60 protein-coding genes (2 of these 60 running past the window's edge) are annotated in these 54,657 nt (G+C 67.7%); 21 read left to right on the plus strand and 39 right to left on the minus strand.

Features of this window, described 5'->3' with window-relative positions:
* From dxs to AC5RUF_RS00510, 4 genes are all read left to right on the plus strand, one after another.
* Positions 1-1,463 carry the 3' portion of a 1-deoxy-D-xylulose-5-phosphate synthase gene (gene dxs, locus AC5RUF_RS00495; RefSeq protein WP_493997255.1) on the plus strand. 511 nt of this gene lie to the left of the window's left edge, so the window shows 1,463 of its 1,974 coding nt (coding positions 512-1,974); the start codon falls outside the window, past its left edge; the stop codon is at positions 1,461-1,463.
* Positions 1,464-1,512: 49 nt separating this feature from the next.
* On the plus strand, positions 1,513-2,367 hold the full coding sequence (locus AC5RUF_RS00500; protein WP_494129350.1) for an SDR family oxidoreductase: 855 nt from the start codon (positions 1,513-1,515) through the stop codon (positions 2,365-2,367).
* 50 nt (positions 2,368-2,417) lie between these two features.
* Positions 2,418-2,735, plus strand: coding sequence for a hypothetical protein (locus tag AC5RUF_RS00505; RefSeq protein WP_493997439.1), 318 nt, complete (start codon positions 2,418-2,420; stop codon positions 2,733-2,735).
* A 154-nt stretch (positions 2,736-2,889) separates the two neighbouring features.
* Positions 2,890-3,867: an aldo/keto reductase gene (locus AC5RUF_RS00510; RefSeq protein ID WP_494129351.1), complete on the plus strand. Its 978-nt coding sequence runs from the start codon at positions 2,890-2,892 to the stop codon at positions 3,865-3,867.
* Positions 3,868-4,107: 240 nt separating this feature from the next.
* Here AC5RUF_RS00510 and AC5RUF_RS00515 read toward each other — a convergent pair whose 3' ends face one another.
* Together AC5RUF_RS00515 and AC5RUF_RS00520 are read right to left on the minus strand one after the other, a co-directional pair.
* Entirely contained in the window at positions 4,108-4,395 is a 288-nt protein-coding gene (locus tag AC5RUF_RS00515; RefSeq protein ID WP_494129352.1) for a DUF4287 domain-containing protein, read from the minus strand.
* Positions 4,396-4,700: 305 nt separating this feature from the next.
* Positions 4,701-5,366, minus strand: coding sequence for a TetR/AcrR family transcriptional regulator (locus AC5RUF_RS00520; protein ID WP_494129353.1), 666 nt, complete (start codon positions 5,364-5,366; stop codon positions 4,701-4,703).
* A 99-nt stretch (positions 5,367-5,465) separates the two neighbouring features.
* Here AC5RUF_RS00520 and AC5RUF_RS00525 point away from each other — a divergent pair, with 99 nt between their 5' ends.
* Positions 5,466-6,395 (plus strand): SDR family NAD(P)-dependent oxidoreductase, encoded by a 930-nt coding sequence (locus AC5RUF_RS00525; RefSeq protein ID WP_494129354.1) that lies wholly within the window; start codon positions 5,466-5,468, stop codon positions 6,393-6,395.
* A 164-nt stretch (positions 6,396-6,559) separates the two neighbouring features.
* Here the strand turns inward: AC5RUF_RS00525 and AC5RUF_RS00530 are convergent, their stop codons facing one another.
* On the minus strand, positions 6,560-8,689 hold the full coding sequence (locus AC5RUF_RS00530; protein ID WP_494129355.1) for a 3-hydroxyacyl-CoA dehydrogenase NAD-binding domain-containing protein: 2,130 nt from the start codon (positions 8,687-8,689) through the stop codon (positions 6,560-6,562).
* A complete protein-coding gene (locus AC5RUF_RS00535) occupies positions 8,689-9,903 on the minus strand; it encodes a thiolase family protein (protein WP_494129438.1) in 1,215 nt (404 codons plus the stop codon). Before AC5RUF_RS00535 ends, AC5RUF_RS00530 begins: the two co-directional genes overlap by 1 nt.
* Before the next feature lie 223 nt (positions 9,904-10,126).
* Here AC5RUF_RS00535 and AC5RUF_RS00540 point away from each other — a divergent pair, with 223 nt between their 5' ends.
* Positions 10,127-11,056, plus strand: a complete 930-nt coding sequence (locus AC5RUF_RS00540) for an alpha/beta hydrolase (protein WP_494129356.1) — start codon at positions 10,127-10,129, stop codon at positions 11,054-11,056.
* On the opposite strand, the gene AC5RUF_RS00545 is transcribed toward AC5RUF_RS00540, so the two are convergent.
* Positions 11,038-11,580, minus strand: coding sequence for a hypothetical protein (locus AC5RUF_RS00545; protein WP_494129357.1), 543 nt, complete (start codon positions 11,578-11,580; stop codon positions 11,038-11,040). The two genes, AC5RUF_RS00540 and AC5RUF_RS00545, sit on opposite strands and share 19 nt — an antisense overlap.
* A gap of 269 nt (positions 11,581-11,849) precedes the next feature.
* Between AC5RUF_RS00545 and uvrA the strand changes: the two genes are divergently transcribed.
* A complete protein-coding gene (gene uvrA / locus AC5RUF_RS00550; RefSeq protein ID WP_494129439.1) occupies positions 11,850-14,321 on the plus strand; it encodes an excinuclease ABC subunit UvrA in 2,472 nt (823 codons plus the stop codon).
* A 38-nt stretch (positions 14,322-14,359) separates the two neighbouring features.
* Here uvrA and AC5RUF_RS00555 read toward each other — a convergent pair whose 3' ends face one another.
* On the minus strand, positions 14,360-14,761 hold the full coding sequence (locus AC5RUF_RS00555) for a ClpX C4-type zinc finger protein (protein WP_494129358.1): 402 nt from the start codon (positions 14,759-14,761) through the stop codon (positions 14,360-14,362).
* Positions 14,762-14,869: 108 nt separating this feature from the next.
* Between AC5RUF_RS00555 and AC5RUF_RS00560 the strand changes: the two genes are divergently transcribed.
* Entirely contained in the window at positions 14,870-16,216 is a 1,347-nt protein-coding gene (locus AC5RUF_RS00560) for an MFS transporter (RefSeq protein ID WP_494129359.1), read from the plus strand.
* A gap of 40 nt (positions 16,217-16,256) precedes the next feature.
* Here AC5RUF_RS00560 and AC5RUF_RS00565 read toward each other — a convergent pair whose 3' ends face one another.
* Positions 16,257-16,742 (minus strand): PGPGW domain-containing protein, encoded by a 486-nt coding sequence (locus tag AC5RUF_RS00565; RefSeq protein ID WP_493997096.1) that lies wholly within the window; start codon positions 16,740-16,742, stop codon positions 16,257-16,259.
* Between the two features lie 124 nt (positions 16,743-16,866).
* Here AC5RUF_RS00565 and AC5RUF_RS00570 point away from each other — a divergent pair, with 124 nt between their 5' ends.
* The 3 genes from AC5RUF_RS00570 (at position 16,867) to AC5RUF_RS00580 (ending at position 18,465) form a co-directional block, all read left to right on the plus strand.
* Positions 16,867-17,328, plus strand: coding sequence for an SAM-dependent methyltransferase (locus AC5RUF_RS00570; protein WP_493997097.1), 462 nt, complete (start codon positions 16,867-16,869; stop codon positions 17,326-17,328).
* Positions 17,329-17,428: 100 nt separating this feature from the next.
* A complete protein-coding gene (locus AC5RUF_RS00575; protein WP_494129440.1) occupies positions 17,429-17,941 on the plus strand; it encodes a GNAT family N-acetyltransferase in 513 nt (170 codons plus the stop codon).
* Positions 17,938-18,465, plus strand: coding sequence for a GNAT family N-acetyltransferase (locus AC5RUF_RS00580; RefSeq protein WP_493997098.1), 528 nt, complete (start codon positions 17,938-17,940; stop codon positions 18,463-18,465). The genes AC5RUF_RS00575 and AC5RUF_RS00580 overlap by 4 nt, the downstream gene beginning before the upstream one ends.
* A gap of 67 nt (positions 18,466-18,532) precedes the next feature.
* On the opposite strand, the gene AC5RUF_RS00585 is transcribed toward AC5RUF_RS00580, so the two are convergent.
* Positions 18,533-20,353 carry an immune inhibitor A domain-containing protein gene (locus AC5RUF_RS00585; protein ID WP_493997099.1) on the minus strand — a complete coding sequence of 607 codons (1,821 nt, stop codon included), beginning with the start codon at positions 20,351-20,353 and terminating at the stop codon, positions 18,533-18,535.
* Positions 20,354-20,556: 203 nt separating this feature from the next.
* On the opposite strand from AC5RUF_RS00585, the gene AC5RUF_RS00590 reads away from it, so the two are divergent.
* The 3 genes from AC5RUF_RS00590 to AC5RUF_RS00600 all read left to right on the plus strand — a co-directional run bounded on the left by AC5RUF_RS00590 (position 20,557) and on the right by AC5RUF_RS00600 (position 23,358).
* Positions 20,557-22,353: a bifunctional metallophosphatase/5'-nucleotidase gene (locus AC5RUF_RS00590; RefSeq protein WP_494129360.1), complete on the plus strand. Its 1,797-nt coding sequence runs from the start codon at positions 20,557-20,559 to the stop codon at positions 22,351-22,353.
* Positions 22,346-22,951 carry a hypothetical protein gene (locus tag AC5RUF_RS00595; protein ID WP_494129361.1) on the plus strand — a complete coding sequence of 202 codons (606 nt, stop codon included), beginning with the start codon at positions 22,346-22,348 and terminating at the stop codon, positions 22,949-22,951. Before AC5RUF_RS00590 ends, AC5RUF_RS00595 begins: the two co-directional genes overlap by 8 nt.
* A gap of 110 nt (positions 22,952-23,061) precedes the next feature.
* Positions 23,062-23,358: a GlsB/YeaQ/YmgE family stress response membrane protein gene (locus AC5RUF_RS00600; protein WP_494129362.1), complete on the plus strand. Its 297-nt coding sequence runs from the start codon at positions 23,062-23,064 to the stop codon at positions 23,356-23,358.
* A 94-nt stretch (positions 23,359-23,452) separates the two neighbouring features.
* Here AC5RUF_RS00600 and AC5RUF_RS00605 read toward each other — a convergent pair whose 3' ends face one another.
* Positions 23,453-23,713, minus strand: a complete 261-nt coding sequence (locus AC5RUF_RS00605; protein WP_493998357.1) for a hypothetical protein — start codon at positions 23,711-23,713, stop codon at positions 23,453-23,455.
* 109 nt (positions 23,714-23,822) lie between these two features.
* Positions 23,823-24,251, minus strand: coding sequence for a GNAT family N-acetyltransferase (locus AC5RUF_RS00610; protein WP_493998358.1), 429 nt, complete (start codon positions 24,249-24,251; stop codon positions 23,823-23,825).
* Positions 24,252-24,323: 72 nt separating this feature from the next.
* Here AC5RUF_RS00610 and AC5RUF_RS00615 point away from each other — a divergent pair, with 72 nt between their 5' ends.
* Entirely contained in the window at positions 24,324-24,824 is a 501-nt protein-coding gene (locus AC5RUF_RS00615) for a DinB family protein (protein ID WP_493998359.1), read from the plus strand.
* A gap of 73 nt (positions 24,825-24,897) precedes the next feature.
* Here AC5RUF_RS00615 and AC5RUF_RS00620 read toward each other — a convergent pair whose 3' ends face one another.
* From AC5RUF_RS00620 to AC5RUF_RS00655, 8 genes are all read right to left on the minus strand, one after another.
* Positions 24,898-25,416 (minus strand): GNAT family N-acetyltransferase, encoded by a 519-nt coding sequence (locus AC5RUF_RS00620; protein ID WP_494129363.1) that lies wholly within the window; start codon positions 25,414-25,416, stop codon positions 24,898-24,900.
* A 56-nt stretch (positions 25,417-25,472) separates the two neighbouring features.
* Complete coding sequence (locus tag AC5RUF_RS00625; protein ID WP_494129364.1) at positions 25,473-25,895, minus strand: SRPBCC domain-containing protein; 423 nt, start codon at positions 25,893-25,895, stop codon at positions 25,473-25,475.
* A gap of 127 nt (positions 25,896-26,022) precedes the next feature.
* Complete coding sequence (locus AC5RUF_RS00630; protein WP_493997965.1) at positions 26,023-26,577, minus strand: hypothetical protein; 555 nt, start codon at positions 26,575-26,577, stop codon at positions 26,023-26,025.
* Between the two features lie 51 nt (positions 26,578-26,628).
* Positions 26,629-27,960: an HRDC domain-containing protein gene (locus AC5RUF_RS00635; protein ID WP_494129365.1), complete on the minus strand. Its 1,332-nt coding sequence runs from the start codon at positions 27,958-27,960 to the stop codon at positions 26,629-26,631.
* 75 nt (positions 27,961-28,035) lie between these two features.
* Positions 28,036-28,659: a DUF3000 domain-containing protein gene (locus tag AC5RUF_RS00640; RefSeq protein ID WP_493997968.1), complete on the minus strand. Its 624-nt coding sequence runs from the start codon at positions 28,657-28,659 to the stop codon at positions 28,036-28,038.
* A gap of 122 nt (positions 28,660-28,781) precedes the next feature.
* Positions 28,782-29,864: a threonine aldolase family protein gene (locus AC5RUF_RS00645; protein ID WP_494129366.1), complete on the minus strand. Its 1,083-nt coding sequence runs from the start codon at positions 29,862-29,864 to the stop codon at positions 28,782-28,784.
* Between the two features lie 35 nt (positions 29,865-29,899).
* A complete protein-coding gene (locus tag AC5RUF_RS00650; protein WP_494129367.1) occupies positions 29,900-30,682 on the minus strand; it encodes an SDR family NAD(P)-dependent oxidoreductase in 783 nt (260 codons plus the stop codon).
* Positions 30,679-32,088, minus strand: coding sequence for a DUF6421 family protein (locus AC5RUF_RS00655; protein WP_494129368.1), 1,410 nt, complete (start codon positions 32,086-32,088; stop codon positions 30,679-30,681). The genes AC5RUF_RS00650 and AC5RUF_RS00655 overlap by 4 nt, the downstream gene beginning before the upstream one ends.
* Before the next feature lie 401 nt (positions 32,089-32,489).
* On the opposite strand from AC5RUF_RS00655, the gene AC5RUF_RS00660 reads away from it, so the two are divergent.
* Positions 32,490-32,789, plus strand: a complete 300-nt coding sequence (locus AC5RUF_RS00660; protein WP_494129369.1) for a hypothetical protein — start codon at positions 32,490-32,492, stop codon at positions 32,787-32,789.
* Positions 32,790-32,845: 56 nt separating this feature from the next.
* Here the strand turns inward: AC5RUF_RS00660 and AC5RUF_RS00665 are convergent, their stop codons facing one another.
* Positions 32,846-34,474 carry a peptide chain release factor 3 gene (locus AC5RUF_RS00665; protein ID WP_494129370.1) on the minus strand — a complete coding sequence of 543 codons (1,629 nt, stop codon included), beginning with the start codon at positions 34,472-34,474 and terminating at the stop codon, positions 32,846-32,848.
* Between the two features lie 351 nt (positions 34,475-34,825).
* On the opposite strand from AC5RUF_RS00665, the gene AC5RUF_RS00670 reads away from it, so the two are divergent.
* Positions 34,826-35,992 (plus strand): acetyl-CoA C-acetyltransferase, encoded by a 1,167-nt coding sequence (locus AC5RUF_RS00670; protein WP_494129371.1) that lies wholly within the window; start codon positions 34,826-34,828, stop codon positions 35,990-35,992.
* Between the two features lie 26 nt (positions 35,993-36,018).
* Here the strand turns inward: AC5RUF_RS00670 and AC5RUF_RS00675 are convergent, their stop codons facing one another.
* The 14 genes from AC5RUF_RS00675 to AC5RUF_RS00740 all read right to left on the minus strand — a co-directional run bounded on the left by AC5RUF_RS00675 (position 36,019) and on the right by AC5RUF_RS00740 (position 46,776).
* On the minus strand, positions 36,019-36,462 hold the full coding sequence (locus tag AC5RUF_RS00675; protein WP_494129372.1) for a ribosomal maturation YjgA family protein: 444 nt from the start codon (positions 36,460-36,462) through the stop codon (positions 36,019-36,021).
* Between the two features lie 343 nt (positions 36,463-36,805).
* Complete coding sequence (locus AC5RUF_RS00680) at positions 36,806-37,405, minus strand: V-type ATP synthase subunit D (RefSeq protein WP_494129373.1); 600 nt, start codon at positions 37,403-37,405, stop codon at positions 36,806-36,808.
* A gap of 214 nt (positions 37,406-37,619) precedes the next feature.
* On the minus strand, positions 37,620-39,026 hold the full coding sequence (locus AC5RUF_RS00685) for a V-type ATP synthase subunit B (protein ID WP_493998643.1): 1,407 nt from the start codon (positions 39,024-39,026) through the stop codon (positions 37,620-37,622).
* Positions 39,019-40,947 carry a V-type ATP synthase subunit A gene (locus AC5RUF_RS00690; RefSeq protein WP_494129374.1) on the minus strand — a complete coding sequence of 643 codons (1,929 nt, stop codon included), beginning with the start codon at positions 40,945-40,947 and terminating at the stop codon, positions 39,019-39,021. The genes AC5RUF_RS00685 and AC5RUF_RS00690 overlap by 8 nt, the downstream gene beginning before the upstream one ends.
* Positions 40,932-41,459, minus strand: a complete 528-nt coding sequence (locus AC5RUF_RS00695) for a hypothetical protein (RefSeq protein ID WP_494129375.1) — start codon at positions 41,457-41,459, stop codon at positions 40,932-40,934. Before AC5RUF_RS00695 ends, AC5RUF_RS00690 begins: the two co-directional genes overlap by 16 nt.
* Positions 41,456-41,689 (minus strand): hypothetical protein, encoded by a 234-nt coding sequence (locus tag AC5RUF_RS00700; RefSeq protein ID WP_494129376.1) that lies wholly within the window; start codon positions 41,687-41,689, stop codon positions 41,456-41,458. Before AC5RUF_RS00700 ends, AC5RUF_RS00695 begins: the two co-directional genes overlap by 4 nt.
* Positions 41,686-42,141, minus strand: a complete 456-nt coding sequence (locus tag AC5RUF_RS00705; RefSeq protein ID WP_494129377.1) for an ATP synthase subunit C — start codon at positions 42,139-42,141, stop codon at positions 41,686-41,688. The genes AC5RUF_RS00700 and AC5RUF_RS00705 overlap by 4 nt, the downstream gene beginning before the upstream one ends.
* Positions 42,138-43,418: a V-type ATPase 116kDa subunit family protein gene (locus AC5RUF_RS00710; protein WP_494129378.1), complete on the minus strand. Its 1,281-nt coding sequence runs from the start codon at positions 43,416-43,418 to the stop codon at positions 42,138-42,140. Before AC5RUF_RS00710 ends, AC5RUF_RS00705 begins: the two co-directional genes overlap by 4 nt.
* 19 nt (positions 43,419-43,437) lie before the next feature.
* On the minus strand, positions 43,438-44,346 hold the full coding sequence (locus AC5RUF_RS00715) for a hypothetical protein (RefSeq protein ID WP_494129379.1): 909 nt from the start codon (positions 44,344-44,346) through the stop codon (positions 43,438-43,440).
* Between the two features lie 14 nt (positions 44,347-44,360).
* Positions 44,361-44,804: a hypothetical protein gene (locus AC5RUF_RS00720; protein ID WP_494129380.1), complete on the minus strand. Its 444-nt coding sequence runs from the start codon at positions 44,802-44,804 to the stop codon at positions 44,361-44,363.
* Positions 44,805-44,846: 42 nt separating this feature from the next.
* Complete coding sequence (locus AC5RUF_RS00725) at positions 44,847-45,167, minus strand: ferritin family protein (RefSeq protein ID WP_493999124.1); 321 nt, start codon at positions 45,165-45,167, stop codon at positions 44,847-44,849.
* 119 nt (positions 45,168-45,286) lie between these two features.
* Positions 45,287-45,835: a flavin reductase family protein gene (locus tag AC5RUF_RS00730; protein ID WP_494129381.1), complete on the minus strand. Its 549-nt coding sequence runs from the start codon at positions 45,833-45,835 to the stop codon at positions 45,287-45,289.
* 6 nt (positions 45,836-45,841) lie between these two features.
* Complete coding sequence (gene msrB, locus AC5RUF_RS00735) at positions 45,842-46,270, minus strand: peptide-methionine (R)-S-oxide reductase MsrB (RefSeq protein ID WP_493998646.1); 429 nt, start codon at positions 46,268-46,270, stop codon at positions 45,842-45,844.
* 14 nt (positions 46,271-46,284) lie between these two features.
* Positions 46,285-46,776, minus strand: coding sequence for an adenine nucleotide alpha hydrolase family protein (locus AC5RUF_RS00740; protein ID WP_493998647.1), 492 nt, complete (start codon positions 46,774-46,776; stop codon positions 46,285-46,287).
* A gap of 95 nt (positions 46,777-46,871) precedes the next feature.
* Between AC5RUF_RS00740 and AC5RUF_RS00745 the strand changes: the two genes are divergently transcribed.
* Complete coding sequence (locus tag AC5RUF_RS00745; protein WP_494129382.1) at positions 46,872-48,131, plus strand: alpha/beta hydrolase family protein; 1,260 nt, start codon at positions 46,872-46,874, stop codon at positions 48,129-48,131.
* An 85-nt stretch (positions 48,132-48,216) separates the two neighbouring features.
* On the opposite strand, the gene AC5RUF_RS00750 is transcribed toward AC5RUF_RS00745, so the two are convergent.
* Both AC5RUF_RS00750 and AC5RUF_RS00755 read right to left on the minus strand, forming a co-directional pair.
* Positions 48,217-48,867 carry a hypothetical protein gene (locus tag AC5RUF_RS00750; RefSeq protein WP_493996360.1) on the minus strand — a complete coding sequence of 217 codons (651 nt, stop codon included), beginning with the start codon at positions 48,865-48,867 and terminating at the stop codon, positions 48,217-48,219.
* A gap of 5 nt (positions 48,868-48,872) precedes the next feature.
* Complete coding sequence (locus tag AC5RUF_RS00755; RefSeq protein ID WP_493996361.1) at positions 48,873-49,421, minus strand: ArsR/SmtB family transcription factor; 549 nt, start codon at positions 49,419-49,421, stop codon at positions 48,873-48,875.
* 59 nt (positions 49,422-49,480) lie between these two features.
* Here AC5RUF_RS00755 and AC5RUF_RS00760 point away from each other — a divergent pair, with 59 nt between their 5' ends.
* Positions 49,481-50,839, plus strand: a complete 1,359-nt coding sequence (locus tag AC5RUF_RS00760; RefSeq protein ID WP_494129383.1) for an MFS transporter — start codon at positions 49,481-49,483, stop codon at positions 50,837-50,839.
* 10 nt (positions 50,840-50,849) lie between these two features.
* On the opposite strand, the gene ybaK is transcribed toward AC5RUF_RS00760, so the two are convergent.
* The 4 genes from ybaK to AC5RUF_RS00780 all read right to left on the minus strand — a co-directional run bounded on the left by ybaK (position 50,850) and on the right by AC5RUF_RS00780 (position 53,321).
* The gene (gene ybaK / locus AC5RUF_RS00765) at positions 50,850-51,359 is read right to left on the minus strand and encodes a Cys-tRNA(Pro) deacylase (RefSeq protein WP_494129384.1); all 510 of its coding nucleotides are present in this window, start codon (positions 51,357-51,359) and stop codon (positions 50,850-50,852) included.
* 32 nt (positions 51,360-51,391) lie between these two features.
* Complete coding sequence (locus AC5RUF_RS00770; protein ID WP_493996364.1) at positions 51,392-51,856, minus strand: SufE family protein; 465 nt, start codon at positions 51,854-51,856, stop codon at positions 51,392-51,394.
* A gap of 25 nt (positions 51,857-51,881) precedes the next feature.
* The gene (locus AC5RUF_RS00775; protein ID WP_493996365.1) at positions 51,882-52,784 is read right to left on the minus strand and encodes a sulfurtransferase; all 903 of its coding nucleotides are present in this window, start codon (positions 52,782-52,784) and stop codon (positions 51,882-51,884) included.
* Positions 52,785-52,865: 81 nt separating this feature from the next.
* Positions 52,866-53,321 (minus strand): hypothetical protein, encoded by a 456-nt coding sequence (locus AC5RUF_RS00780; RefSeq protein ID WP_493996366.1) that lies wholly within the window; start codon positions 53,319-53,321, stop codon positions 52,866-52,868.
* A gap of 179 nt (positions 53,322-53,500) precedes the next feature.
* On the opposite strand from AC5RUF_RS00780, the gene AC5RUF_RS00785 reads away from it, so the two are divergent.
* Together AC5RUF_RS00785 and zapE are read left to right on the plus strand one after the other, a co-directional pair.
* A complete protein-coding gene (locus AC5RUF_RS00785; protein ID WP_494129385.1) occupies positions 53,501-53,785 on the plus strand; it encodes a PLD nuclease N-terminal domain-containing protein in 285 nt (94 codons plus the stop codon).
* A gap of 360 nt (positions 53,786-54,145) precedes the next feature.
* Positions 54,146-54,657: the beginning of a cell division protein ZapE gene (gene zapE, locus AC5RUF_RS00790; protein WP_493996368.1), read on the plus strand. It continues 526 nt past the right edge of the window; the window shows 512 of its 1,038 coding nt (coding positions 1-512); the start codon lies at positions 54,146-54,148; its stop codon lies off the right edge, out of view.

Here is a 54,657-nt window from a genome sequence, read left to right on the forward strand (position 1 = left end):
TGGTCAACGACAACGGTCGATCCTACGCCCCGACCATCGGCGGGCTGGCCGACTACCTGGCCTCGCTGCGCCCTACCATTGACGCGGTCCGCACGCACCACGCCTATGAGAACACCCTCGGCTGGTGGCGCGAACGCCTGCAGCAGGGCGGCCCGGTGGGCAGGTTCACCTACCGCAGCCTGCACGCGGCCAAAAAGGGCATCAAGGACTGGTGGTCCCCGCAGGGCCTCTTCGAGGACCTGGGCATGAAGTACGTCGGTCCCATCGACGGACACGACATTGACGCCGTCGAACGCGCCCTGCTGAAGGCCAAGAACTACGCCGGTCCGGTCATTGTGCACGCCATGACCGAGAAGGGCCGCGGCTACGCGCCGGCCCGCGCCCACGAGGCGGACCAGTTCCATGCGGTGGGCGTCATCGACCCCGAGACAGGCGCACCGGTGGAACCGGGCGGCAAGGAATCCTGGACTTCGGTGTTCGCTACGGAAATTGCCGACATCGCCGATGAGCGCTCGGACATTGTCGGCATCACCGGAGCCATGCTCATTCCGGTGGGCCTGCACCGCTTCGCCGAGAAGCATCCGGACCGCGTGTTCGACGTCGGTATTGCCGAGCAGCATGCCCTCACCTCTGCCGCGGGCATGGCCTTTGGCGGACTGCACCCCGTAGTCGCCCTCTACGCCACGTTCCTGAACCGGGCCTTCGACCAGCTGTTGATGGACGTGGCCCTGCATAAGGCCGGCGTCACCATTGTGCTGGACCGCGCCGGCGTGACCGGCCCCGACGGCGCCAGCCACCACGGCATGTGGGACATGTCGATGCTGCAGATTGTTCCCGGACTGCACCTGGCCGCCCCGCGCGACGCCACCCGGCTGAAGGAGGAGCTGCGCGAAGCCGTGGCCATTTCCGATGCCCCCAGTGTGGTGCGGTTCTCCAAGGGCACCGTCGGTTCCGATGTCGACGCCGTGGAGCGGACCTCGGACGGCGTGGACATCCTGGCCCGCCGCCCCTCCGGCGACAGCTCCAACGACGTGCTTATCGTCAGTGTGGGCGCCATGGCGGGCATTGCGCTGGACGTGGCCGGACGGCTGGGGGACCAGGGCATCAGCTCCACCGTGGTGGACCCGCGCTGGGTACTGCCGGTGCCGCGCTCCATCATCGACCTTGCCGCTGAACACCGCATTGTCATTGTCATTGAGGACGGTGTCCGCGCCGGCGGTGTGGGTTCCCGGATCCGGCAGGAAATGCGTGCCGCCGGCGTGGATACGGCGCTGAACGAGGTGGGCCTGCCGGTGGAGTTCCTTGACCATGGCAGCCGCAACGAAGTGCTGGAGCGTGTTGGCCTGACTGCCCGGCAGATTGCGAACGACGTCGTCGCGCAGGTCCTGGGGACCAAGGTGCCGTTTGCGCGGCCCCTGCCCGGTCAGGACCTGCCGACAGGACAGGTGCCGAAAATCCAGTAGCCGAACTGTGGTTCCGGTGAGCCGGGGCCGGGAAAAGGGAGGACATGCCATGGCGGAGAACGTTCCAGCCCTCGCCGTCACCGGTGCCACAGGCGCCCTGGGAGGCGCCGTCGCCCGGCTCCTGGCCGAAGCCGGCGTCCGGCAGCGGCTCCTGGCCCGGCACACCGCCCGGCTGCCCGAGCTGCCCGACACACCGGTCTTCGCGGTGTCCTATCTGGACCGCGCGCAGGCGGTCACCGCACTGCGGGGAGTGCATACCCTCTTTATGGTCTCCGCGGCCGAGAGCCCGCACCGGGTCGAGGACCAGCAGACCTTTGTGGACGCAGCGGCGGACGCAGGAGTGGAGCACATTGTGTACACCTCCTTTATGGGTGCAGCCCCGGACGCCGTGTTCACCCTCGCCCGGGACCACTACGCCACCGAGGAGCACATCAAGTCCCGCGGGCTCGCCTACACCTTCCTGCGGGACTCCCTGTACCAGGACGTGCTGCCCACCTTCGTCCAGCCCGACGGCGTCATCCGCGGTCCGGCGGGGGACGGGCGGTTCGCGCCGGTGGCCCGGGCCGACGTCGCCCGGAGCGCGGCCGCGATCCTGCTCGCACCGGAGGAACACCGCAACCGCACGTACACCCTAACCGGTCCGGAGGAGCTGAGCATGGCGGACGTTGCCGGGGTGCTGGCAAACGTCACGGGAAGCAACGTGCGGTTCGAGGATGAGAGCTATGAAGAAGCCATCGAATCCCGTGTGAAAGCCGGTGCCGCGAAGTGGCAGGCGGTGGCCTGGGCCTCCAGCTACCAGGCCATTCCTGCCGGGGAGCTGGTTCCGGTCAGCGCCGACGTGGAGCGGCTTACCGGGACGCCGCCGGTGGGTTTTGAGGAGTATCTGCTGCGTACCCGGTCCTAGTGGTGTTGCTTGGCTCCCCTCGCGCGGTGACACCGGCTAATGTCGTAGGTATGGAACACAACGCAATGCCCGATGTCCGTCGTTTTCTCGCCGAGTGCACCGTAGGCGACCTGGACGACGCCGAGGCTGTCCCCGCAGCTGACCTTTACGGCATGTACATCATCTGGAGCGAGCAGCAGGGGACCGAGCCGCTGGCGGCACAGACCTTCTCAGCCGCCGTCCGCGAAGAAGGCATTGAGGCTGAACGCCGCCGCAGCGAGCAGGTCTACACCGGCCTGCTGCCCACCGGCGCCATTCCGATCCAGTACATCCTGGAAACCGACAAGGCCCCCGGCCCCAACAGCCCGCTGGATATCTTCCCGGCCTAGGGGCGCGAACGTCCGGACGCGGTTCCGGTTCGTGTTTTTGCTGCCGTTTTGGGTAAATCCTCCGCCGCAGGATGGCAGGGATTTCCCAAAACGGCAGCGATATCCCAAACCGTGGGCAGTTTAGCCCCCGATGCGTGGGTATAGCGTAGCTTCCATGACTTCTTACAACAGACTCGGAAATTCCGGCCTGACCGTGTCCACGGTGGGGCTGGGCTGCAACAACCTCGGCCGGCCGGGAACGCCCACGGAATCGCAGGAGGGCACGGACGCCGTCATCAATGCGGCGATCGACGCCGGGATTACGCTTTTTGACGTAGCCGACGTCTACGGGCGCACCCCGGGACTCAGCGAGGAAATGCTGGGCAAGGCACTCCGCAACCGCCGTGACGACGTGGTGGTTGCCACCAAGTTCGGCATGGACATGCAAGGTGTCAACGGCGCCGACTTCGGGGCCCGCGGCTCCCGGCGCTACATCGTCAAGGCGGCCGAGGCCTCACTGCGCCGGTTGAATACGGACTGGATTGACCTGTACCAGTTCCACACCCCGGACCCGCTGACACCGATCGAGGAAACCCTCGCGGCCCTGGATGATCTGGTCACCAGCGGCAAGGTCCGGTACATCGGGCACTCCAACCGGGCCGGCTGGCAGATTGCGGAGGCCGAATTCGTGGCGCAGATGGGCGGCTACACGCCGTTCATCTCCTCGCAGAACCACTACAACCTGCTGGACCGCCGCGCGGAACTGGAAGTGACCCCCGCCGCCGAAGCCTACGGTCTGGGCGTGCTGCCCTACTTCCCGCTGGCCAACGGCCTGCTGACGGGCAAGTACAGCAACGGCAAGGCACCCGAGGGCAGCCGGCTCACGCACTCCCGGACGAACCTCTTGGAGAACGCAGACTTTGACCAGCTGGCCGAGTTCGGCCGGTTCGCTTCCGAGCGCGGCCTGACCGAGGTCCAGGTGGCCTTCTCCTGGCTCGCCGCGCAGCCGTCCGTGGCCTCGGTGATTGCCGGTGCCACCAAGATCGAACAGGTGCAGCAGAACGCCGAAGCCGTGTCCTGGGTGCCGTCCGAGAAGGATCTCGAAGAACTGGACCGGATCTTCCCGAAGACGCCGAAGGTTGCCTTGTTCTAGTCGTGTGGGGGCCCGGAGGGTCCGGAACGGCGGCAACGAAAATCCCTTGCTCGCAGAGCTCGCTCGGACTATTAAAGCCGCCTAACCCGGACCCTCCGGGCCGCTGGCATAGGTGTGCTCAGGACGCCGAGCCGGGGTGCCGCAGGTGTACTCCGGGGGGACGGGCTGGGCAGCCGGCGCAGGTGTGCTCCGGACATGGGGGCAGTGTCTGTGCAGTGGGTCTGCGTCCGTTGGTCGGGGTTAGGCCGGCTTGGTGGCCTTGCCGTCCAGCCAGAGGGTGTCGGAATCGTCGCGGTGTGTTCCGGTGGTGCCGACGTGCTTGCTGTCGATTCCGGCACCGTTCCTGATGACGTGGACCAGTGCCATCCCATGTCCGCGGCCGAGTCCGTAGTCGGTCTTGAGCCATTCGAGGATATCCCCGGCTATGGCGCTTTCCCCGAAACCATTGGTCGTGGCGATATCCACGAGTTGGCGGGGCGTTAATCCTGTCTTGTCCTCGACCGCATCGAGGTAAGCCTGGAAGGACATGCTTTCTCATCTCTCTTCGGATTTGGGCCTAGGCTAGCGGCCGGCGCGCTGAAGTCGGACCAGTATTACCAGGATCACCGCCGTGAGAGCCAGCAGGATCCCGGCGAGAGTCCAGCGCCATGGCGCGGACCAGGGGAGAAGTACCGTCAACCAGCCAAGAACAGCGGTGGCAAGTATCAGCGCTACCATGCGCCGGCTTTGCCTGCGGTTGTCCTCAGAGGTTCCCTTCACGGCCGGCAGGCTAGCGAAGAAGTCCGTCTCTGCCCAGAGAGCCGGGGGGTGGGACAGATTCGAGCTGCGGAATGTCATGCCCGCGGCAGCACACCCAGGAGCGCCGACGTCAAGGCGGTCCTCAGAGCCTCGGTGAGGTCTACGTGGAGGACGCCCAGGGCGGGCTCCTCCGCATAGGCGGCAAGGAGGCTGGGCGGAGGCGGCACGTAGGACGACAGTGCACCGGCAGTAACCAGTGTGATCAGGCAGAACTGCCGGGCACCGTCCCCCAGCTCAGGCAGGTGCCGGCACACCAGACCGGTCATGGCCTCGAGCCTGGCCAGGGAGGACCGCTTGTGCCGCTTGGCCACCTCAACCGAAATGTTGTGCTCCAAGACGCCGCCCTGCGCCCCGAACAAGTCGCACAGTGTCAGGCGTGCCCCAAGTGATCGGCTGAGGATTTCGGCCAACTGATCAGCCCGCTCCGCCGGTGCCGCCTCCGGATGGATACCCGCTGACAGCTCCTGTGCCAACTCGGTCAGCCAGGTGCCCAGGAATTCGTCGAGCAGTTCGAGCAGCACTGCTTCGCGGGACTCGAAATAGCGCAGGACGTTGGACTTCGCCAGCCCTACCCGCCGGCTGAGCTCGTTGAGACTGACACCGGCTACCGGCATCTCGTCCAGCATTGCCGCCGCGGTATCTAAGATGGCCCGACGGCGGGCCTCTTTCTGCTCTTCGCTGCGCGCCCGCTGGAATGTCACGCGGCCAGCATACATTACGGACCGGCGGTCTATTGACGTGCGAAGGCAGGGCACTTACGTTGGACCTACTAACAGACCAACGGTACTTTAGGAGCCCCCATGAACGTCAGTTGGAACGAGAAGCACATCCCTGATCAGCACGGACGCGTGGCGATAGTGACCGGAGCCAATACCGGGCTGGGTTTCGAGACCGCCCGGATGCTGGCGGACCGCGGGGCGGCGGTAATCCTGGCCGTGCGCGACGTCGAGAAGGGCAAGCAGGCGGCTGCCCGCATAAAAGGGGACACGAGCGTTCAGGCCTTGGACCTGACCTCGCTCGAGTCGATCCATTCCGCCGCAGCGGAGCTGCGCGCGGCTCATCCGCGCATAGACCTGCTGATCAACAATGCCGGCGTGATGTACACGCCCAAGCGGACCACCGCGGACGGCTTTGAGCTGCAGTTCGGCACCAACCACCTCGGCCACTTCGCCCTGACCGGTCTGCTGCTGGACCGGCTGCTGCCGGTGCCCGGCTCGCGCGTGGTGACGGTCAGCAGTACGGGCCACCGGATCCGGGCCGGGATCCACTTTGATGATCTCCAGTGGGAACGTTCGTACAGCCGGGCGGCAGCATACGGCCAAGCCAAGCTGGCGAACCTGATGTTCACGTACGAACTCCAGCGCCGTCTCAAACCCCTCGGTACCACTGTCGCGGTGGCCGCCCATCCCGGCGTCGCCAATACGGAGCTCACCCGTAACACACCTTCGGCGCTTCGGCTGCCGGTCACCTGGCTCGCCCCGTACTTCACGCAGACTCCCGGGATGGGCGCCCTGCCCACCCTGCGTGCGGCTACCGATCCGGACGTCACGGGTGGCCAGTACTACGGCCCCGGCAACCGGTCACAGACCCGCGGCTATCCGAAACCAGTCTCCTCCAGCCCTGCTTCCCACGACGAGGCGGTCCAGCAGCGCCTCTGGACCATCTCAGAGGAACTCACGGGGGTAACCTTCCCCTTCCCCTTCCCCGAGAAGGTGAGCGACATCGACTAGCCAGCAGACAGATTGACCGCTGGGGTCCGCGCTTAAACGAAAGCGCCGGACGGACCGGAGTAGGCGGCTTTAATAATTCCTGCGAGCTCTGCGAGCAGGGATTTTCCTTGCCGCCGTTCCGGTCCGCCCGACGCGGACACACGCGGGCGAAGCAGACGGACTAACTAAGCAGCCACAGCCGCCTCGTGGAACTTCTTACCGTTGACCCGCTCGGACGCCCCGACACGGTCCAGGTACGGCGTGATGCCGCCCAGGTGCATCGGCCAGCCGGCACCGAGGATGACGCACAGGTCGATGTCCTCGGGTCCTGCCACGACGCCCTCTTCGAGCATGAGCCCGATTTCCTCGGCCAGGGCATCCTGCGTGCGGCGCAGGACTTCCTCGGACGTGGAGGGGGTGTTGCCGAAGTCCAGCATCGCCAGGGTTTCCTCCGGGATGTACTGGTTGCCGTTCTCGTCCTTCTGCCACAGGGACTTGATGCCGGCGTCGATGATCTTCTGCGAGTTCTTGGAGAGCCAGAACCGCTCACCGAAGGCCGAGTGCAGGGATTCCTGCACGTGCTGGCCCACCGGCAGGCCTACCAGGGCCAGCAGCGTGAACGGCGACATCGGCAGGCCCATCGGGCGCAGCGCGTTGTCGGCCGTGGCAGCGTCGGTGCCCTCGTCGAAGACCTTGGTGATTTCGCCGAACATGCGGCCCAGGATGCGGTTCACCACGAAGGCGGCTGCATCCTTGACCAGCACGGCGGTCTTCTTCAGCTGCTTGGCCAGGACAAACGCGGTGGCCAGCACGGCGTCGTCGGTCTTGGGTGCACGCACGATCTCCAGCAGGGGCATCACTGCCACCGGGTTGAAGAAGTGGAAGCCGACCACACGCTCGGGGTGCTTGAGGTCCGCGGCCATCTCGGTCACGGAGAGCGAGGAGGTGTTGGTGGCCAGGATGCACTCGGGGGAGACCACGGCCTCCACCTCGGCGAAGACCTGCTTCTTGACGGACATCTCCTCGAAGACGGCTTCAATGACGAAGTCGGCGTCGGAGAAGGCCTCCTTGGACACCGAACCGGTGACCAGTGCCTTGGTGCGGTTGGCGGCGTCCGGGGAGATGCGCTTCTTGGCCAGGAGCTTGTCCACTTCGGCGTGCACGTAGCCCACACCCTTGTCCACGCGTTCCTGGTCGATGTCCGTCATGACCACGGGCACCTTGAGCTGGCGGGCGAAGAGCAGGGCCAGCTGGCTGGCCATCAGGCCGGCACCGACGACGCCCACCTTGGTGACCGGGCGTGCCAGCTTCTTGTCCGGGGCGCCGGCGGGGCGCTTGCCGCGCTTCTGCACCAGGTCCAGGAATGCGTAGACGGTGGAGCTGAACTGCGGGGTCTGCATCAGTTCGGCCAGGGCATCGCACTCGGCTTCGCGGGACTCCTCGCGGGTCCAGGTCTTGCCGTTCTCCAGCAGGTCCAGCACCTTCGCCGGGGCGGGGGCAGCGTTGGAGGTCTTGGCCTCCACAAAGGCGCGGCCCTTGGCGACGGCGGCGTCCCAGGCATCACTGGCGTCGGCAGGCTCGACGGCGTTCGGCCGCTCCACCTTTTCCTCGCCGCTGATGACACGGGCGGCCCAGGTGAGGGACTGCTCGAGGAAGTCCGCCGGTTCGAAGAGCGCGTCGGCGATGCCCAGCTTGTAGGCGGCCGGTCCGGACAGGGTGCGGTTGTTGCTCAGCGGGTTCTCGATCATCACCTTGACGGCGTTCTCGGGGCCGATGAGGCGCGGCAGCAGGTAGACGCCGCCCCAGCCCGGAACCAGGCCGATGAAGGCTTCCGGCAGGGCCAGTGCACCGGCACCGGTGGATACGGTGCGGTAGTCGGACTGCAGGGCAATTTCCAGGCCGCCGCCCAGGGCCACGCCGTTGATGAAGGCGAAGCTGGGAACACCCAGGCTGCCCAGCTTGGCGTAGACGTCGTGGCCGAGCCGGGCCATGGCGTAGCCGGCCTCGATATCGGAAATCGACTTCACAGCGGACAAGTCGGCACCGGCGACCAGGTAGAACGGCTTGCCGGTGACGCCTACGCCCACAATCTCGCCCGCCTCGGCACGGGCCTTCAGCTCGTCCAGCTTCGCGCCGAGCTCGAGCAGCGTGTTCGGGCCCAGTGTGGTGGGGCGGGAGTGGTCGACGTCGTTGTCCAGGGTGATCAGCGCAAAGGTGCCGGCATTGCCGGGCAGCTGCACGTCCGAGACGTACGAGTGGGTGACAACCTCGGTGGGGAAGAGGCCCGCGAGGCGCTGGTAATCGGGAGCAGACATTACTTCGTGGCCTCCGTGGAATCGGTGTTGTAGTCGGGGTGGTTCGGGTTTTCCCAGATCACCGTGGCGCCCATGCCCAGGCCGATGCACATGGTGGTCATGCCGTAGCGGACGCTCGGGTCTTCCTCGAACTGGCGGGCCAGCTGGTTCATCAGGCGGACGCCGGAGGAGGCCAGCGGGTGCCCGACGGCGATGGCGCCGCCGTAGCGGTTCACGCGCGGATCGTCGTCGGCAATGCCGAAGTGGTCCAGGAAGGACAGGACCTGGATGGCGAAGGCCTCGTTGATTTCGAACAGGCCGATGTCCTCAATGGACAGGCCGGTCTGCTTCAGGACCTTTTCGGTGGAGGGGACCGGGCCGTAGCCCATGACCTCCGGTTCGACGCCGGCGAAGGCGTAGCCGACCAGGCGCATCTTGACCGGCAGGCCAAGTTCCTCGGCGGCGTCGGCGGAGGCGAGCAGTGCGGTGGTGGCGCCGTCGTTCAGGCCGGCGGCGTTGCCTGCCGTGACGCGGCCGTGGGCGCGGAACGGGGTGCGCAGCTCGGCCAGGTCCTCAACCGTGGTGCCCGGTCGCGGCGGCTCGTCCACCGTGTTCAGGGTCCAGCCGGTGCCGGGCTTCTTGGTGGCGACCGGTACCAGATCCGGCTGGATCTGGTTTGCGGCGTAGGCCTTGGCCAGCTTTTCCTGGCTGGCGGCCGCGTACGCGTCGGTGCGTTCCTTGGTGATGTGCGGGAACCGGTCGTGCAGGTTCTCGGCAGTGTTGCCCATGTTCAGGGCGGCCGGGTCCACCAGCCGCTCGGTCATGAAGCGGGGGTTGGGATCGGCGTCCTTGCCCATCGGGTGGTTGCCCATGTGCTCCACGCCGCCGGCAATAACGACGTCGTAGGCGCCGAAACCAATGCCCGATGCGGTGGTGGTCACGGCGGTCATGGCGCCGGCGCACATGCGGTCGATGGCGAAGCCGGGAACCGTGCGCGGCAGGCCGGCCAGCAGTGCGGCGGTGCGGCCGATCGTCATGCCCTGGTCGCCGGACTGGGTGGTGGCGGCAATGGCCACTTCGTCGACGCGTTCCGGAGGAAGGGAAGGATTGCGGCGCATGAGTTCGCGGATGCACTTGACCACCAGGTCATCGGCCCGCATTCCGGCGTAGATACCCTTTTCGCCGGCTTTGCCGAAGGGGGTCCGCACTCCGTCAACGAAAACTACGTCCCTGATCTGCCGTGATCGGCTTTGTGGGCTCACGTACTTACTCCTCTTTGAGATATGAAACGGAACAACGTCCGAGACGATGTTACTCGTGAGTAACATAGCCCGCAAGGGACGTGGAGGGAGCGGTTGCGGGCACACTCCCATATGACGTGGATCATGCCGCTCCACAACCGACCCTACCGACATACCGCTGGAACCGCAGCCTGCCGGGTACTGCTACGTTGGTCCCGTGAATGCCGTTGCCGATGCCGCCCTGGCCGGATGGCTGGCGGAGGTCCGCCGCGGCGGAACCCCGGCGCCGTCCCTGCAGCACATCCGCCGGCTGCGGGAGCCGCGGCAGCGTCCGGCCGGGCCTGATCTTCACGAGGTGCGGGACCTGCAGATACCCGGGCGGGAGCCGGTGCGGGCGCGCCTGTACCGCACCGGCTCGGCAGTCCAGCCGCTGACGGTTTTTACCCACGGCGGGGGATTCGTCTTCGGCGGCCTGGAATCGCACGACCGCCTGTGCCGCCGGCTGGCACTGCTAGCCGGAACGGCAGTCCTGGCAGTGGACTACCGCCTGGCGCCTGAACATCCGGCCCCGGCCGCGGTGGACGACGTCGTGCGGGCGCTGGAATGGGTAGCGGAGGGCCCGGGGGAGCTGGGTGCTGTGCACCCGGGGGCAGGCCTGGCCGGGGACAGCGCCGGCGGGCTGATTGCCTTCCTCGCTGCGCGGCGGCTCGCCGGCACCGCGGCGGAGCCACGGCTGCTCCTGCTCGCGTACCCGAATGCGGACCTGACGCTGGGCCAAGCGAGTATCCGCAGCAAGGGCGAGGGGTGGGGACTGTCCGTCCGGGACCTCGCGTTCCATATCTCCTTGTGGCCGCCGGATCCGTCACCGGACAGGTTGGCCCGGTTCAGCCCGCTCCACGGGTTGCCCCTGCCGCCGGGTCCCCGCGTCCTGCTGGCCACGGCGGAGCACGATCCGCTTCGGGACGAAGGAAAGCTGCTGGCCGGGCGGTTGGCCGCGGCCGGGACCGATGCCGGGTACGTGCCCTATCCCGGGCTCGTGCACGGTTTCCTGACGCTCGACCATGTGTCCCCGGCCGCACGGGATGCCGGCGCGGAACTGCTGAGGCGGTACGGCCGGGAACTGGGGCGTCAGTACTTACCCTGCTGAAGCTCGCTGCGCTTGATCCTGCCCCGCCAGCGGTGCACACATACGACCAGGACGGCGGCGAGACCGGGGAAAAAGAGCGAGCCGATGATTCCGCCCACGGTACTTCCGGCACTCTCCGTCCCGGCTTCAGCGAGCACGTCCGCCAGGAGCGGAGGCGCGACCAACAGGAAGAGGCCGCCAAAGGCGTAACCCACCACAAGCAGGATCATGCTGAAGATCCGCTTGCCGGTCTGGGATCGTGGTGCGCCCGGTGCTGCGGCCGTGCCGTATGCCGGGTACAGCTCCGCGCCGGCGAACTGCTGGCCGGGGAACTGCTGTCCCGGGTACTGCTGGCCGGGGAACTGCTGTCGGCCGGGGAACTGCTGGCCGGGGTACAGCTCCGCACCGGGGTACAGCTGGCCGGGATACTGCTGCTGTCCCGGGTATTGCTGTGCCTGCGAATCCGTTGCGTACTGTTGGTTGGCCTGGTCCTGGCCGCCGAACAGGGTCGGCCACGACTCCGGTGGCTGCTGGTTATTGCTCATGATTCCCCCAATAAAAGTGCCGTTTCCGCCGGTCCGCTCAGGACAGGGCGCAATCACCGGCCAGCATACCGGCGGGGACAGCCCTTCCCGCATACGCGCGCGTGCGGGCGCCGTTGCGACCCCTAACACCCCTGTATGCGCCCTCAGCGGAACTGCAGGCTCCGTCGGGCTCCGGATTCGGACCAATGAACCCGGCTCGGTAGTGTCGAATGGTGAGCATTCCTAATCCTTCAAGCAGCCCCAGCACCTCCGATGCGGCACGCAGCGGGATGGTGCGAGTCCGTGGAGCGCAGGAAAACAATCTGCGCAACGTCGACGTCGAGATCCCCAGAGATGCGATCGTTGCCTTCACCGGAGTCTCAGGCTCCGGCAAGTCTTCCCTCGCCTTCGGCACCATTTACGCAGAGGCGCAGCGGCGCTACTTCGAATCGGTGGCACCCTATGCCCGCCGGCTCCTGTCCCAGGGCCACAACCCCAAGGTCGAGGAGATCTCCGGACTGCCGCCCGCCGTCGCACTCCAGCAGCGCCGCGGCGCGCCCAGCTCCCGCTCCACCGTGGGCACCCTCACCACGCTCTCGAACTCCATGCGTATGCTCTTTTCCCGCGGCGGCACCTACCCGGCGGACGCCGAGCCCGGCAGCCTCGACTCGGATGCGTTCTCGCCCAACACAGCCGCCGGCGCCTGCCGGGAGTGCTCCGGGTTGGGTATTGCGCACACGGTCACCGAGGAATCCCTGGTTCCGGACCCGTCGCTCACCATCCGCGACGGCGCCATTGCCGCCTGGCCGGGTGCCTGGCAGGGGAAGAACCTGCGTGACATTCTCATCCACCTGGGCTACGACGTCGATGTGCCCTGGAAGAAGCTGCCGAAGAAGGACCGGGACTGGATCCTGTTCACGGACGAGCAGCCGGTGGTGACGATTACGCCGCAGCGGGACCGGGTGGCCAAACCGTACAAGGGACGCTTCTGGAGCGCCAAGAGCTACGTAATGCACACCCTGGCCGATTCCGGCAGCGCCCAGATGCGCGAACGCGTGCTGAACTTCATGGTTTCGGGTCCCTGTCCGGTCTGCGGCGGCGCGGGCCTGCGTCCGGAGGCCCTTGCCGTGACCTTCGCCGGCCGCAATATTGCCGAGCTGAACGGCGCCACCCTGGCCGAACTGGCGGAGATCATCCGCCCGACGGCGGAACTGAAGTCGGCGGGCACCGCGTCCCGTGCGGCGGCCTCCAATGAAAACACCGAGGTGGCGGTGACCATCACCCGGGACCTGCTCGGCCGGCTGGAGGTGCTCATCGGGCTGGGCCTGGGGTATCTGAGCCTGTCCCGTGCCACTCCCACCCTCTCACCGGGGGAGATGCAGCGCCTGCGCATCGCCACCCAGTTGCGTTCGGGCCTGTTCGGGGTGATCTACGTGCTGGACGAACCGTCTGCGGGACTGCACCCGGCCGACGCCGAACCGCTGCTGACCGTGCTTCAGGAGCTGAAGGACGCCGGCAACTCCGTGTTCGTGGTGGAACACAACATGGACGTGGTGCGCAGTGCGGAATGGATTGTCGACGTCGGGCCGCAGGCCGGCGACGGCGGCGGTACGGTCCTTTACAGCGGTCCTGTGGCCGGTCTGGCCCAGGTCGGGGAAAGCGCCACCCGTCCGTTCCTGTTTGGCCAGGCGCAGACCGCCGACCCGGCCCGGCGGTCCCCGGAGCGGTGGCTCAGCCTCAAGGGCATCAGCCGGCATAACCTGCGTGATCTGGACGCCGACATCCCGCTGGGCGTGCTGACCGCCGTGACCGGTGTGTCGGGCTCCGGCAAATCCACACTGGTCAGCCAGGTACTGGCCGAAACGGTGGGCAGCCAGGTCAACGGCGTGGCCCCGGAACCGGAAGAGGAGACGGAAGAGGGGGACCGCGAGCCGGGTGCGCGGGTGCGCAGCATCCAGGGCCTGGAGCACCTGGACCGGCTGGTGCGGGTGGACCAGCGGCCGATCGGCCGCACCCCGCGTTCGAACCTTGCCACGTACACCGGGCTCTTTGATGCCGTCCGCAAACTGTACGCCGGGACTGACGAAGCCCGGAAGCGCGGTTACACCGCCGGCCGGTTCTCCTTCAACGTGGCCGGCGGGCGGTGCGAAACCTGCCAGGGTGAGGGGTTCCTCGCCGTTGAACTGCTCTTCCTGCCCGGAACCTACGGACCCTGCCCGGTCTGCCACGGTGCGCGCTACAACGAAGAGACACTGCAGGTGACCTACCGCGGCAAGTCGATTGCGGACGTCCTGGCCATGCGGGTGGAAACCGCCGCCGAATTCCTGGCCGATGTCCCGGCCGCGGCGCGCAGCCTGCAGACGCTGCTCGACGTCGGCCTGGGCTACCTGCGCCTGGGCCAGCCCGCCACCGAGCTCTCCGGCGGCGAGGCGCAGCGGATCAAGCTGGCCACCGAACTGCAGCGTGCCCGCCGCGGGCACACGCTCTATCTGCTGGATGAGCCGACCACAGGGCTGCACCCCCAGGACGTGCAGCTGCTGCTGCGCCAGCTCAACCGGCTGGTAGATGCCGGGAACACCGTGGTGGTGGTGGAGCACTCCATGAACGTGGTGGCGTCTGCGGACTGGGTCATCGACATGGGGCCCTCCGGCGGGGAAGAGGGCGGCCGGATCATCTGCGCCGGCACCGCCGCCGAGGTGGCCGCCTGCGACGCGAGCAAGACGGCGCCGTACCTGAAGGCTGCACTGAAGACGCTGGGCTGACGGCCCAATCGTGTCCGGTTGGTGACGGGGCGGCGGCGTTATTGCCCGCCGCTGTCCCGGAACCGTTCCCAGGCTGACTGCCGGGTCATGCCCAGGGCTGCGCCGATGGCAGCCCAGCTGATGTTTCTCTGGCGCGCTGCGCCCACCCAGCGGGCCAGATGGTCTTCAACCTGGTCCCGGGCCGCGGCCACCTGCGGGAGGCGGTTTAGCAGTTCGTCGTTGTCCAGGCCCTCCCAGGGGGTGCCGGGCAGCGGGTCCGGACCGGATACCGGCCGGGCATCAAACATGCTCAGTGCGGTGGAAGCACAGTCGCGGCAGATGGCGGCGGTGGGCGCCGTGGCCAGGACGCCGGTTTCCTGCCGGGAGCGAAGGCAGAACGAACACATAAACGGCTGGCCGCGGAGGTCGCCGGTGTCTGCTGCGGGGAGCTCGGGTGGCATGCGCCCAGTCTATGCATCTTGCCTGCCTCTTGTTTTGTCAGGAAACGCCTGACAGGATGGCGGCAGTCCGGGGCGGCCCCGCGACCGGCGCGGGGGAAGGTTTCAATGATGGCAGAGCAGAGGTCCGGCGATACGGCGGGTGGCGCCCGGATGGTGAAGCAGGCCCCCACCACTGATCCATCCGGGCCGGCCCCCGCATCCGGGGGGCGGGGCTTCCGGTTCCTTCTGTGCACTGCCGCTGCCGAGGGTGTGGGTGACGCAGTGACGCGTACCGTCCTTCCTATCCTGGCGGTGGCGGTGTTGGGGATGGGGCCGGGATTCGTGGGGGCACTGAACGCCGTCGGCATTGCCGCGTTTGTGCTCCTGGGCGTCCCGATCGGAACCTTGGTGGATCGACGCAGACGGCCGGGCACCGCCATGGGTGCCGCCTCACTGCTGCGCTGCCTGGTGCTCGTCGCACTGGCCGCGGCTGCGTTTAACGGGTGGCTGTCGGCGCCGTTGCTTGCCGGAGCGGCTCTCCTTATCGGGGTGGCGGACGTAGTGTTCACCACGGCGCAGACCACATTGATTCCCGTTGTGGCCGGCGGGCGGGGACTCAAGCATGCATATTCACGCCTGGCGATTACCGGTCAGGCGACGTCGGCCGGAGCGGCGGCGGGCGCCGGGGCCGGCCTTGCCCTGCTGGGGATGCCGCTGGTCCTGGCGGTGACGGCAGCAGCCTACGCCCTCTCCCGGCTGTTCCAATTGGGCCTGCCGCGCAGTGTGGGCGGGGAGTCATTGCCGGAAGCAGGTCAGGGGGACACCGCGGGCACCGCGCAGGGTGCCCGGGAAGGACAGAGGCGACGGCGGGGACCCGGACGGCAGGGCTTTGCCCTGCTGCGGCATTCGCCGGCGCTGCGGGCGCTGACACTCAGTGCCTGTCTGACCAACGCGGCGGCCATGGTGGGCAACACCGTCCTGCCCGTCTACGTGCTCCGCGATCTTGCCCTTGCGCCCGCGTTGTACGCCGTGCTGGGTGTTTTTGCCGCAGTCGGGGCGGTCCTGGGGGCAGCAGCGGCGCCGCGGGTCAGCGGGCGGTTTGGGCTGAGGGGAACCCGGTCGGGAGCTGCGCTCCTGTCCGTACCGGCGGTACTGCTGGTCGCAGCCTGTACGTGGCTGCCCGGCCCGGAGATGCTGTGGCTGGCCCTCGAGTTCTTCCTATGGTCCTTTCTCATCTCCGTCTCAGCCGTGGCCGGGTCTGAGGTCCTCCCGCGGACGGTCCCGTCCGGGCAACTGGCAACGGTGGCGGCCGCCCAGCGCAGCCTTACGCTTGGGGTGATGCCGCCCGCAGCACTGCTGGCGGGGTTCCTCGCTGCGTGGGCCGGGATGGTGCCCGTGTTCTGCCTCTGGGTCCTCCTGGCCGGTACGGCTGCGGTCCCGATCCTCCGGACAGCAGTGCTGCGGCAGTTCCGGTGACGGCCCGGCCGGGCAGGGGCGATGCGTCTCGTCTGGGACGTCAGCTAACCGGTGGGGAACCGCCGTCGCCGCTTGGCCCCGCCCGCCGGGGCCTGCGGAAGCGCACATAGCTGTAGGCGATGAGGGCCAGGCCGATGCACCCGGAGACGATCAGGGTTGTCCCTGTGACCCATCCGCCGGGCAGCCACCAGGAATCCCGAAGCGGCCACCACTTCGGTACCTGTCGCCAGATACCCCAAACGACGCCGGCTGCCATTACTGCCAGTGCGCCGCACACCGTTCCCGTAATCCGTGGCCAGGTCTGAACCCCCTGCGCCGCGGCCCGGAAGGCACGCACCCGGACAGGATGCAGCCAGCGATGGGCCCAGGCGTAGCGCAGGGACAGGACGGCCAGCCCGGCGACGATCATCAGCAGGCCCGGGCCGGGGAGCACCAGCGCGGCCAGTCCCAGGACAACAAGGGTCCATCCGGCTACTTCGATGCCGGTGCGGCGCAGCCATGCCGGTATCCGTTCGGTGCGCGTCATGGATCCAGCTTTTCATATTGCTGGACCGGGGAGGAGCCCCGAGGGCTGCCGTCACGGATTACCCCGTGCTTGCTGCCGCATGCCAGACTGCTGCCCATTAGCAGGCAGAGGGGAAGGAAGAACAATGGAGTTCCGGGTAAAGGCCGTGGGGAAAGTATCCTCCAGCCGCAGCGAGGTCCGTGATGACGTCTGGGACAGCGAAACCGCCGTCATTGACCTGGACCCTGAGGTCTTCACTGACGAAGCCCTGTGGGGTGTGGACGGATTCAGCCACGCCGAAATCGTCTTCCTGTTCGACCGGGTCCCGGAAGACAAGGTGGAGTACGGCGCCCGCCGGCCCCGCGGCAACCCCGACTGGCCGCTGGTGGGCATCTTCGGCCAGCGCGGCAAGAACCGGCCCAACCGGATCGGAACCACGATCGTGCGGATCGTTTCGGTGGATGGCTTGTCGCTGAAGGTGTCCGGACTGGACGCCGTTGACGGCACGCCTGTACTCGACATCAAACCGTTCATGACGGAGTTCGGGCCGCGGGGAACGGTAGTGCAGCCGCAATGGGCGGCGGAACTGATGCAGGGCTACTGGTAGCGCCGGCGATGGCCTGCGTCAGCTTTCCGTGCGGACCGGGTTAGGCTGGGGCGTGCTTACCGACCCGCTTCCCGCCATCACGCTGCTGCACGGCGTCGGCATGAAGCTGATGGCGGCGTCCGACGCCGCTGCGCTCGCCGACGCGTACCGCCGTAACCGCGCCTACCTGGCCCCGTGGGAGCCGCTGCGCGAGGACTCCTACTTCACCGCCGCAGGCCAGGAGACGGCCATTGCCACCAAGCTGGCGCTTTATGAAGCGTGCACTGAAGTGCCCTGGGTCCTGGCCGATGGAGACCGGATCATCGGAACCGTCACCCTCACCGGGATAGTCCGCGGGCCGTTCCTGTCCGCCAATCTTGGCTACTGGGTGGATGCCGGGTACGCCGGCCGGGGCATCGGCACCGCCGCCGTCGCCGCCGTCGTCGAAACGGCACGGGAACGGCTGGGGCTGCACCGCATCCAGGCGGCGACACTTCAGCAGAACGCAGCGTCACAGCGGGTCTTGGAGCGGCAGGGCTTCGAACGAATCGGTCTGGCGCCGCAGTACCTGAAGATTGCCGGGCAGTGGCAGGACCACGTGCTGTTCCAGCGGATCCTGCAGGGCCCGCTGTGAGCGGGGGACTGCGGGCGGAGCACATCACTACCCCGCGCCTTGCCTTGGAACCCCTGGCGGCGCACCACGCCGGGGACATGGTTCCGGTACTGGGCGGAACTGCCATCTACCGGTATATCGGCGGCACGGCACCGTCCGTGCAGGACCTGACCGCCCGGTACACAGCCCAGTCGGCCGGGTTCTCGCCGGACGGCAGTGAAGCCTGGCTGAACTGGATTATCCGGGAGCAGACCGGGCCGGTCGGCTTTGTTCAGGCCACCGTAGCGACCAACGCCACGCAGCCGACGGCGTATGTCGCCTGGGTGGTCGGCGAAGCGTTCCAGGGCAGGGGGATCGCCACGGAAGCGGCCGCCGGCATGCTCGGTTGGCTGCGCGCCCGCACCGGCGGAGCGGTGGCGGCCTATATCCATCCGGAAAACCGGACCTCGGCCGCCGTCGCCCGCAACCTTGGACTGACCGCCACCGGGCAGATGGATGAGGACGGCGAGGAACTGTGGCAGGATGGCGCCGCCGAAGGGCAGTAAAAAACGGCAGGTGCCGGAGGACTGTCCTCCGGCACCCGCCGCCTTCTGCGCTTCGTGACTGTCCGGGTTAGTTGACCTTGATGGTCATCATGCCCTTCGGGTTGCTTTGGACGACCGTGATCTTGGTACCGGTCCCGGCGACCACTACGCTGCCCTGCGGATTGGCGGCGTCGTAGTAGGCGTTGGGGTTGCTGTCATCGAAGACGGCAATCCCGGGCCGGGACGGCACGTTGAGGGTGGTCATGCCGGCAGCGGTCTCCCGGTGGAGGCTGATGGGATCCGTGGCTTCCTTGCCGAAGGTGGCATCAAAGCTCTGGATGCGGTTGCGCGCCACCGTGCCGTCGGTCCAGCGCAGCGCCTGTGCCCGTGCATCCACCGGCAGGACGAGTCCGGCACCGGGGTGCTGGCTCGTGTTGTTGTTGCGTTGTCCGGCGTTCCAGTAAGTGACCAGCAGACCGTTCTGGTAGGGGAAATGCTCCACCTTGTCCGGTGCGCTCACTGCCCAGCCGAAGTTGTACGGCCCGGTCTGCAGGGTGGCGTCATAGCCGGCGTATTGCCGGTTCTCGGCGATGTAGTACCGGCCGTTGCCCTGGGCGTCCTTGGGCAGGTTGACCACCAGCGCCTGCTGCTTCTTGGTGGCGTGGTAGGACGGGCCGAGCATGTGGGTGGACTTCTGCCCGGCGGTGGCTACCTCGTAATCCAGCCAGCCCAGCTGAAGCTTTTCCCAGGCACCCATGTGGTTGGGGGTGGTGCCAATGGAATCGGTTCCGCGGCCCAGCCACGAACCGGAGCTCATGAGGGTCCAGAACCCGGTGCCGTTGTCGCCGCCGGCTGTGTCGTACAGGTCGGGCAGGCCCAGGTCGTGGCCGTACTCGTGGGCGAAGACACCCAATCCGCCGTTTTCCGGTTCGGTGGTGTAGTCACGGATCCAGACCTTGGAATCACCGATCCGGATGCCGCCGAACGGGTTGCTGGCGGGACCTTCGGTGCCGCGGCCGGCCTGGCCTACGGACCAGCGGTGGGACCAGATGGCCGACGTCGCGGCCCCCGCCTCCTCACCCTCGCCTGCGTGGATGGCCTGGAAATGGTCGATGTAACCGTCCGGCTCATCGAAGTTGCCGTTGTTGTTGTAGTCGTAGCGGTCCCACTGGTCGAAGCCGGCCAGATAGGCGTCAATGTCCGCGGGGCTCTTGCCGGCGGCAATCTGTGCGTCATACCAGGCGTCCGCGGCGTCCTGGACGAACCGGGTCATGTCCTGCTGGCTTTCGGTTTCGCCGTAGCTGGCCGAGTTGTAGGGAACCGTCACCCAGTCGCTGACGTCGCCGCCCACCGTGTAGCGGCCGCTGGACATCTCTTCGTAGAGCGTCTTCAGCGATTCGCCTTCGGGGTCGAAGAACATGTCCATGTAGTGCTCACGGCTGAAGTCCGGAAGCCAGTAGGTGGAGTTGTCCGCACTGCGGTCCGGCTGCGGGATCCCGTTGTGGACCGGGCCGGGCGTTGACGCCGGGAACCGCGGGTCCACCTGGTCGCCGAAGTCGATGAGGAAGGAGAGGATCTGGTCACTGTCCTCCAAACCGTATTCCGCCCACTGGCCCGGAGCCACCTGGACGGATTGCGACCCGCCGCGCTGCTGGACCGGGGCTTCGCCGCGGACTACTTTCTCCACGGCCTGCCGGTTGAGCTCCCGGCGTTCGTCGGCAACCGGATCGGACCTGTCATCGGCCTTTGCGGCCGTTCCGTCTGCGCCCGGGGCGGCGCCGTTGCTTCCCGGTGCCGCAGGTACAGCGGCCGGGGCTGCAACTGCCGCAGCTGTTCCCGGCGCCAGCAGAAGGGCACCGCTGGCCGCCAGCACCGCTACCTTCTGCGCAAATCTGTGTTCGATTGTCAAAGGATCCCCTTATAAAAATGCGTGGTGCGAATGTGAGGTGCACATAAACTATGGGTTTTCGCGTGCCGGGGAACCCGTAAAACACCCCGTTATGCAAAGTGGGGCATAACTGGTGCGTATTTAGCGCGGGGGTCTTCCGCAAACAGCAGATGCGCTGTAAGGGTGCCTAAGGGGACACCCGCACGGACTATGAGGAGTTGTATATGTTTGTATCCGCAGCCGGCCGCCGCAGGGCAGCCGCCGCAGCCGGTACTGCTTTGGCAGTTACACTCATTTCGATGACCCCCGCAGCAGCAGTGCCGCCCGATCACGCGGGCAAGGACCAAAAGACAGCCGTCACGGTCATGGGCACCTCGGACCTGCACGGGTACGTGGAGAACTGGGATTATTTCAAGGACGGCGAGTATGACGACGCCGCCCACAATGACGTGGGACTGGCCAAGATTTCCACCCTGGTGAACTCCGTCCGTGCGGACCGTGGCACCGGATCCACCCTGCTCATTGACGCGGGAGACACCATCCAGGGCACTTCGCTCACCGACTACTTCGCCAACACGGAACCGATCACCGAGACCGGCGAGATCCACCCCATGGCGGCCGCCATGAACGCCATGGACTACGACGCCGCGGCATTGGGCAACCACGAGTTCAATTATGGACTGCCTATGCTGCGCAGCTTCGAGAAGCAGTTGAACTTCCCGCTGCTCGGGGCCAACGCCGTGGATACTGCGTCCGCCCAGCCGGCATTTACGCCGTACATCATCAAGACGGTCAGGACCAAGGGCAACAAACCCGTGAAGGTGGGCATCCTGGGCCTTACCAATCCGGGCGTGGCTATTTGGGACAAGAACAATGTGGACGGACAGTTGGAATTCCCCGGCATTGTGGAACAGGCACAAAAATACGTACCGGAAATGAAGGAACGCGGCGCGGACGTCGTGGTGGTCAGCTCGCACTCGGGCACGTCCGGGCTCTCCTCCTACGGGGAGGAGCTGCCGCTGGAAAATGCCTCCACAGAGCTGGCCGAAACGGTGCCCGATATCGACGCGGTACTGGTGGGACACGCGCACCAGGAAATCCCGGAACGCTTCGTCACCAACAAAGCCACCGGCAGGCAGGTGCTGCTCACCGAACCGCTGAACTGGGGCATGCGCCTGTCCGTCATGGACTTCGAACTGACCAAGGTGAGAGGCCGGTGGAACGTCACCTCGGCGTCGTCGGCTCTGCTCAACGCCAATACCGCGGCAGCAGACCCGGAAATCTCCAAGCTCGTGGCCGAGCAGCACCGCCGCGTCATCGACTACGTGAACACGCCCATCGGCACCGCCACCGAGTCGATGCCCGCGGCCGAATCGCGGTACCGGGACACCGCCGTAATGGACTTCGTCAATACGGTCCAGGCGCAGGCCGTGGACCGGGCGCTCGACGGCGGACCTAACGCGGAACTGCCTGTGCTCTCCCTTGCCGCCCCGTTCAGCCGCACCGCGGAAATCCCTGCCGGGCCGGTGACCATCCGGGACATCGCCGGGCTCTACGTCTTCCCGAACACGCTCTACGCAGTGGAAATGACGGGCAGCCAGGTGAAGGAGTATCTGGAGTACTCCGCCAAGTACTTTGTGCAGACCGCTCCGGGCGTGTCCGTTGATCCCGCCGCGCTGACCAACGCCGACGGGACCCCCGACTACATCTACGACATCATGACCGGGGTGTCCTACGACATCGACATCTCCCGGCCGGTGGGGGAGCGGATCCGGAACCTCAACTTCAACGGTGCGCCGGTGGCACCGGCGCAGCGGTTCGCCGTGGCCACCAACAACTACCGCCAGTCCGGGGGAGGCAACTTCCCGTACATCAGCACCGCTCCCGTCCTGGTGAACCAGCAGACGGAAATCCGACAGCTGCTGATCGACTACGTGGTGGCACGCGGTGCCGTGGACCCGGCGCTCTTCGCGCAAAACAACTGGCAGCTGGTGCGGGACGGAGAGCCTGTCCTTGCGTAGCAGGCACCCCGGTGCGGCTGCCGCAGGGCCCGATCCTGCTGCAGCCGCGCCCGTGATGACGGAACCCGCGGCACCGCGCTACCGGATCGACCCGCTGACCCTCCGGGAGGTGCCGGAGGACCGCGCCGCGGCGCAGGCATGGCTGAGCTGCGGGGCAGGCTCGGCTGCCGACCGGATCGCCTGGCTTCGGATCCTGGGCAGGCTGCCGGAAGCAGAAGCCGCCGCCAGGGCAGCGTTTACGTCGGCAATGGATGAAGCCGGCCCCGGCCGTCCGCCGAGCGGGGTCCTGCCCCTGGCGGCCGTTCTGCCCGGGATCCGGCTGGCCCAGGTGCTGCATTGGAAGGGAGAGGTGGTGCCGGCGCTGCGGTTGCTCGCGCGGACCGGGGAAACCCTGTTCCGTGCGGGTCCGGGAGTGCATTCTGCCCGGGCGTTCCTGCATCAGCACCGCGGAAAGGTACTGCTCGATGCGGGGCACCCGGGCTGGGCGTTGGCGGACTTTCGGCAGGCCCTGCAGCTTCGCACCCGGTCCGGCGCACCGCCCGACCAGGTGGAATCCACCGCACAGGCCATCAGGGAGGCCCTCCGCCGGCTCAAATAGCCTTCGCAGCCCCAAATAGACAGCACGCTTAGGAATTTCCGGCCGGCCGCCTTAGGATTGATGGCAGAACGGACGCGGAAATCCCCGGACACCGCCGGGGTCTCCGTCGCATGTACCACTACGAAGGGACCAGGATCATGATCGGATTCATCATCGCAGGGCTCATTATCGGCGCCCTGGCACGACTGATTAAGCCGGGCAAGCAGAATCTCGGAATCTTCGCGACTCTGCTGCTTGGCCTTGTGGGCTCGGTTATTGGCGGCGTGATTGCCAACCTGTTGGGGACCGGCGAGATTTTCGAACTCAATACCCTCGGGTTCATTGTTGCCGTTATCGCCTCCGTGCTGCTGATCGGCGTCGCCGAGGGCATTGCCGGAAACCGGGGCAAGGGCCAGGTGCGCCGCTAGCCGCTGCGCACTGCCACCGATTAAACCAACAGTCCCGGTCCCCGCTGATATGCGGGGACCGGGACTGTTGCGTTCTTGGTTGAACGTCGGCGGGTTAGACCGCCGCCTGCAGAATCCTGGGTTCTCCGCCGTCTGTTGCGGCGGGCGTTGCCTCCGGTACTTCGACGACGGGTTCCAAGGCGAGCCGGTCCTCGATCTCCGCAGTGAGGGAGAGATAAAAGGCCATCAGGCCTTCAACAACGGGGCCGTCTTCGAGCTGGGTGAAGGCCTGGTCGCAAAGCGTTTCCAGGGCTCCGGTGGTCAGGGTGGTGAAATCGGGATACAGATCGACAGTGGTTAAGTGACTTTGGGTCATGGAATTTCCTAACAGAGGAACCCATGGCTTGCGTCTAAACCAAGGGTTTCCCACCGTAGCCTGTTCGGAAGCCTATGTAAACGCGGAGCTGCTGCACCCGGCGCGGGCCTTAGTCGAAGCGGACGAAGGCGTTCAGCGGGGCTCCCGGAAACTCCGTGGACCGGACGAAGCCGAGCTCCTCGTAGAAAGCACGTTGTCCTGGCTCGTCGTCCGTGAGCAGCACCTTTTGCCGCACGCCGTCGTAAGGCGCCAGCACCAGCGCGGCCAGTTCCTGCCCGACGCCGGAGCGGCGGTGGGCGGGATGGACCAGGATGTCCTGCAAATAGCAGATAGTGGCGCCGTCGGAAATGACCCGTGCCAGCCCCACGAGCTTCCCGCCGCTGTGTGCCACGGCAATAGTCGCAGAACCCGCCAGGGCCCGCAGCAGCGTGCCGGGACTGGCTGTGTAGGCGGTCCACCCGACGGAGTCGTAAAGGTCAAGCACGTCGGCTGCCGCCAGCTGGTCGGCGGCAGCATAGGAGCAGGCATAGTCGGTCACGGGGCCAGCCTAGCCGGACGACGGCGGCGCGCCCGCAGGCGCTCCGCCCGTCGGGACGGATAGATTGGTGCGATGCAGACAGATGAGCGGGTGGAACCGCCCGAGACCGCCGGTGAATGGGAAACTCTGACCGGATTCCTGGACTACTTCCGTGCCACCGTGGTGATGAAGGCGTCGGGGCTCAGCGATGCCGAAGGAGCGCGGCGGCTGCTGCCGTCCCTCACCACCGTCTCCGGATTGGTGCAGCACCTGACCGACGTGGAGGGGTTCTGGTTCCGCGGCCGGATGGACGGTCAGCCGGACGTGCGCACCCGGTGGAGCGCCGAGGACCCCGACGGAGAGTTCCGGGTCAGCGAGCAGGACAGCCTGGCGGAGATCATCGCCGGCTACGAAGCCGCCTGCGAGCAGTCCCGGGAGGTGCTGCAGCGTTACGGGTTGGACGACCGGTGCCGCGGGGGCGGCGGAGAGCAGAACGTGCGGTGGGTGCTGGTCCACATGATTGAGGAGACCGGCAGGCACTGCGGGCACCTGGACATCCTGCGTGAGCTGTTGGACGGCAGCACCGGCGACTAGGTGTAACCGCCATCCGGCCGGACCTGTAAGTTGCTTTGCCCCGGCGGGGAGCCGGTTCCCAAACAGTCCGTCCTCAGGTGCGGATCCAATACCGCATCCGCACCAGGATGCCCCGTTGCCGTTGCCGTTCGTTCCGTTTGGCGCGGAACCCGGACCGCTCGGCCACGGCCTCGCTGAGGATGTTCCCGGTGATGGTCCGCAGCGACACCTTCGGGCAGCCGTTGGTGAGGGCCCAGTCACTCAGGCCGCGGGTGGCCGCCGTCGCGGCGCCCCGGCCCCGGCCGTCCGGAAGCAGCGCGTACATCAGCTCGGGGGTGCCGTCCACGGTGCAGGAAATCCCGGCGGTGCCAAGGATGTCGGCGCCATCGCACAGGGCGTAGCGGGCTGCCAAGGCCTGCGCCCGGGCCTCCGCCAGGCGGACCATCCTCTGCCGTGCCAGCTCGTCGGTGAGGCCGGGCGGGAACAGCGTCCAGCGGATCACGTCTTCGTCCATGGACAGCGCCTGCTCCAGGCGCCAGTCTTCTGCTGTGAGGATACGGAGGGCGAACCGACCGGCTTGAAGCAGGTCGGGGGTGGGAACGGGAAGAGGCATCCGCCATTATGGCTCCCTTCTGCGCGCACGCCCAACCCCTCCGGCACGCCGACGCTTCAGGCGACCGGAAATGATTCCAGCATGGCTTTCAGGCCCGCATAGATGCCCGGTGTGTCGTGGTCCACGGACACAGCGGAGGCGCCGTAGAGGCCGGTGATCCGTACGCTGAGTTCACAGCCTTCGGCGGTCTTTTCCACGGTGTACTCGAGGACTCCGGGAGCTTCGGCCGCTACTGTGCCGTTCCACTGCGGGTTGAAGGTCAGAGCCAGCCGCACCGGCGGCTCCACCGCGAGGACAGTCCCGGTGATCAGGTCCTCGCCTTCGTGGCTCATGGTGTAGTGGCTGCCCTCTGTGAGCGAACCGGTCAGGACCGAGCCGTACATCCAACGCCGGGGCACCCCGGTGGTTGTCAGCTCCTCCCACAGCCGGGCGGGGGAGCAGGCGATGCGGGTCCGGTAAAGCGTTGCGTTGTCACTCATGTGCTGGCCCCCTCTGCTGCGGCGCCGCAGCCGCGGCGTGTCTGCCGCGACGATAGACCACCCCGTGCAGGAACCGCCATACCCTTGGCCCGACCTGTGGACAAGCGGGACCCGGGCCCGGCCGGACCTACGGAACCCGTGGAGAATCCTTGAGCAGGCGGAGTGCGACACGCAGATAGTGTTCCGGAGCCGCGATTTCCAGCACGGCGTCGTCGGCTTGGCAGCGCATGATCCTGGTTCTCGGGCCAAAACGCAGCGCTTCGGGCAGTGTCGGATCCCGGCGGCCGACTTCGACGACGTTCCGCAACTGCACCAGGCCTTCGTCAATCGGTTCGTCCCGGGTGAGGTGGGAGACCGGCGGCCGGTCCGCCGCATGGCCGGTGATGCTCAACTGCTGGTGCGAAGGGACAACGACGGCGCTTCGCCACCGGCCGGACAGTCCCGCGCCGCCGCCGGGAACTTCCCGGAGATAGCAGGCCATCTCACGCGAGTGCCGGAGCCGGCGGGAATGACGCGAGTCGCTTGGACCCATGTCCATCCACGACAGCCAAGCCGGTAAAAACATCAGTACGGCCAGCCACCAGGGCATCTCCCGGAGCACAAAGGCGGAAAGCGCCCAGATGAACGCAGCGTAAAGAAGACCGGCGAGGACCAGGGCAAGCGTTCCGTTTCGACTGGGCACCCGCCGAGTCCAGCGCAGGGACACGGCCCTGTCAATGCGTGGATGCCGGTACTACCTGCGGCGGGTTCGCGAAGCCCCGGCCTGCTCCTCCGCCGGAGCAGGATCCTTCTCTTCCAGGGGCTCGGGATCCAGGAACGCCACGGTAAGCACGGCGGCGGTCTGCCGGATCTGCCACTCGCGGGCACCCAGCTCCCGCAGCGCGGCGCTGACGGTCTCCAGGTTAATGTCGGCGGGGGGCCGCCACGCCAGCCGGCGCAGATGATCCGGGGTCAGCAGGTTCTCCACGGGAAGGTTCAGCTTCTCCGCCAGGGCGGCCAGCCGCGGCTTGGCGGTCTGCAGCCGGGCGGCAGCCACAGGGTCGTTTTTCACCCAGACGCGCGGTGGCGGCGGAGCGTGCGTGGGAATGTGCAGCGGCGGCAGATCCGCAGTGGACCGGGCGGCAGAGATGCAGCGCAGCCAGCGGGGTGCTTCCTTCTGCGCCGCCCGTCCGTGGAATCCCGGGGTCTTGAGCAGCTGCGGGACCGTGGTGGGCATGGCACGGGCGGCGGCAACAATGGCCGAGTCCGGGATCAGGCGGCCGGGTGCAGTATCGCGCAGTTCCGCCAGGTGCTCGCGTTCGGTCCACAGTTCACGCACGGCGGCCAGCTGGCGCCGGTCACGCAGCTGGTGCATTCCGGACGTGCGCCGCCAGGGATCGACCTTGGGCAGCGCCGGCGGAGCGGTGCGGATGGCTTCGAACTCTTCCTCTGCCAGCTCGAGTTTCCCGGCCTCGCTGAGCACCCGGATCAGTTCGACGCGCAGCTCGGCGAGGACTTCGACGTCGAGCGCCGCGTAGCGCAGCCAGGGTTCGGGCAGCGGCCGGGTGGACCAGTCAGCGGCGGAGTGCTCCTTGGCGAGCGAGAACCCGAGCAGGTTTTCGATGACGGCGGCCAGGCCCACGCGGGGCAGGCCGGCCAGGCGGGCTGCGAGTTCGGTATCAAAAAGCTTGTCCGGCCACATGCCCAGCGCCGAGAGGCACGGCAGGTCCTGGGTGGCGGCGTGCAGGATCCACTCGACTCCACGCAGGGCGTCGTTGATGATCCGCAGGTCCCCAAAGGCTTCCGGGTCGATCAGCCAGGTGCCGGCACCTTCACGGCGGATCTGGACCAGGAAGGCCCGCTGGCCGTAACGGAAACCGGAGGCGCGTTCAGCGTCGACGGCGGCCGGGCCGGTTCCTGCGGCAAGGGCTGCGGCGGCCCGTTCCAGCCCGCGGGGGGAATCAATGACCAGCGGCACACCGTCCCGGGGTGTTTCAAGGACCGGAATCGGCTGCGAAGGGTCATCGGCCTCAGCCGGGATGGTGCTGGAGCGATTTTCGGTGGTGCCGGGTATGTGCGCGGTCATAAGGATTCCATTCTACCGAGGAAGCCGGAGACCGCCGACACGGGGAGGCGAAACGCCGCCGATCCGGAACCGGGCTCAGCTGCGGCGACGGCCGGGAAGCGGAGTGACGCCGTCGGGCAGCGGCGGCAACCCGGCAAAGGTGCAGACCATGTCGGACCAGGCTTCCAGGTGGGACTGCACATCGGCGTCGGCGGGGGTCCAGGAGGCGCGCAGTTCAATGTCGATGGAGTCGTCGCGCCCCTCCAGGGTGCCGTAGCTCTCCGACAGGACCCGCGTGGCGGTGCCGCCGGCCATTGAATAGCGGGCTCCGTGCTGCTCCAGCGCCTCCACCAGCCAGGTCCAGGCCACGGAGCCCAGCAACTGGTCATTGCCCATGTCCGGTTCCAGCTCGGCGCGGATGTAGGTCACGATGCGGAAGGTGCCGTTCCAGACCGGCGAGCCGGCCGGGTCGTGCAGCAGGATGAACCGGCCCGTGGCCAGTTCCAGCTGCTCGGGTATCTGGAGCGCGGCCGGTCCGTGCAGGCTGGTGGGGCCGGCCGGACCGGGGGCGAGCACTTCGGCACCGAGCGAGACGGCGTAGGGGGCGAGGCGGGTGGGAGCCGGGATCTCCTCGAGCTTCAGTTCCGGGCGGCACGCGGCACGGCGCATGGCGCCAAGCGCTGTCAGGAATTCCGGGGGCACCTGGGACAGGTCACCTATTGCACTCACCTCCGCAGAATATGGCCTGCGGAACACCCCGGCTGCGGCAGGCTCGCCGCTGTGGCCGTTTCGTTATCTGCCGTCCACCCGGAAGGCCCGGGCGGACGGCAGACAAACGGCGGTCAGTGCGCGGCCAGCGGCGCCGGGTCGGCGGCGACTTCGCGGGCGATGGCTTCGGCAAAGGCATCGACGTCGTCCTCGGAAGTATCAAAGGTGCACATCCAGCGCACCTCACCGGTGGACTGGTCCCAGTCGTAGAACCGGAAGTCGCCGCGCAGCCGGTCGGCAACGCCGGCGGGCAGCTTGGCGAAGACCGCATTGGCCTGGGTGGGCTGGGTGATTTCCACTCCGTCGATCTTCTCGACGGCGGCACGCAGCCGCTGCGCCATGGTGTTGGCGTGCGTGGCGGAACGCAGCCACAGGTCCGTGCCGTACAGGGTGACGAACTGCGTGGAGATGAAACGCATCTTGGAGGCCAGCTGCATGTTCATCTTGCGCAGGTAGTCCAGGCCCGGCGAGGCCTCGGGGTCGAAGGTGATGATGCATTCGCCGTACATCATGCCGTTCTTCGTGCCGCCCAGGGACAGGATGTCCACCCCGGCGTCGGCGGTCATTTCCTTGAAGGAGACGCCCAGGCTGGCCGCGGCGTGGCCCAGCCGGGCGCCGTCCATGTGCAGCTTCATGCCGCGGGCGTGGATGTGGTCGGCAATCGCGGCGATTTCCTCCACTGTGTAGAGGGTACCGAGTTCGGTGGACTGGGTGATGGAGACGGCCAGCGGCTGGGCACGGTGCTCGTCGCCCCAGCCCCAGGCTTCGCGGTCGATCAGCTCAGGGGTGAGCTTGCCGTCCTCGGTGGGGATGCCGAGCAGCTTCATCCCGCCGATGCGTTCGGGGGCGCCGTTCTCGTCAACGTTGATGTGCGCCGTCGTCGGGCAGATCACCGCACCCCAGCGGGGCAGCAGCGACTGCAGGGCAGTGACGTTGGCACCGGTGCCGTTGAAGACGGGGAAGGCGCGGATGCGGCTGCCGAACTGGTCCGTCATGACTTCCCGCAGTTTCGCGGTGTACACATCTTCGCCGTAGGCCACCTGGTGGCCCTGGTTGGCGGCGGCCAGTGCGGCCAGGATTTCGGGGTGGACCCCGGAGTAGTTGTCGGAGGCGAAAGCCTTAATGGTGGTGTCGTGCAGGGGGAGAATGTCAGTCACGGTTCCTAGTATCTCTTACGTTTGTGTAGCGCGGGTCACGCCCCGGAAGAACCTTCGGCGAGGGAGATGCGCTGTCCGTTAATCTGCGCCGCGTCCTGGCCGAAAAGCCGGACGCAGGCGGCGGCGAGGTCCCGCACATCGGTGTAGCCGGGGAATTTCCGCTCCGGAGAGGCCTTGCGTTGCTCCTCATCCACCAGCGCCTTCACCACGAACACGACGGCGGCTGAGTGCTGCGGACCGGGGTTTTCCTTCCGCCCGGACTGGGCCTTGGTGAAGCCCTGTGCGATGGCCCGCACCCAGGCCTCGGCGGCCGCCTTCGCCGCAGCGTAGCCGGCACCGGCCGCCGTCGGGGCGTCCACCGCCGTGGAGGAGACAATGGCCAGCCGTCCGTCGGGGGAAGCTTCCAACTGGTCGTAGAAGCTGCGGCTGACGTTGCGCAGGGTCCGCAGGATGTTGGTTTCGAGGAAGTCCCAGTCGGAGTCCGCCTGGGAGGTGATGCCGGCCCCGGAGCGCCAGCCGCCCACCAGATGGATCAACCCGTCGATCCCGCCGTAGGTTTCCTGCATGTCGGCGGCCAGGGCGGCCACCTGCTCCTGGTCATCGAGGTTGCAGGTGCGCAGATCGGCACGGTTCAGCCGGAAGAGGGTGTTCTCCAGCCGGGCAGCGTCACGGCCGATCGCCACTACCTTGGCGCCGGCCGCGTCCAGTGCCTCGCATACCGCGGTGCCGGAGGCACTCCCGGCACCGGACACCAGGACGGTCCTGCCCTTCAGCAGGGCGGTGTCTTCGGCGGGGGCGGTGCCGGGTTCAGTGCTCATGCCGTGGCGTCTCCTGCGTTGTCACCGGTGATGCCGGAGGTGGATTCGATGACCGGGGCCATCTTCTTGGACAGGGCTTCGTAGAACATGGACAACGGGAACTCGTCATCGAGCACCTGGTCCGTCAGGCCGCGCGGCGGCCCGTCCAGCGGCAGTGCCTGCGGGCCCTGCGCCCAGACCGACGCGGGATGCGGGGTCAGCGTTCCTGCCACAAGATCGTACGCCGCCAGCCAGTGCGCCGTCTTGGGGCGGTCGATGGATCGCCAGTACAGTTCCTCGATTTCGGCGCCCAGGCGGACCACGACGTCGGCGGTTTCCTCCCAGTCGATGCTGAGTTTGCCGTCGGTCCAGTGCAGCACGTGGTTCTGGTGCATCCAGGCGAACAGCAGCTGGCCGCCCAGGCCGTCATAGTTGCACACCCGGCTGCCGGTGATGGCGAAGCGGAAGATGCGGTCAAAGATCACCGCGTACTGGACCAGGCGGGCGTGCCGGCGGGTTTCTTCCGGGGCGTCCTCGTTGCGCTGGATCTTCACTGCTTCACGGAAAGCGGTGAGGTCGCAGCGCAGTTCCTCAAGCGAGTAAAGGAAGTAGGGCATGCGCTGCTTGATCATGAACGGGTCAAAGGGCAGGTCTCCGCGCATGTGGGTGCGGTCGTGGATCAGGTCCCACATGATGAAGGTTTCCTCGGTGAGCTTCTGGTTGTCCAGCAGCTCGGCGGCCTCGGCAGGCAGCTGGAGTGAGGTGATGTCCGCGGCGGCGGCCAGGACCCGGCGGAAGCGGGCGGCCTCCCGGTCGGCGAAGATGGCGCCCCAGGTGAAGGCCGGGGTTTCCCGCACGGCAACGGTTTCGGGGAAGAGCACGGCGGAGTTGGTGTCGTAGCCTGGAGTGAAGTCGAGGAAGCGGATGGGGACGAACAGGCCGTTGGAGTACTCTCCGGCTTCCAGCTCGGCAACGAATTCCGGCCAGATAACCTCGATGAGTACCGCCTCCACCAGGCGGTTGGAGCTGCCGTTCTGTGTGTACATGGGGAAGACCACCAGGTGCGACAGGCCGTTGGTGCGGTGCTGCTGCGGCTGGAAGGCCAGCAGGGAGTCGAGGAAGTCCGGCTCGTTTTCCAGCCCGGCAGCGACCCAGCGCTCAAAGTCGGCCACGACGAGCCGGAGGTACTCGGCGTCGTGCGCGAAGGCGGGAGCCAGCGCCTCCACGGCGGCGATGATAGTCCCGATCAGGTCGACGGCCTTGGCATGGTGTTCGGAATCCACGGAGCCGTTTTTGTTCTGCAGCGGCTGCAGGTCGGTGGCGGCCTGCTTCAGCGCCTGCCAGGCCTCGGTGCGGGCGGGGGCCGAGCCTGCCGGAACGGCGGCGATGGCGGGACGGTTGAGCGGGGAGAAAACGGGGGAGGACATGGTGCGTGCCTTCCTGCGAAGGGCCTTCCCGTTTGAGACCGGGGTGGCTGGCGGAATTGTTGCCGCCAGCATACTCATGAAGTCCTAACGCTTACCTGATATTGTGCTAATCATTAGAACTTCTTATGCTCGCCGGATTGCGATCGGGGTCACACTCCACGTCCTGCTTGCCATTGGTCCCGTAGATGTCGTCCGGGTACCTGCGCCATCGTCTGAGCAGATGGCGGGGTACTGGAGTCCGGAAACGCCCGGGATGTGCTCAGCAGATGGGGAGCGGGCCGGGAAAAGCCCGGGATGTGCTCAGTAGGCCCGGGATGTGCTCAGCAGATGGGGAGCGGGCCGGGAAAAGCCCGGGATGTGCTCTTATTCCGGTAGCCACCACCGGAGGCTAGTCTGTGCGCATGTCGCATCGATGGCCGGCGGTCGGAACCGCACTCATCAGGGCAAGCGTGCTCCTGACAGCAACGCTGCTGCTGGCGGGCTGCCGGGGTACCGGCATCCCGGCCGATCCTGCTCCGGCGGATCCGGATAACCACGGGCTGGCCGTGACCCATACGCCGGAACCCGGGGAGCCGGGCGAAGAGTACTGGACGCCCGAACGCATGGAGGGTGCCATTGGGGAAATGCCCACGGAGGATCCGTGGCCTTGGTTGCCCCCTGCCCCGGAGGGCGGCGTATCCGCAACGCCTGCCGGTCAGTGACCAGCCGCCGTCCGGCTTCGAGGCGAAACCGCCGCCGGATGAACCCCGGGGCCGTCCTAGTAGGCGCGGCTGTTGGGGGACTCGGTGCCGATGACTGTCAGGGACACCTCGGGGTGGTTCTTTTCCACCCGGCGTAGCGCCCAGACATCGTTGAACACGGCCACATACGCGCCGTCGGTGCGTACCAGGACCTCGGCGCCGTGCACGTTGGACAGGATTTCCGCGGCGTCGGCCGTGGTGAGCCGTGCCAGCGAGTAGGACAGCTGCTCGTAACGCATGGGGGCGTTGAAGTCCTGCGTCATGCGGTCCTCGACCACCTCGAACTGCATCGGACCGACGGCGGCCAGCACCGGGGCCTGGTCGCCGCGCCGGTCAGAGCGCAGCACCTGGATGATGCCTTCGTGCTCCAGCTGGTCGATGCCGCGCCGGAACTGCTTGTAGCGGCTCGGATCCTGGGAGCGGGCCACCCGGAAGTGCTCGGGGGAGAAGAACGGAATGGGCGGGTACTCCACGGGTTCCTCCACGTACAGGCTGTCGCCCACCCGCAGCGCCGAGGCGTTCACCAGCCCGACGACGTCGCCCGGGTACGCCTGGTCGATCACTTCGCGTTCGCGGCCGAACAGGTGCTGGGCGTACTTGGTGGCGAAGGTCTTGCCGGTGTTGGAGTGGGTGACCACCATGCCGCGCTCGAAGATGCCGGAGCAGACGCGGATGAAAGCCACGTGGTCGCGGTGGGCGCGGTTCATGCCGGCCTGGACCTTGAAGACGAACCCGGAGAAGGGCGCCTCGACGGGGCGGAGGCCGCCGTCCTTGTCCTCGCGGGCGGAGGCTGACGGAGCCAGGTCCACCAGGGCGTCCAGGATCTGCTTCACGCCGAAGTTCAGGGCGGCGGAGGAGAAGAGGATGGGCGTGGCCTTGGCAGCCAAGAAGGCATCGCGGTCGAATTCCCGGCCGTCAATGACCAGCTCGGCCTCGTCCAGGGAGTCGGTCCACACGTCGCCTTCGCGTTCCAGCGCCTGCTCCGGGGTGAAATGCTCTTCCTTGGCCAGGGAGGCACCGGAGTTCTGCCGTTCAAAGTGGACGTATTCGTCCTTCTGCAGGTCCCACACGCCGCGGAAGTCGCCGGCGATGCCCACGGCCCAGGTCAGCGGCATGGGGGCCAGTCCGGTGCGTTCGGTGATCTCGTCCATCAGGGCCAGCGGGTCCAGGCCGGGGCGGTCCCACTTGTTGATCACGGTGATGATGGGCAGGTTGCGGGCACGGCAGACTTCGAAGAGCTTCATGGTCTGCGTTTCCAGGCCCTTGGCGGCGTCCACCAGCATGACGGCGCAGTCCACGGCGGCCAGCACGCGGTAGGTGTCTTCGGAGAAGTCGGCGTGGCCGGGGGTGTCCAGCAGGTTGATCACGGTGTCGCGGTAGGCGAACTGCAGGGCCGTGGAGCTGATGGAGATGCCGCGGTCCTTTTCCATCTGCATCCAGTCGGAGACCGTTTCGCGGCGGTTTTCCTTGCCGTTGGTGGCGCCGGCCGTGCCGATCACCCGGGCATGCAGGGCCAGCGCCTCGGTGAGCGTGGACTTGCCGGCGTCAGGGTGGGAGATGACGGCAAAGGTACGCCGCCGTGCGGACTCCCGAACGATCTCCTTGGTGGCGGTGGCGCTGACGGTGGTGGAAACCTGTTGTGACACTCCGCTGCTTTCAGACTCTGGTGGTAAGGACTGCTTGGGGGACTGCGTGGTGCCCGGCAGCCGGCTGCTCAGAACACAGCTTTTTCATTCTACCCGTTGGCGTCCTGCCGTCCGGACGGAGGGTGCGGCTGGTGGTGTTCGGGCACCTGGACGGAGGGTGCCGGCGTCGGCGTTCGGGTGCCCGGGCGGCGGGTGCCGGGGCTGCGGCGGCGCGCGCCGGGCACATACCGGTGGTCTGGTTACCCACGCGGCAGAATCACCTATTGTGGTGCACGGCACAGGTGTTACCGGATGCCACACCCGGGGGATCCCGGGAACCCACCCGCCTTACAACGACGAAAGGCCCTCGAAATGGCTGAAGCGTTCATCATCGACGCCGTCCGCACGCCCGTTGGCAAGCGGAAGGGGGGATTGAACACAATCCACCCCGCCGACCTCGCCGCCCACGTTATTGCCGAAACGGTCCGGCGGGCCGGGATCGACTCCGAGGAATACGACGAGGTGATCCTGGGTGCCATCGACCAGGTCGGTCCGCAGTCCATGGACATCGCCCGCACCGCCTGGCTGGCCGCGGGACTTTCCGAACGGGTGCCCGGAACTACCGTCGAACGCCAGTGCGGGTCCGGCCAGCAGGCCGTCTCCTATGCAGCGCAGGCCGTCATGAGCGGCACCAGCGACCTGGTGATTGCCGGCGGTGTGCAGAGCATGTCCTCCGTGCCCATCGGTTACGCCAACACCGCGGCCAAGGAACTGGGTTTCCCCAATCCGTTCGCAGGCTCGGTCGGCTGGGAGAAGCGCTACGGTAACCAGCAGATCTCCCAGTTCATCGGCGCGGAAATGATGGTGAAGCAGTGGGGCCTGACCCGGGAGGAGATGGAGGACTTCGCCGTCGAGTCCCATGTCCGGGCCATTGCCGCGCAGGCGCAGGGCCGCTTCGACCGCGAAATCCTGCCGATGAACGGCGTCACCGCCGATGAAGGGCCCCGCGACCCGGACCGCGCCAAGATCGCCACCCTGGCCCCGCTGGCCGAGGGCGGGCACCTGACCGCGGCAACGTCGTCGCAGATTTCCGACGCCGCCGCGGTGTTGCTGGTGGCATCGGAGGCGGCCGTCCGCCGCTACGGTCTTAAACCGCGGGCACGCATCCACTCCATCTCCGCCCGCGGCGACGACCCGGTGATGATGCTCAGCGCCCCCATCGAGGCCACCCGGCACGCGCTGAAGCGCACCGGAATGAGTGTGGAGGACATCGATCTGTTCGAGATCAACGAGGCCTTTGCTTCGGTGGTGCTGGCCTGGCAGCGGGAAATCGGCGTCGACATGGCAAAGGTGAACGTCAACGGCGGCGGTATCGCGCTGGGACATCCGATCGGTGCCACCGGTGCCCGGATCATGACCACCCTGCTGCATGAACTCGAACGCACCGGCGGCCGCTTCGGCCTGCAGACCATGTGCGAGGGCGGCGGGCAGGCCAACGTCACCATCATCGAGCGCCTGGACGAGGACTTCCGGCTGTAACCGAGGGCCGGGGGTGTCCCGCCGGGCTATGTCCGGCGGGACAGCCCGCGCCCGGTCCGTCCGATCAGCCCGTCCGCGAGGCCTGCCGCCGCCGAGCCTGCCAGATACGCCGGCAGGTCCCACGCGTTGAAGGTCGTGCCCAGCACCAGGCGCAGCGGCAGCCATAACTCCCCGAGCCGGGCAGGGTACTCAGTGAGCTGGAACAGCTCGATCAGAACGCAGAGCACGACGGCGGCAGCTGCCACCCGCAGGTTTCGTGCCCCGGGCAGGGCAAAGGCCAGCAGGAGGTAGATCAGGACGGCGTAGAGGAAGCCGCCGGACGCATCACCCAGGATCCCCGGCAGCCCGGACCGGGTGAGCAGGCCCAGCAGCAGGACGACGACGGCGGCGCCGGCCAGTGCGCCTCGTCGTCGGGTTGTTCGGAGAGGTGCATCAGTGCGGCCGGGCCGGGCGTTCCGGTGCGTGGGCATGAGCCGGGAGCTTTCCGGGCCGGCGTGTGAAGTATCAATGCGGTCACTGTAGCCCAGCCGCAGACGGACGGCGGAAGGTTTTGCCCCGCGGGGAACCGGCAGGCTTGGTCAAGCGGGGAACCGGCAGGCAAAACCCAGTGTCAGCCCGCCAGACGCTGCCGGGGAACGGGCGGGCTAATCGAGAAGGCACGATTTACCGGTTTTCGGGCGGAAATCGGTAAATCGTGCCTTTTCGACCGGGCCGGCGGTAATTTGTGCCTTTTCGATCGGGCCGGCGGTAATTTGTGCCTTCTCGATCCGGCCCGGGCAGCGGCACCCTGACATCGGACAAGTCCCCGGACCCTCACATCAGCCCGGCAGCCCAGCGCAGCCGCAGGCTTTCCTCCAGTTCCTGTTCGGCAATCCGCCGTTCAATGGCGGTCAGTTGTTCCTCCAGCTGCGGCACCCACCGGTTCTCGACGGCGCGTTGCCGGGTGCGCGTGGCGGCGAGTTCCTCGGAGACCAGGAGCAGGGCCCGCTCGCTGGCGGCAGCGGACACGGCAGCTTCAAGCGCTGCCCGGTGCGCCGCCGCGGCGAATGCCAGCGCAGAGCTTCCTCCCGCCGGTGGTTCCGCAGGCACCCGACAGGCGGCCTCCTCGGGGTAGGCGATGCCCATTGCCCCGCCCCACCGCACGCTGGCGAGCGCAGTGTCCGACGGCGCCGCCCCGGCCAGGCGGTCGGCTCCGTCCAGGGCGTCCGCACGCCGCAGCCACAGGGCGGCCGTGCGGGCAAGTTCTTCCCACGCCTGCCGTGCGGCGGCGGCCTTTTCGTCCAGGCCTTCAATGGAGCGTTGCAGGATGCGCTGCTTGCGGTCCAGCAGTTCCGCCCCGCGCCGCGCGGTGGCAAGACGCCGCTGGACCTCCGCCCGCTCGGCACGGCTGCCGCCGGAACGGAAGCCGCTCACTGTGCCGCTCCCGGGGTAATGCCAGCCGGCAGGACTGTGCCTGCCCGATACCGAACAAGGGACGTCCGCCTTTCCTGTGGCGGCGAGATTTCCCGGACCCGGCCGCGCGAGCGCTGGTCCGTAGATGGTCGGCCGCGCGAGCCCTGCCCGGCAACCGACGCCGGCAAGCTGCTCCCTCCTGCACCCGGACCAGCGACCGACGCCGGCAAGCCGCTCACAACCGCGTCCCGCTCCCCGGGGCGGGCAGATAACGGTCCAGGAACTCCGCCGAGAGCATGGTCAGTTCCCGGCGCGGCAGCAGGGCCAGCGCCTGCCAGGCCAGATCCAGCGTCTGCTCCAGGGTGCGCAGCTCATCGCGTCCCTGGTTGAGCAGCTCGCGCTCCACCACGGTCCGGAACTCGATGTAGGCCTTGTCGGTCTCACTCAGCGCAGCCGCACCCACCAGCTCGGCCAGCTCCGCAGCAGAGCGCGCACGGGCCATCGCGGAGAGGATCTGCGCGGCGACGTCGAGGTGGTCCTCCCGGGTACGGCCCTTCCCGGCACCGCTGCGCATCAGACGGGACAGCGAGGAAAGCACATCCACCGGGGGATAGATGCCGCGAGCGTCAATGTCGCCGTCGAGCACTACCTGCCCTTCGGTGATGTAGCCGGTGAGGTCGGGCACCGGGTGGGTGATGTCCCCGGCGGGCATGGTCAGTACCGGGACAATGGTTACCGAGCCCTCCCGGCCGCGCACCCGCCCGCAGCGTTCGTAGAGCGTCGCCAGATCGCTGTAGAGATAGCCGGGGTAGCCGCGCCGGGCCGGGATTTCGCGGCGGGCGGCGGAGACTTCGCGGACCGCCTCCGCATAGCTCGTCATGTCCGACATCACCACCAGTACGTCCGAGCCGGAATCGTACGCGAGCGACTCGGCGATGGTCAGCGCGATGCGCGGGGTGAGGATTCGTTCGATCACCGGATCGTCGGCGGCATTAAGCAGCAGCACCAGTTCTCCGGCGGCGGAACGTTCCTCGAGTCGGTCCCGGATGTAGGCAATGTCCGCGTGCGTCATGCCCATGGCGGCGAACACCACCCGGAAAGCCCGGCCGGAAGACGCGGTCGCCTGCGCTGCTATCTGCGTGGCGAGGGTCAGGTGCGGCAGGCCGGGCAGGGAGAAGATGGGCAGCTTCTGTCCGCGGACCAAGGTGGTGAGCGCATCCACCACGGAGACGCCGGTGATCACCGGATCCTGCGGCGGTTCCCGGAACACCGGGTTCAGCGGCCAGCCGCCTACCGGGGAGGAGTGCTCGGACGTGACCGGCGGACCGCCGTCGAGCGGTTCCCCGCGGCCGTTGCAGACCCGCCCCAACCAGTCGGTGCCGACCGGAACGGCCAGCGGCCGGCCCTGGAAGCGGACCTCCACCCCGCCCAGGGACATGCCTTCGGTGCCTTCCAGGACCTGCAGGGTGGTCTCGTCGCCGTCCACCTCGAGTACCAGTGCATGCCGGTCCGTCCCGCCGTCCACCGAGACATTGGCGAACTCGTCCCAGCCCACGCCGTCGGTATCGCCCAGAACCAGCAGCGGGCCGCGAAGTTCCCGCACGTCGCGGTGGCCAATGCGGGCCTGGTTGGCGTCAGCCATGGGCTTCTCCTGCCACACGTTGGATGTCCGGTGCCGGAACGGGGGATTCCAGGTCCAGGGCCAGCTGCCGGACAAAATCCCGGCCCAGCCGCTGCACCCCCTCGGCGTCCGTGGGGCCGGTGTCCTCACGCAGCCGCAGGATCTGGGTGAAGTCATAGCGGTCGACGTCGGCGGGCGGCACCCCGCGGGCCACCAGGGTCTGGCAGGTGTCCACCACATCGAGTACCGCCTGCAGCAGGGCTCCGCCCTTGCCCGCGGAGCTGTAGCCGTCATTGGGACTCAAGGCGTTCTGCAGCAGCACCCCGTCACGCAGCAGGCGCCCGCCCAGCAGCACCATCTGTTCATGTCCGGGCAGGGACGCGGCGCCGATGATCTCCGCGAGGGCGGTCAGCCGGTCCGCTTCGGCCAGCAGCAGGGAGGCCTGCGCCCGGCGCTGCGCCCACTGCGGATCCCCGTTGGCGGCGTACCAGCGGCCCAGGGACTCGGCGTCGCGGGAGAAGGAGCCGCGCCAGCTCACCGCGGGGTAGTGCCGGGAATAGGCCAGGTCCCGGTCCAGCAGCCACAGGGACCGGACAAACCGCTGGGTGCCCGTGGTGACCGGCTCGCTCATGTCCCCGCCGGGAGGGGAGACCGCACCGATCACGGTGACCGACGCCGTCGCCCCGCCCAGGGTGCGGACCCGGGCGGCACGTTCGTAGAAGGCGGCCAGCGCGCTCGCCAGGGAGGCGGGGTAGCCTTCCTCGGCGGGCAGGTCCCCGTTGCGGTTGGCGAACTCGCGCAGGGCCTCTGCCCAGCGGGACGTGGAGTCGGCAATCACCACGGCGTCGTAACCCATGTCGCGGAAGAACTCCGCCACCGTGACGCCGGTGGCGATGGAGGCTTCGCGGGCCATCATGGGCATGTTGGAGGTATTGGCGATGATCACGGTCCGGTCGATGAGTTTGCCGCCGGTACGGGGATCGTCCAGTCCGGAGAGCCCGTCCAGGACGTCGGCCATCTCGTTGCCGCGCTCGCCGCAGCCCACATAGACGATGACGTCGGCGTCGGACCACTTGGCGATCTGCTGCAGGGTGAGGGTCTTGCCGGTGCCGAAGCCGCCGGGCACCGCAGCTGCCGCGCCGCGGGGCACGGGAAAGAGCAGGTCCAGCACCCGTTGCCCGGTCTGCAACGGCACCACGTCGGTGATGCGCTCGCCGAAGGGCCGCGGGCTGTGCACCGGCCACCGCTGGGCCAGCGGTATCTCCACGTTGCCGATCCGCGCCACCGGATCCAGCGGCCGGACCTTGCCTTCGGCCAGCCACGTGACTTCCCCGGAGACTGCAGGCGGGGCAAGCACCCGGAACTCCACGGTCCCGGCCTCCGGCACGGTGCCAAGCACCTGCCCGCCGGTCACGGAGTCGCCCACGGTTACCGACGGCGTGAACTCCCATTGGGTGTCCAGCACCGCCGGGTCCTCGGCGGAGCTTTGCCGCTGCTGGGTCAGCCACAGCGGTGCGGAGGAGAGCGGGCGCAGCAGCCCGTCGAACACCGTGCCCAGCAGGCCCGGTCCGAGGAGTCCGGCGAGCTGGTGTCCGGTCCGCACGGCTGGATCGCCGGCCTTCAGCCCGCCGGTGTACTCGTAGGCCTGCAAGGTGGCCTCGTCCCCGTTGATGGACACCGCCTGCGCGGCAATGCCTTCGGGGCCGATGTTCACCACCTCCAGCATCGAAAGTCCGGGCAGTCCGCTGATCTCCACGAGCGGACCGCTCACCCGGGTGATCCGGCCGGTGCCGCCATTCGTTCCGCCGTTGGCCTGACCCGCTCCGGCCCGACCCGCTCCGGCCACGGGTGCCCCTGCCGTCGCTCCCGGCGAGTCCGTCCCGGTCCGGTCCACCGGCGTCGTTGCCCCCGTTTCGGGCGTCGCCCTTACCCGTCGTCCCATAACCGCCGCACCTCCCCGGCATGCTCCTCCAGGGCCTGTTCGGCCAATGCGGGCAGGGACAGGTCCAGCCGCTTCGACCCGGCGGTTCCGGTCACGCCGCCCCTCGGGCTTTCAGTAACTGAGGCCATGGGTCCCAGCAGGCGGTCCGCCCGGGCGGTGAGCCGCCGCAGGATCTGCGGATACCGGGGATCCCGACGTACCTCCCGGACCTGTTCCAGCACCTGTTCGCGCAGGAGCGAGCGCAGACGCTCCTGCTCGGCCAGCACGGTCCGGCGCGCCTCACGCCGGGCACGTGCGGAGGAAGCCACGGCTTCGGCCCGGGCTGCTTCGGCACCCTCGTGCTGCGCGGTGGCAATGATGCTATCTGCCTCGGCCTGTGCCCGGGCCATGATCTCCCGGGCCTGGCTGCGGGCCGCGGCATCCGCCCGGGCAGCAGCCGTGTCCGCGTCCCGTGTCAGCGCCCGGCGCACCGGTTCCAGCGCTGCGTCCGCACCCTGCGGCAACCGGCTCATGAGGGCAGCACCACGGTCAGCGGGGACAACGGGTTGGCTCGTTCGACGGCGAGGTCCGCCGCGGCGTCGGGGGTCAGCAGTACCACGCACACGGACTCGGGCAGGCCGGCCCAGGCCGCCCGGACATCGGCAGCCCCGGCGGCAGGGTAGAGGACCGCGCCGGCGAGCCGGTAGCCCTGCAGCAGGACCGGGCTGCCCAGGGCGGCCACGGTGCCCTCCCGGCTGCTCATGCCTGGCCGATCAGGATGATCGAGATGATGAGCCCGTAGATGGCAATCCCTTCTGCCAGGCCCACCACCACCATGGCCCGGCCGAAGATTTCCGGCCGCTCGCTCATGGCCGCCAGGGCAGCCGAGCCGGTGTAGGCCACGGCAATGGCCGCGCCGATGGAGGAGCCGGCCACGGCGATGGCCGCACCAAGCAGGGCTGCGCCGCTGCTGTCGCTGCCGTCGGTCGCCGCGGCTACGGCGGTGGCGGCCGACCCGCCGCTGCCGGCGGTTGCCGGTGCGGCGTTCAGGGCGGCCACCAGCAGGGCCAGGGCGCCGCCCATCAGGACGGCATTCAGCCCGAGCAGGGCCCGGACACCGGCCCGGCGGCGCCGGCGCATCAGCGTCACGGCGCCAAGGGTCAGCAGGACGGTGAGGATCAAAACCAGCGGAAGGCCGGCAAACCAGGGATTCACGGCAGGTGCCTTTCAGCAGGAAGGGGGGAACCGGCGTCGACGGAACCCAGGTTGGGAGTCCAGGGCCGGAAGGGGCGGCCCTCCTCGGCAAAAACGCGGGAGAACAGCTCGTAATACTCCAGCCGCAGCGCCTGGATACCGGCCACCAGGCCTTCCAACGCAAAGGTAAGGATGTTGCCCAGCACAAACATGAGGATGGCCGGGATGATCCGCCAGCCCGGTTCCCAGATGGCGGTGGTGGCTTGCCAGACCACCATCATCAGGGCGGCGTGGGTGAGGCCGAAGGCGGCCAGCCGGGTGAAGGAGACCAGGTTGGACGCCAGCTGCACCACCGTGTCCACCAGTTCCACGCTGGCTTGCAGGCCTCCCGTGGCCCCGCCGCCGGACTCGGCGAACAGGCCGATGAAGATGAACACCAGCGCAATCAGCGCTGCCACTCCGGCGAACACCAGGATGACGCCGCTGCCGGCCAGCAGTCCCCACGCCACCAGGCCGATCGCGGCGAACAGCAGCGCCCCGGCCAGTCCGGAGCGGGCATAGAGCGCATACCCCCAGCCGCCCTCGCGTACCCGGTTGATGGTGCCGAGGGCGTAGGACCCGGCCAGCAGTACCGCGCCCAGGACCAGGGCAGCCACGATCAGCGGGATCGGTTCTTCCAGCGGTTCCAGCCACAGGACGGGCAGCACATGGGTCGGACCGAAGAATTCGCCGTACAGGATGCCGAAGAACACCGCCATCACCCCGGCGCCGGTGATGAACAGCCAGGTCCGGCGGTAGCGCTCCAGCCAGGGCACCTTCAGGAACCGGATCAGCAGCCCGGCAACCACCAGCAGCAAACCCTGGCCGGCGTCGCCGAACATCATCCCGAACATCACCACGTAGGCCACCCCGGCCAGGCGGGCCGGGTCCAGGTCCGCGTAGGGGACGGTGGTGTAGGTGTCCACCAGCAGGCGCTGCAGCGGCGGCACCCGGCGTTTGCTTTCGGTGCCGGTGAGCTGGGTGGGCGGCTGCACTCCGCGCGGGCGGCGCAGCGGTACGGCGGCGGCGCCGTGCGGTTCCAGTACCTTGCGCAGCTCCGGGAGCCTGCGGGACGGCGACCAGCCGGCCAGGGCGGCCACCGGACCGTGGACGACGGCGGCGTCCGCGGCGCGGTCCAGTTCCTCCGGGCCGTCGCCGGGATCGTAGGGCAGGTCCAGTTCGACGGCGGCGCTGGCCGCCACCTCGGTGAGCATCGGCCGCAGGGCGTCCAGCGGGCAGACCAGGGCAATGCGCTCCATCCGGACCGGACTGAGGGTCTCACGCCACGGCATCAAGGACCTCGCTTCCCCCGGTCCCGGCGGCGGCTGCGGCCAGGGCCGCCCGGACCCGCCAGGCGTCGGCGGCCAGCACCGCCATGGCACCGAGCACCACGTCCGGTCCCGGCAGGCCGGCCCGCAGCAGGCCGAACCCGTCCAATTCCACCCGGGCGGCAAGCTGGGCTTCGGCCCGCCACAGATCCTGCGGGTCCTGGATACCGGCCAGGGCCTGCCCGGCGGCGGGGCTGAGCGCCAGCGAAAGCTCGGGCAGGGTCGCTGCCTCAGGCCAGCCGGTACCCAGCAACGGCCGCAGCAGGGACGGCAGCCGCCCCGAGGGACGGACCCGGTCCACCAGCACCAGCCGCGCCGCCAGCAGCACTGCGCCCGCCACCGCCCAGGGGCGGGCGGCCGGCGCGGCGGAGGCCAGCCGCCGCAGCCAGACTGCGGTCAGCAGATCCGGCAGGGCGGCGTCGGCTCCGGGATCGCCCCAGGGCGAGCCCGTCAGCATGGCATACAGGGTTTCAGGGGATTCCGCCGTACGCAGCCGCGGCCAGGCCGTGGCCAGGCCGCCCAGGTCGAAAGCGGGTTCCGGTGCCGGACTGCCGGCCCGCAGGGCGGCGGCCAGGGCAGTTATGTTGTCTGCTTCAAACCGCGCGGCCGCGGCGCGCACCAGCTGGGTTCCGCCGGCCGGAAGCCAGCCGGCCAGGACGCGCAGCTGCCACAGGACGGTGGCGCGGGTGGCCTGCTGCGCCGGTCCCAGGGCACGGGCGACGGACATGTCCCGGTGGTAGACACTGGTGTCGAGTGCTGCCACGGCTGCGGGCAGGTTGGGCAGGGCCGCAAGTTCCCGGCAGGCCCCCGCTCCCACCCGGCGCTGTGCCATGGACCGTGCCCGAACGGAGGCTGCCACCCAGTCCGCCCGCATCAGCTGCTGTCCGTTCCGCGGCCCAGGAGGTCGGACACCAGGTCCGCCACAATGCCTCCCGCCAGTTCCGGGATACGTGATTCACCGCGCCGGCGCAGTTCCGCCGCTTCATCCCGGGACCGGGAGAGCAGGTCCTCGTCCGTGCGGGCTGCCTCCGCCGAGACCCGCGCGGCGGCGTCAGCGCGGACCCGGGCGCTGTCCATGCGCGCCTGCTCCACGAGGGCGGCTGCCTGCCGGCGGGCGGCGGCCACGGTGGAGTCCGCACGGGCCTCCGCGTCGGCGGCTTGGCGCTGCGTGCCGTCGATCGTTGGGTCGAGGACTTCGAAAACGGGGATGAGCTCGGCGGCGGGCCCCTCGTCGTCGGCCGCGGGAACCCCGGCCGGGCCGGCGGGGCCGGGCGCGCCGACGGGACGGAAACGGTCCAGCAGGCTGTTGCGTGCCATGCGGCACCTCCCTGAGCGGAGGAAATGACGGACTCGTGCGGCCTAGTCTCCGGTGGCTTCCGCCTCCGATTCCTCTCCGTGGCGGACTATGTCGCCGTCGGTAAAGAGGATGCCCCGGGCTATTTCCCGCCACAGGGGAGTGCGGCGCAGCAGGAATTCAAGCTCCATGCTGAAGTGCTTGAATTCCTCACCGAGCGAGTCGTGCATGATGGCCCGGGACTCGGCGTCGGGCTCCACCGCCATCCGCTGGACGTACCAGCCGATGGCCTCGGCCTCCTCGGCCAGGCTCGCGCACATGCGCGCAAAGGTGCGGGTTTCTGCGGGCAGTTCGGACGGTGGCTCATGGTACTGATCTGTGCCCATTTGCATCTCCTGAGGACCGGCGGCACAGCGCTGTTCGGTGCTGCGCAGGTGCTGCGGAACGTTTCCCCCGTTCATCGAGGTTACGTTTGGCCCGGGACAGGCACAATGGTCCGGGCGGCTTAGCGGCCCAACCGGGCGTAGGCGCCGGCGAAGTGCACGAGCGGGTCCGATTCGTCGTCGGTCGACGCGCGGCGTCCCATGGCCACCACTTCGCCCACGACCAGCTGGTGTGTGGCCGCCGTCGTGACGGCCGTGGTGCGGACCTCAAACCAGGCGATCGAGCCCTCAATGACGGCGGCACCCGTTTCCGGTGTGCGCCCGTAGTCCACCTGGTTGAGCAGCCCCTCCAGGGGCGACCCGGGGCTGGCCAGCCAGTTCGCGGTGCCGCGCAGCCGGGCCGGCAGCAGGCTCAGGGCCCAGCTGCCGGCCTCCACCACGGCCTCTGCGATGCGGGCCTCTGCGTACAGGCTGACCAGCAGGGTGGGCGGATCGTAGGAGACGGAGAGGAATCCGCTGACGGTGGCGGCGTAATCGCGTCCGCGCAGCCGGGTGGAGACCACGCCGACGCCGGAGGCAATGTCCGCGCTCAGCTCCCGGTAGCGGTCAATGACCTCCTCCGGAACATCCGGCCCGGACACCGCGTCGGCGGGGAAGACTCCGTGCTCCATCAGCGGTTATTCGCCCGCCGGTACGAGCTTCACCGAAATGGAGTTGATGCAGAACCGCTGGTCCGTGGGCGTGTCAAAGCCTTCACCCTCGAACAGGTGGCCCATGTGGGAGTCGCAGTTGGCGCACCGGACCTCTATGCGGTCCATACCCATGCTGCGGTCGTGCAGGTAACGCACCTTGCCCTCGGCCAGCGGGGCGAAGAAGGACGGCCAGCCGCAGTGTGAATCGAACTTCTCGTTACTGGTGAACAGCTCGCTGCCGCAGGCGCGGCACTCGTAGACGCCGGCCGTCTTGGTGTCCCAGTATTCACCGGTGTAGGGCCGCTCGGTACCGGCCTTGCGCAGCACGGCGAACTCCTGGGGGGAGAGCTCCTCGCGCCACTGTTCTTCGGACTTTTGCACCGGAATGGTTCCGGCGTTCTCTTCGGTAGTCATATCCGCGTCAACGCTTAAGACTCACCAATAAATCCCGAGCCGCTGTACAGGTGCAGCACCGGTACGCCCAGCCGGTCCTGCGCCTCGTTGGCCCAGTCGGTGCGGAAGGTGTCCTCGATGGCATGCGGGGTGGTGATCACCACCACCTGGTCCGCGGAGGTGCGCCGGGCGGTTTCGACGACGGCGGCCACTGGGTCTTCGCCGGTCACGGTGCCGGTGGCTTCCAGACCGGCCGACTGGAGCAGTTCCAAGGATTCAGCGAGTTCGGTCACGGCCGCCTTCACCTCTTCTGCCTTGGACGGACGGTCTCCGGTGAGGCTCTTAAACGCTGCGGAGAATTCCAGCAGGCTCAGGTTGTCCAGCACATCCACCAGCAGGTTGCGGCCCGGATCGGCCGGCACCAGCAGTTCGATGCGGGCGGCGGCGTCGCCCATCAGGGCGCGCAGGTTCTCGACGTCGCCGGGAACCAGGGATTCTTCGGTCAGCACCACAATCGTAGAAGTCATGCGACCAGCCTAGTATGCCCGCCGTCACGGCAGGATCGGCGCCGCGCGGGGCCCCCGATACCCGGGTGCACGCCCGCGTCGGTAAGAATGGTCTTATGGCTATCTCCGTTCCTACCGAAGTCCTTACCGGTTCCGCGTCCGCGCGCACTGCCCCCTGGGTCCGCTGGACCGCGTTCGGGGCGGGGATCGGTGCGGCGGCCTCCACGGCCGTGGTGGCGGCGGCGTCGGGCCTTGGCATCTACTTCGCCCGCCAAGTGGTGACCCCGGCACGCACCCGGGACGCGAACCTGGAAATCCTTGCCGTGACCCGCAGCGAGCACGGGCTCCAGATCATCCTCCCGGCGAACCTGGACACCACGGTGGACGGCACGTACAGCCTGTACTTCGACGACGGCGAGGGCCATGCCCGCATCGGTGCCATCCGCTCGTACGTGCCGCGTGAAGGTACTGTGCAGCGCGACGTCGAAGAGGTCTACAGCGGTGACCTCACCAAGGCACGGCGCGGCTGGTGGAGCGGGTCGATTTATCCCTCGCCCGCCGCCGTCGGGCTGCCCGAGGAGGAAGTCGAAATCCCGGTGGAGAACGGCACAGCACCGGCCTGGCTGGTGCGGACCCCCGGCGCACAGACCTGGGCGATTATGGTCCACGGGCGCGGCGCCCGGCGCACCGAGTGCCTGCGCGCGCTGCGCACCGCCCGCGAGGCCGGACTGAGCAGCCTCGTGATTTCCTACCGCAACGACGGCGAGGCCCCCTATGCCTCGGACGGCCGCTACGGCCTGGGCCTGACCGAGTGGCAGGACGTGGAAGCCGCCATCCGCTACGCTCTGGAGCACGGGGCGCAGGACGTGGTGCTGTTCGGCTGGTCCATGGGCGGAGCCATCAGCCTGCAGGCGGCGGACCGGTCGCCGCTGCGCCGGTTCATCCGCGCCATGGTGCTGGACGGACCGGTGATCAACTGGGTGGATGTGCTGGCCCACCACGCGCGCGTCAACCGGATCCCCGCGCAGGCCGGCCGGCTGGGCCAGTGGCTCATCTCCAACGCCGCGGGCCGCGCCCTCACCGGCCTTGCCGCGCCCCTGGACCTCAAGAGCATGGACTGGGTCACCCGGGCCGAGGAAATCCGGATTCCCACCCTGATCCTGCACAGCCGGGATGACGATTTTGTGCCGTACGGTCCGTCCGCCGAGCTGGCGGAGAAGAACCCGGAGGTCATCACCTTCGAGCCCTTTACGCAGGCGCGGCACACCAAGGAATACAACGTGGACCCCGAACGGTGGGAGCGTGTTGCGCTGGGCTGGCTTAATGATGCATTGGGCCGTACCCGGCATCCGTCGGAGCACCGTACGGGGGAGTAGCGCGGGGGAGCAGCACCGGGGCCTAGCGTGGGGAGGGTACTAGGTTCGCCGGTCAGCCCGGCGGCGCCCGGTACCGCACCGGCGCCTAGTCGTAATCCAGGTAGTAGGGCTTCCGGGTGAACTCGTACCGTATCCGGTTGCGTGTGCCCGGAGCCTGGATTGCGGTGATCTCATCGTAAGGGGAGGGGGTCAGCGCACGGCTCATCCGATCCTGCACCGTGATAACGGCCAGGCCGGCTGCGAGGATTGAGCGGTTGCGGCTGCTGGTATCGGCGTAATACTGGTCGGCGCAAACGGCAATATCACGGAGGCCAACCGTGCTCTCTGCTGCTTCCTCCTCGGAAACCTCGTGGATCACCGGGATCATCAGCGGCACGGTTGCCAGGTCCGGACGCTCACGGCAGGTAGTCGGTGCCGTGGGGAGCAGGACCGTGTCGCGCAGGTTCCCGGTAACCTTGCTGTCCCGGACCAGTCCGCTGACGTAATGGGCGATGCCCATGGGAATGCCTATCGTGTGGGGGAAAGACCGGACGAACCACTCAGCCGTGAAGGGTTTCCCCTGCCGCAGGTAGAACTGATGGGTGCTCCAGTCGATCCTCTCAACATGGACCATCTCGGCGAGAATCACCTTGACGTGCAGGGATTCCTCCAGTTCCCTTTCCTCAAAGCGGTCATATATTGCCATGTGCAGGTATTCGAGCGCGGTCAGGTTGCGGGGGAACATCTCGCCTCTCACAGTGGCTACGCCTCTCCGGTGGAGGGCCGGTCTTCCGGATGCACGGCCAGGAAGATCGAGTACCTTGTGCTGTCCGCTGTCCCTGCCGGCTCCTCCGCCTTGATCTCCTCCAGGATTCCCATGACCCGTTCCAAGAACCGGTCGTGTCCCTCCTTGGTCAGCCGGACCGCCAGCCGGGAAATCAAGACCTCGTCCGAAGCCGGCACCTGCCCCATTTCGTCGACAAAGGCGCCGATCACGGCCTGGCGGACATCCAGGTCATGCCCGTCCTGTTCCAACCGCCACGACTTTTCAGTGGCCAGATAGGGAACCTCGTACGCTCCGCTGGGTCCGGACCTGGCCTCCTGCGCCTCGAGGAAACCGGTGGAGACTAGCTTGCGGACGTGGTAAAGCACCGTGGCGGGATTGGCGCCGAGCCGCGTGGCGATTTCCTTGTTGGTGAGCTGCTCCTTGAAACAGAGGCGGAGGATCCGCAGCCGAATTGCGGAAGCGAGGGCTTTGGCCTCTTCCTCAGTGGGCGTCCGCCGCGGGGCCGGGCGGCTCTCTTGCGTCATAAGGGCAGAATAGCAGAGGCCTATTGACAAAACTCAATCGATTGTTCACAGTCAATCGCATGACGACGGATGAGGGCAGGGCGACCGATAAGGGCAGCACGGCGGAGGGTCTGGCTACCGCTGAAGACATGACAGCGACCGGGGGTTCCGCAGCCCAAGCCAAGGACCGGCAGCCTCACTTGCTGCGGGACCACGACTTCCGCAACCTGTACTACTCCACCAGCTTGAGCCAGCTTGGCCAGCAGGTTTCCTTGCTCGCCCTGCCGCTGGTAGCCGTGGTGTCGCTGCAGGCGGGCGAATTCGAAGCCGGGCTACTGGCTGCCATGAGTACAGCGGCCTTTCTGCTGGTGGGGCTGCCCGCCGGCGTCTGGGTGGACCGGATGCGCTTTCGGCAGGTGCTCGTCTCCTCGGACGCGGTCCGGGCTGCCGCGCTCCTGACGGTGCCGCTTGCCTGGTGGCTGGGGGTGTTGTCCATCTGGCAGCTGTACGCCGTGGCCTTCGTCATTGGTGTGTTCACGGTATTTTTCGATGTGGCTTATCAGAGCTGCCTTCCGCACCTGATCGGCCGCGACCGGCTGGTGGATGGCAATGCCCGCCTGGAGACCGTGCGTTCCGTTGCCCAGCTTGGCGGTCCCGCCGCGGCAGGGCAGTTGATTGCCTGGCTGACTGCTCCCTTCGCGCTGCTGCTGGATGCGGTGGCCATGGGACTTTCAGCGCTGTTTGTCTTCCGGATCAGGAAGCCGCAGGCCCGGCCGGAGAAAAAGCCGGGGTCGAAGCTGGCCACCGAAATGGCCGAGGGCCTCCGCTTTGTCCTCTCCAACCGCCTGCTGCGCTCCATTGCCGCGTCCACGGCCCTGTTCAACCTGGCGTTTTCCGCCTACATGGCGATGCTGGTCTTTTTCCTGCCGCGTGAGGCGGGACTGGGTCCGGAACAGATCGGATTGGTGTTCTCGGTGCTCGGCGTCGGCGGTCTTTTGGGTGCCCTGGCCACCAGGCGGGTGACGGCCTGGCTGGGTGAAGGGCCCGCCATCTGGGTGTCGGTGGCGATAACGGCTCCGTTTGCCCTGCTGTGGCCCGCGGCCTCCGAAGGGTGGACCCTCTGGGCAGGGGCAGCAGGATTGGGAGCCGTCAGTTTCGGCATTGTCATCTACAACATCACCCAGGTCAGCTTCCGGCAGCGGCTGACGCCGGACCGACTGCTGGGGCGGATGAACGCCACTATGCGGTTCCTGGTCTGGGGCACCCAGCCCGTGGGCGCCGTCCTCGGCGGTGTGCTGGGACAGGTCTACGGTGCCCGAACCGCGCTCTGGATTGCGGCAGCCGTGGCGTGCCTGGCCTTCCTGCCCGTTCTGCTGTCTCCGCTGCGCCGGATGCAACACCTGCCGGACGGGGAAATAGCGACGCCGGACGCTTCATAGCGGCAGGGAGCTATGCCGGCGCCGCAGCGATCGGTGCGGTCACCGCATGGGTCAGCCGGATCAGGTCAAAAGGGGACAGGCCTATCTGCAGCCCCCGCCGGCCGCCGGAGACATACACGGTATCCAGCAGCTCCACCCGGGAGTCGATGCCGGCGGGGGAGGAATGCTTTTGCCCGAGCGGCGAAATCCCGCCCACCACGTAGCCGGTGCGTTTCTCCGCCTCGTGCCGGTCCGCCATCACTGCCTTGCGGGCACCCATTAGTGCGGCAAACTTCTTCAGGTCAAGGTTCAGTGCCACCGGCACCATGGCCACGGCCAGATGCCCGCCCAGGTCCACCATCAGGGTCTTGTAAACGGTCTCCGGAGGCAGTTCCAGTTTTTCCGCGGCTTCCAGCCCGTAGGAGGGTGCGCCGGCGTCGTGCTCGTAATGCCGCACCGTGTAGGGAACCTTGTGCTGGTCCAGCAGGCGCGTGGCCGGCGTCGCGCCCTTGCCCGCATGTTTGTCCCGGTTCCCTGCCATGGCTGTTCCTTCCGTGTGCTCCCTGCGCGTGCCTACGCCTGGCGCAGCTTCTCATGTTCCGCCAGGCGGCGCTTGATACGTCCCAGCATGGCGGACATACCGCGCATCCGCAGCGGGGTGATGGCGCGGGTCAGGCCCAGCCGGTCAGGAACATCGGCGGGCACGGCCAGGATCTGTGCGGCCGGCAGTCCGTTGAGGCCTTCGTAGAGCACGCCGGCGAAGCCACGCGTGGTGGGGGCCTCCCTTGGGGCCTTGAAGAACAGCGTGACCAGGTGCTCGGGGGAGTCGTCCACGTCCAGGCTGAGGAACACCGGCGACTGGCACTCCACCACCTGTTCCATCAATTCGGGCCGGTCCGCGATTTCCGGGGGCAGGTCCGGCAGGCCCTGGGAGAATTCCAGCAGCAGTTCCAGGCGTTCGGCTTCTTCCATGGCCTGGAAGTCGTCGACAATCTCGGCCAGTGAGTCCGGGACAGCGGTTTCGGGTGTGGCAGTCATGCGTAAATCTTTCTGGTGAGGGAAATCAGCTGGGGGCGTTGCCGGGCTCTTCGCCGCGGGCAATCGGTACGCGGACCGCGTTGCCCCACTCGGTCCAGGAGCCGTCGTAGTTGCGCACGGAGTCGAAGCCGAGCAGGTGCTTCAGGACAAACCAGGTGTGGCTGGACCGTTCGCCGATGCGGCAGTAGGCCACGACGTCGTCGCCCTCCTGCAGTCCGGCACCGTCCTTGTAGAGGGCCTCGAGTTCCTCCCGGGTCCGGAACGTTCCGTCCTCGGCGGCGGCCTTGCCCCACGGCACGGACTTGGCGGTGGGAATGTGCCCGCCCTTCATGGCGCCTTCGTCCATGTAGTCCGGCATGTGGGTGCGTTCGCCGGTGTACTCGGCGGGGGAGCGCACGTCGATGAGCGGGCCCTTGCCCAGGTGGCCGACGACGTCGGGCAGGAAGGCGCGGATCTCTTCGTCGCGCCGTTCCACCACCGGGTAGTCCGTGGGCTCCACGGAGACCTTGTCCGTGGTCATCGGGCGGCCTTCGGCAATCCACTTGTCCCGGCCGCCGTCGAGCAGGCGGACATCCTTGTGGCCGAACAGGGTGAACACCCACAGGGCGTAGGCGGCCCACCAGTTGCTCTTGTCGCCGTAGATCACCACGGTGGAGTCGCGGGTGATGCCCTTGCGGGACATCAGCTGTGCGAAGGCCTCGCCGTCCACGAAGTCGCGGGTATCGGCGTCGTTCAGATCCGTGTGCCAGTCGATCTTGCGGGCACCGGGAATGTGCCCGGTTTCGTACAGCAGGATGTCCTCGTCCGATTCCAGCACGACCAGGTTGTCCAGTTTGCCGAGGTTTTCTGCCAGCCAGTCCGTGGACACGAGCCGCTCCGGATGGGCGTAGGCGGCGAACTTGGGGTTGCTGTCAGCGGCGATCGACATACGTAAAACTTCTTTCCTCGGCTTGTGCATGGCTTCTACTAAGCCTAACGACGCCGGAGGGCGAAAACTTCCAATGCCTGCCTAACTCCCGCCCTTCTCCGGCCCGGGGGAGGCCGCGGGCGGCAGGTGAAGCGCCAGCACGACGACGGCGACACCGACGGCGGCGAACAGCGCCTCCAGCGGTTGGAACTCGATGAACGCGACTTCCCATGCCTCCATCCCGACCAGTGCGGTGCCTGCCGCAACTGCCAGCGGACGGGCTGCACGGTGCCGGCGCAGCTGCAGCAGGCCGGTCACCAGGTAGCCGCCGCCGCAACCGGCGGCAAGAAGCAGTCCGGGAAGCCGCCAGTCCTTGAAGGGCGTGTGCCGCAGCACGTGCGGATCCGCATGCAGGAAGGCACCGTCGGGCCGGACCGCCAGGAGGATGCCGCCACCTAGCGCCGCTGCGGCCGTGCCGAATTCCAGGCCGAGCAGGGTGCGTTCAGCGGGGGTTCGCTGGTGTTCCGTGTTTGGGTTCCCGGTGCGCCGAGGGGTCATGAGTCGAGTATTGGCTGCGCTTCGGCCGGCGTCCAGACGTGCCGGAGGGCGACGTTCCGCCTCTGCCTGGCCGGGCGGAGGTGTGCCCGCATAGGCGATCCCAGAGGAAAGCGGGGGGGCCAGCGTCTAGGGTGGAGGTGCGGTCCGAAATCCGCGGGCCCGAAAAAGGGGGGACGGTAATGCTGGCATCGGCATCGGAAGGCGCGAACCCGGTGATTCCCACGTCGTGGGAATTCATCGTCATCGGAATCGGGGTGCTTGCGCTTCTGCTCTTTGTCCTGGCTCTCATCGGCATCGCACGCGCTCCCCACCTCACCGGCGCCGCCCGGGCAGTGTGGGTGCTCGCGGTGCTTGCCTTCCCATTCGCCGGCCCGATTCTCTGGTTCCTCATCGGCCGTCGCGCCACTACGCCCGACGCCACCGGCAACAACCCGCCCAGCAGCGCCGGGCACGGCGGAAGGTAGCAACCAGCGGTCCGTCTACGCTTCCCGACGGCGTCGGGTTCCGTTGGCACTGTCGCCGCCCGGTGGCCTAAGGGATGGTTTCCGGCTCGCCCCCTCACCCGCCCGCGGATGGCTGGATCGCCTTGCAGCAGCCACCCAACAACCGGGCAGTCCGGCGGCGGCAGGGGACATTGGCATCATGCTTATGCGGCGAAGTGTCCACGGCGGACGCGTATGTGAAGGCAGTCGCGCTACACAGGGCAAATCCAAATCCCGCCAGCGTTGGCGTATCGTTTGCAGGGCGGCAAAACGCCGCCACGCAAGAGCATCAGAACCGGCTGAAACATGCCGGCCGGGCACGAAACGGACGGATAACGCGAAGTGGCACAACTGGAGCACCTGACAGAACGGACTCCCCAGGTATCCGTCAACGAACTGCTGCAGGGATTCTTCCCCTCGCCCCGGTTCGGCAGCGTGTCCTTTGATTCCTACCGTCCCGATCCGTCCCAGCCCTCACAGGCACAGGCCGTGGACGCCATGCGCGCGTTCGCCGCCGACGTCGACGCCCCCGCTCCGAGCGGGCTGCGGAAACTCTTCGGCGGCAAAAAGCCCGAGACCAAGGCCGGCTTCTACCTCGACGGCGGCTTCGGTGTCGGCAAGACCCACCTGCTCGCCTCACTGTGGCACGCCGTTGAGGGTCCCAAGGCCTTTGGCACCTTCGTGGAATACACCAACCTGGTAGGTGCCCTGTCCTTCCGCAAGACCGTAGACGCCCTGAGCACCTACAAGCTGGTGTGCATTGACGAGTTTGAGCTCGACGATCCGGGGGACACCGTGCTGATGTCCCGGCTGATGCGCGAACTGGCCGACGCCGGCGTCAAGCTTGCTGCCAC

This window comes from Arthrobacter sp. Y3224198, assembly GCF_059090025.1.

Bases quoted from the DNA above. Each gene is read 5' to 3' on its own strand.
- AC5RUF_RS00505 (WP_493997439.1), top strand. From the start codon at position 2,418: ATGGAACACAACGCAATGCCCGATGTCCGTCGTTTTCTCGCCGAGTGC.
- AC5RUF_RS00695 (WP_494129375.1), bottom strand. From the start codon at position 41,459: ATGAGCCGGTTGCCGCAGGGTGCGGACGCAGCGCTGGAACCGGTGCGC.
- AC5RUF_RS00660 (WP_494129369.1), top strand. From the start codon at position 32,490: ATGTCGCATCGATGGCCGGCGGTCGGAACCGCACTCATCAGGGCAAGC.
- AC5RUF_RS00785 (WP_494129385.1), top strand. From the start codon at position 53,501: ATGCTGGCATCGGCATCGGAAGGCGCGAACCCGGTGATTCCCACGTCG.
- AC5RUF_RS00670 (WP_494129371.1), top strand. From the start codon at position 34,826: ATGGCTGAAGCGTTCATCATCGACGCCGTCCGCACGCCCGTTGGCAAG.
- AC5RUF_RS00685 (WP_493998643.1), bottom strand. From the start codon at position 39,026: ATGGCTGACGCCAACCAGGCCCGCATTGGCCACCGCGACGTGCGGGAA.
- AC5RUF_RS00605 (WP_493998357.1), bottom strand. From the start codon at position 23,713: ATGACCCAAAGTCACTTAACCACTGTCGATCTGTATCCCGATTTCACC.
- AC5RUF_RS00650 (WP_494129367.1), bottom strand. From the start codon at position 30,682: ATGAGCACTGAACCCGGCACCGCCCCCGCCGAAGACACCGCCCTGCTG.
- AC5RUF_RS00625 (WP_494129364.1), bottom strand. From the start codon at position 25,895: ATGAGTGACAACGCAACGCTTTACCGGACCCGCATCGCCTGCTCCCCC.
- uvrA (WP_494129439.1), top strand. From the start codon at position 11,850: ATGGTGCGAGTCCGTGGAGCGCAGGAAAACAATCTGCGCAACGTCGAC.
- AC5RUF_RS00555 (WP_494129358.1), bottom strand. From the start codon at position 14,761: ATGCCACCCGAGCTCCCCGCAGCAGACACCGGCGACCTCCGCGGCCAG.
- AC5RUF_RS00710 (WP_494129378.1), bottom strand. From the start codon at position 43,418: ATGGAGCGCATTGCCCTGGTCTGCCCGCTGGACGCCCTGCGGCCGATG.
- AC5RUF_RS00775 (WP_493996365.1), bottom strand. From the start codon at position 52,784: ATGTCGATCGCCGCTGACAGCAACCCCAAGTTCGCCGCCTACGCCCAT.
- AC5RUF_RS00600 (WP_494129362.1), top strand. From the start codon at position 23,062: ATGTACCACTACGAAGGGACCAGGATCATGATCGGATTCATCATCGCA.
- ybaK (WP_494129384.1), bottom strand. From the start codon at position 51,359: ATGGCAGGGAACCGGGACAAACATGCGGGCAAGGGCGCGACGCCGGCC.
- AC5RUF_RS00760 (WP_494129383.1), top strand. From the start codon at position 49,481: ATGACGACGGATGAGGGCAGGGCGACCGATAAGGGCAGCACGGCGGAG.
- AC5RUF_RS00730 (WP_494129381.1), bottom strand. From the start codon at position 45,835: ATGGAGCACGGAGTCTTCCCCGCCGACGCGGTGTCCGGGCCGGATGTT.
- AC5RUF_RS00780 (WP_493996366.1), bottom strand. From the start codon at position 53,321: ATGACCCCTCGGCGCACCGGGAACCCAAACACGGAACACCAGCGAACC.
- AC5RUF_RS00635 (WP_494129365.1), bottom strand. From the start codon at position 27,960: ATGACCGCGCACATACCCGGCACCACCGAAAATCGCTCCAGCACCATC.
- AC5RUF_RS00690 (WP_494129374.1), bottom strand. From the start codon at position 40,947: ATGGGACGACGGGTAAGGGCGACGCCCGAAACGGGGGCAACGACGCCG.
- AC5RUF_RS00725 (WP_493999124.1), bottom strand. From the start codon at position 45,167: ATGGGCACAGATCAGTACCATGAGCCACCGTCCGAACTGCCCGCAGAA.
- msrB (WP_493998646.1), bottom strand. From the start codon at position 46,270: ATGACTACCGAAGAGAACGCCGGAACCATTCCGGTGCAAAAGTCCGAA.
- AC5RUF_RS00675 (WP_494129372.1), bottom strand. From the start codon at position 36,462: ATGCCCACGCACCGGAACGCCCGGCCCGGCCGCACTGATGCACCTCTC.
- AC5RUF_RS00740 (WP_493998647.1), bottom strand. From the start codon at position 46,776: ATGACTTCTACGATTGTGGTGCTGACCGAAGAATCCCTGGTTCCCGGC.
- AC5RUF_RS00770 (WP_493996364.1), bottom strand. From the start codon at position 51,856: ATGACTGCCACACCCGAAACCGCTGTCCCGGACTCACTGGCCGAGATT.
- AC5RUF_RS00525 (WP_494129354.1), top strand. From the start codon at position 5,466: ATGAACGTCAGTTGGAACGAGAAGCACATCCCTGATCAGCACGGACGC.
- AC5RUF_RS00570 (WP_493997097.1), top strand. From the start codon at position 16,867: ATGGAGTTCCGGGTAAAGGCCGTGGGGAAAGTATCCTCCAGCCGCAGC.
- AC5RUF_RS00545 (WP_494129357.1), bottom strand. From the start codon at position 11,580: ATGAGCAATAACCAGCAGCCACCGGAGTCGTGGCCGACCCTGTTCGGC.
- AC5RUF_RS00620 (WP_494129363.1), bottom strand. From the start codon at position 25,416: ATGCCTCTTCCCGTTCCCACCCCCGACCTGCTTCAAGCCGGTCGGTTC.
- AC5RUF_RS00615 (WP_493998359.1), top strand. From the start codon at position 24,324: ATGCAGACAGATGAGCGGGTGGAACCGCCCGAGACCGCCGGTGAATGG.
- AC5RUF_RS00515 (WP_494129352.1), bottom strand. From the start codon at position 4,395: ATGTCCTTCCAGGCTTACCTCGATGCGGTCGAGGACAAGACAGGATTA.
- AC5RUF_RS00655 (WP_494129368.1), bottom strand. From the start codon at position 32,088: ATGTCCTCCCCCGTTTTCTCCCCGCTCAACCGTCCCGCCATCGCCGCC.
- AC5RUF_RS00755 (WP_493996361.1), bottom strand. From the start codon at position 49,421: ATGACGCAAGAGAGCCGCCCGGCCCCGCGGCGGACGCCCACTGAGGAA.
- AC5RUF_RS00700 (WP_494129376.1), bottom strand. From the start codon at position 41,689: ATGAGCAGCCGGGAGGGCACCGTGGCCGCCCTGGGCAGCCCGGTCCTG.
- AC5RUF_RS00590 (WP_494129360.1), top strand. From the start codon at position 20,557: ATGTTTGTATCCGCAGCCGGCCGCCGCAGGGCAGCCGCCGCAGCCGGT.
- AC5RUF_RS00560 (WP_494129359.1), top strand. From the start codon at position 14,870: ATGGCAGAGCAGAGGTCCGGCGATACGGCGGGTGGCGCCCGGATGGTG.
- AC5RUF_RS00575 (WP_494129440.1), top strand. From the start codon at position 17,429: ATGAAGCTGATGGCGGCGTCCGACGCCGCTGCGCTCGCCGACGCGTAC.
- AC5RUF_RS00565 (WP_493997096.1), bottom strand. From the start codon at position 16,742: ATGACGCGCACCGAACGGATACCGGCATGGCTGCGCCGCACCGGCATC.
- AC5RUF_RS00745 (WP_494129382.1), top strand. From the start codon at position 46,872: ATGGCTATCTCCGTTCCTACCGAAGTCCTTACCGGTTCCGCGTCCGCG.
- AC5RUF_RS00500 (WP_494129350.1), top strand. From the start codon at position 1,513: ATGGCGGAGAACGTTCCAGCCCTCGCCGTCACCGGTGCCACAGGCGCC.
- AC5RUF_RS00510 (WP_494129351.1), top strand. From the start codon at position 2,890: ATGACTTCTTACAACAGACTCGGAAATTCCGGCCTGACCGTGTCCACG.
- AC5RUF_RS00720 (WP_494129380.1), bottom strand. From the start codon at position 44,804: ATGGCACGCAACAGCCTGCTGGACCGTTTCCGTCCCGTCGGCGCGCCC.
- AC5RUF_RS00530 (WP_494129355.1), bottom strand. From the start codon at position 8,689: ATGTCTGCTCCCGATTACCAGCGCCTCGCGGGCCTCTTCCCCACCGAG.